Annotated in this window: 49 protein-coding genes (1 of these 49 running past the window's edge); 23 read left to right on the top strand and 26 right to left on the bottom strand. The window is 65.1% G+C overall.

All coding sequences use genetic code 11. The features are described from left to right. Window positions 1-492, bottom strand: the 5' portion of a protein-coding gene (locus A9O65_RS02640) for an NADP-dependent isocitrate dehydrogenase (protein ID WP_064701338.1). The gene continues 1,743 nt to the left of window position 1, outside the view; 492 of the gene's 2,235 nt are visible here — the first part of the coding sequence; it begins with the start codon at window positions 490-492; its stop codon lies off the left edge, out of view. Between the two features lie 279 nt (window positions 493-771). Here A9O65_RS02640 and A9O65_RS02645 point away from each other — a divergent pair, with 279 nt between their 5' ends. From A9O65_RS02645 to A9O65_RS02690, 10 genes are all read left to right on the top strand, one after another. Beyond that, the gene (locus tag A9O65_RS02645) at window positions 772-1,377 is read left to right on the top strand and encodes a pseudouridine synthase (protein ID WP_064701279.1); all 606 of its coding nucleotides are present in this window, start codon (window positions 772-774) and stop codon (window positions 1,375-1,377) included. After that, window positions 1,374-1,823, top strand: coding sequence for an NUDIX domain-containing protein (locus A9O65_RS02650; protein WP_064698143.1), 450 nt, complete (start codon window positions 1,374-1,376; stop codon window positions 1,821-1,823). The genes A9O65_RS02645 and A9O65_RS02650 overlap by 4 nt, the downstream gene beginning before the upstream one ends. A 191-nt stretch (window positions 1,824-2,014) precedes the next feature. Next, window positions 2,015-3,127, top strand: coding sequence for a tRNA 2-thiouridine(34) synthase MnmA (gene mnmA, locus A9O65_RS02655; RefSeq protein WP_064701280.1), 1,113 nt, complete (start codon window positions 2,015-2,017; stop codon window positions 3,125-3,127). Continuing rightward, entirely contained in the window at window positions 3,124-3,762 is a 639-nt protein-coding gene (gene hflD / locus A9O65_RS02660) for a high frequency lysogenization protein HflD (RefSeq protein ID WP_064698141.1), read from the top strand. Before mnmA ends, hflD begins: the two co-directional genes overlap by 4 nt. Before the next feature lie 28 nt (window positions 3,763-3,790). Then, window positions 3,791-5,170 carry an adenylosuccinate lyase gene (purB, locus tag A9O65_RS02665; protein WP_064701281.1) on the top strand — a complete coding sequence of 460 codons (1,380 nt, stop codon included), beginning with the start codon at window positions 3,791-3,793 and terminating at the stop codon, window positions 5,168-5,170. A gap of 210 nt (window positions 5,171-5,380) precedes the next feature. Beyond that, window positions 5,381-6,556 carry a cupin domain-containing protein gene (locus A9O65_RS02670; RefSeq protein WP_064701282.1) on the top strand — a complete coding sequence of 392 codons (1,176 nt, stop codon included), beginning with the start codon at window positions 5,381-5,383 and terminating at the stop codon, window positions 6,554-6,556. A gap of 5 nt (window positions 6,557-6,561) precedes the next feature. Then, on the top strand, window positions 6,562-6,996 hold the full coding sequence (locus A9O65_RS02675) for a GNAT family N-acetyltransferase (RefSeq protein WP_064698138.1): 435 nt from the start codon (window positions 6,562-6,564) through the stop codon (window positions 6,994-6,996). A gap of 330 nt (window positions 6,997-7,326) precedes the next feature. Continuing rightward, on the top strand, window positions 7,327-8,925 hold the full coding sequence (locus A9O65_RS02680; protein ID WP_064701283.1) for an isocitrate lyase: 1,599 nt from the start codon (window positions 7,327-7,329) through the stop codon (window positions 8,923-8,925). 429 nt (window positions 8,926-9,354) lie between these two features. Continuing rightward, window positions 9,355-9,576 (top strand): hypothetical protein, encoded by a 222-nt coding sequence (locus tag A9O65_RS02685; protein WP_064698136.1) that lies wholly within the window; start codon window positions 9,355-9,357, stop codon window positions 9,574-9,576. Between the two features lie 233 nt (window positions 9,577-9,809). Then, window positions 9,810-10,277, top strand: a complete 468-nt coding sequence (locus tag A9O65_RS02690) for an outer membrane lipoprotein (RefSeq protein WP_064698135.1) — start codon at window positions 9,810-9,812, stop codon at window positions 10,275-10,277. Window positions 10,278-10,348: 71 nt separating this feature from the next. Here A9O65_RS02690 and A9O65_RS02695 read toward each other — a convergent pair whose 3' ends face one another. Continuing rightward, on the bottom strand, window positions 10,349-10,630 hold the full coding sequence (locus A9O65_RS02695; protein ID WP_064701284.1) for a hypothetical protein: 282 nt from the start codon (window positions 10,628-10,630) through the stop codon (window positions 10,349-10,351). A 206-nt stretch (window positions 10,631-10,836) separates the two neighbouring features. Between A9O65_RS02695 and A9O65_RS02700 the strand changes: the two genes are divergently transcribed. Further along, window positions 10,837-11,319: an FKBP-type peptidyl-prolyl cis-trans isomerase gene (locus tag A9O65_RS02700; RefSeq protein ID WP_064698133.1), complete on the top strand. Its 483-nt coding sequence runs from the start codon at window positions 10,837-10,839 to the stop codon at window positions 11,317-11,319. Between the two features lie 153 nt (window positions 11,320-11,472). On the opposite strand, the gene A9O65_RS02705 is transcribed toward A9O65_RS02700, so the two are convergent. After that, window positions 11,473-12,102 (bottom strand): CDP-alcohol phosphatidyltransferase family protein, encoded by a 630-nt coding sequence (locus A9O65_RS02705; RefSeq protein WP_064701285.1) that lies wholly within the window; start codon window positions 12,100-12,102, stop codon window positions 11,473-11,475. A gap of 26 nt (window positions 12,103-12,128) precedes the next feature. After that, on the bottom strand, window positions 12,129-14,267 hold the full coding sequence (locus A9O65_RS02710; protein ID WP_064701286.1) for a dihydrolipoyl dehydrogenase family protein: 2,139 nt from the start codon (window positions 14,265-14,267) through the stop codon (window positions 12,129-12,131). Window positions 14,268-14,430: 163 nt separating this feature from the next. Between A9O65_RS02710 and msrA the strand changes: the two genes are divergently transcribed. Beyond that, window positions 14,431-15,045 (top strand): peptide-methionine (S)-S-oxide reductase MsrA, encoded by a 615-nt coding sequence (msrA, locus tag A9O65_RS02715; protein WP_064701287.1) that lies wholly within the window; start codon window positions 14,431-14,433, stop codon window positions 15,043-15,045. Here the strand turns inward: msrA and A9O65_RS02720 are convergent. Then, a complete protein-coding gene (locus A9O65_RS02720) occupies window positions 14,967-16,274 on the bottom strand; it encodes an MFS transporter (protein ID WP_064701288.1) in 1,308 nt (435 codons plus the stop codon). The two genes, msrA and A9O65_RS02720, sit on opposite strands and share 79 nt — an antisense overlap. 87 nt (window positions 16,275-16,361) lie before the next feature. On the opposite strand from A9O65_RS02720, the gene A9O65_RS02725 reads away from it, so the two are divergent. Then, on the top strand, window positions 16,362-17,240 hold the full coding sequence (locus A9O65_RS02725; protein ID WP_064698128.1) for a LysR family transcriptional regulator: 879 nt from the start codon (window positions 16,362-16,364) through the stop codon (window positions 17,238-17,240). Between the two features lie 7 nt (window positions 17,241-17,247). Here A9O65_RS02725 and A9O65_RS02730 read toward each other — a convergent pair whose 3' ends face one another. Both A9O65_RS02730 and A9O65_RS02735 read right to left on the bottom strand, forming a co-directional pair. Continuing rightward, window positions 17,248-17,889 (bottom strand): C40 family peptidase, encoded by a 642-nt coding sequence (locus tag A9O65_RS02730; protein WP_249260640.1) that lies wholly within the window; start codon window positions 17,887-17,889, stop codon window positions 17,248-17,250. A gap of 293 nt (window positions 17,890-18,182) precedes the next feature. Then, entirely contained in the window at window positions 18,183-20,642 is a 2,460-nt protein-coding gene (locus tag A9O65_RS02735; protein ID WP_064701340.1) for a DUF1266 domain-containing protein, read from the bottom strand. Between the two features lie 207 nt (window positions 20,643-20,849). Between A9O65_RS02735 and A9O65_RS02740 the strand changes: the two genes are divergently transcribed. Then, on the top strand, window positions 20,850-22,295 hold the full coding sequence (locus A9O65_RS02740) for an NAD-dependent succinate-semialdehyde dehydrogenase (protein ID WP_064701289.1): 1,446 nt from the start codon (window positions 20,850-20,852) through the stop codon (window positions 22,293-22,295). A 33-nt stretch (window positions 22,296-22,328) separates the two neighbouring features. Beyond that, on the top strand, window positions 22,329-23,624 hold the full coding sequence (gene gabT / locus A9O65_RS02745; protein WP_064698126.1) for a 4-aminobutyrate--2-oxoglutarate transaminase: 1,296 nt from the start codon (window positions 22,329-22,331) through the stop codon (window positions 23,622-23,624). Between the two features lie 91 nt (window positions 23,625-23,715). Here the strand turns inward: gabT and A9O65_RS02750 are convergent, their stop codons facing one another. Together A9O65_RS02750 and A9O65_RS02755 are read right to left on the bottom strand one after the other, a co-directional pair. Next, window positions 23,716-23,958 (bottom strand): GlsB/YeaQ/YmgE family stress response membrane protein, encoded by a 243-nt coding sequence (locus A9O65_RS02750; protein WP_064698125.1) that lies wholly within the window; start codon window positions 23,956-23,958, stop codon window positions 23,716-23,718. Window positions 23,959-24,009: 51 nt separating this feature from the next. Next, entirely contained in the window at window positions 24,010-24,555 is a 546-nt protein-coding gene (locus tag A9O65_RS02755; protein ID WP_064698615.1) for a DUF924 family protein, read from the bottom strand. A gap of 226 nt (window positions 24,556-24,781) precedes the next feature. Between A9O65_RS02755 and A9O65_RS02760 the strand changes: the two genes are divergently transcribed. From A9O65_RS02760 to A9O65_RS02780, 5 genes are all read left to right on the top strand, one after another. Further along, a complete protein-coding gene (locus tag A9O65_RS02760) occupies window positions 24,782-26,377 on the top strand; it encodes a solute:sodium symporter family transporter (protein WP_064701290.1) in 1,596 nt (531 codons plus the stop codon). A gap of 155 nt (window positions 26,378-26,532) precedes the next feature. Then, on the top strand, window positions 26,533-27,558 hold the full coding sequence (locus A9O65_RS02765) for a GlxA family transcriptional regulator (RefSeq protein WP_064701291.1): 1,026 nt from the start codon (window positions 26,533-26,535) through the stop codon (window positions 27,556-27,558). Then, a complete protein-coding gene (locus A9O65_RS02770; RefSeq protein WP_064701292.1) occupies window positions 27,549-28,718 on the top strand; it encodes an MFS transporter in 1,170 nt (389 codons plus the stop codon). Before A9O65_RS02765 ends, A9O65_RS02770 begins: the two co-directional genes overlap by 10 nt. A 27-nt stretch (window positions 28,719-28,745) precedes the next feature. Next, the gene (locus A9O65_RS02775) at window positions 28,746-30,137 is read left to right on the top strand and encodes a YcjX family GTP-binding protein (RefSeq protein WP_064698121.1); all 1,392 of its coding nucleotides are present in this window, start codon (window positions 28,746-28,748) and stop codon (window positions 30,135-30,137) included. Further along, entirely contained in the window at window positions 30,134-31,192 is a 1,059-nt protein-coding gene (locus A9O65_RS02780; RefSeq protein WP_064698120.1) for a YcjF family protein, read from the top strand. The genes A9O65_RS02775 and A9O65_RS02780 overlap by 4 nt, the downstream gene beginning before the upstream one ends. 18 nt (window positions 31,193-31,210) lie before the next feature. On the opposite strand, the gene A9O65_RS02785 is transcribed toward A9O65_RS02780, so the two are convergent. From A9O65_RS02785 to A9O65_RS02850, 14 genes are all read right to left on the bottom strand, one after another. Then, on the bottom strand, window positions 31,211-32,449 hold the full coding sequence (locus tag A9O65_RS02785) for a YbiU family protein (protein WP_064701293.1): 1,239 nt from the start codon (window positions 32,447-32,449) through the stop codon (window positions 31,211-31,213). A 13-nt stretch (window positions 32,450-32,462) separates the two neighbouring features. Then, complete coding sequence (locus A9O65_RS02790) at window positions 32,463-33,584, bottom strand: ABC transporter ATP-binding protein (RefSeq protein ID WP_064701294.1); 1,122 nt, start codon at window positions 33,582-33,584, stop codon at window positions 32,463-32,465. A gap of 311 nt (window positions 33,585-33,895) precedes the next feature. Continuing rightward, window positions 33,896-34,774 (bottom strand): carbohydrate ABC transporter permease, encoded by an 879-nt coding sequence (locus tag A9O65_RS02795; protein WP_064698117.1) that lies wholly within the window; start codon window positions 34,772-34,774, stop codon window positions 33,896-33,898. After that, the gene (locus A9O65_RS02800; RefSeq protein ID WP_064701295.1) at window positions 34,767-35,708 is read right to left on the bottom strand and encodes a carbohydrate ABC transporter permease; all 942 of its coding nucleotides are present in this window, start codon (window positions 35,706-35,708) and stop codon (window positions 34,767-34,769) included. Before A9O65_RS02800 ends, A9O65_RS02795 begins: the two co-directional genes overlap by 8 nt. A gap of 59 nt (window positions 35,709-35,767) precedes the next feature. After that, the gene (locus A9O65_RS02805) at window positions 35,768-37,045 is read right to left on the bottom strand and encodes an ABC transporter substrate-binding protein (protein ID WP_064698115.1); all 1,278 of its coding nucleotides are present in this window, start codon (window positions 37,043-37,045) and stop codon (window positions 35,768-35,770) included. A gap of 255 nt (window positions 37,046-37,300) precedes the next feature. Beyond that, a complete protein-coding gene (locus A9O65_RS02810) occupies window positions 37,301-38,539 on the bottom strand; it encodes an AGE family epimerase/isomerase (RefSeq protein WP_254783101.1) in 1,239 nt (412 codons plus the stop codon). A 129-nt stretch (window positions 38,540-38,668) separates the two neighbouring features. Then, entirely contained in the window at window positions 38,669-40,069 is a 1,401-nt protein-coding gene (locus A9O65_RS02815) for an ATP-binding protein (RefSeq protein ID WP_254783103.1), read from the bottom strand. A gap of 77 nt (window positions 40,070-40,146) precedes the next feature. Beyond that, window positions 40,147-40,872, bottom strand: a complete 726-nt coding sequence (locus A9O65_RS02820; RefSeq protein WP_064698614.1) for a response regulator — start codon at window positions 40,870-40,872, stop codon at window positions 40,147-40,149. A 149-nt stretch (window positions 40,873-41,021) separates the two neighbouring features. Beyond that, the gene (locus A9O65_RS02825; protein ID WP_064698113.1) at window positions 41,022-41,819 is read right to left on the bottom strand and encodes a Cof-type HAD-IIB family hydrolase; all 798 of its coding nucleotides are present in this window, start codon (window positions 41,817-41,819) and stop codon (window positions 41,022-41,024) included. A gap of 129 nt (window positions 41,820-41,948) precedes the next feature. Beyond that, the gene (nagE, locus tag A9O65_RS02830) at window positions 41,949-43,643 is read right to left on the bottom strand and encodes an N-acetylglucosamine-specific PTS transporter subunit IIBC (RefSeq protein ID WP_064698112.1); all 1,695 of its coding nucleotides are present in this window, start codon (window positions 43,641-43,643) and stop codon (window positions 41,949-41,951) included. Continuing rightward, the gene (gene ptsP / locus A9O65_RS02835) at window positions 43,640-46,192 is read right to left on the bottom strand and encodes a phosphoenolpyruvate--protein phosphotransferase (RefSeq protein ID WP_064701296.1); all 2,553 of its coding nucleotides are present in this window, start codon (window positions 46,190-46,192) and stop codon (window positions 43,640-43,642) included. The genes nagE and ptsP overlap by 4 nt, the downstream gene beginning before the upstream one ends. A 57-nt stretch (window positions 46,193-46,249) precedes the next feature. Beyond that, the gene (locus tag A9O65_RS02840) at window positions 46,250-47,269 is read right to left on the bottom strand and encodes an SIS domain-containing protein (RefSeq protein ID WP_217641192.1); all 1,020 of its coding nucleotides are present in this window, start codon (window positions 47,267-47,269) and stop codon (window positions 46,250-46,252) included. Next, a complete protein-coding gene (locus A9O65_RS02845; RefSeq protein ID WP_064698109.1) occupies window positions 47,253-48,374 on the bottom strand; it encodes an N-acetylglucosamine-6-phosphate deacetylase in 1,122 nt (373 codons plus the stop codon). The genes A9O65_RS02840 and A9O65_RS02845 overlap by 17 nt, the downstream gene beginning before the upstream one ends. Window positions 48,375-48,406: 32 nt before the next feature. Beyond that, the gene (locus A9O65_RS02850) at window positions 48,407-49,141 is read right to left on the bottom strand and encodes a GntR family transcriptional regulator (protein WP_064701297.1); all 735 of its coding nucleotides are present in this window, start codon (window positions 49,139-49,141) and stop codon (window positions 48,407-48,409) included. Between the two features lie 238 nt (window positions 49,142-49,379). Here A9O65_RS02850 and A9O65_RS02855 point away from each other — a divergent pair, with 238 nt between their 5' ends. The 3 genes from A9O65_RS02855 (at window position 49,380) to gpgF (ending at window position 53,688) form a co-directional block, all read left to right on the top strand. Beyond that, complete coding sequence (locus A9O65_RS02855; RefSeq protein ID WP_064701298.1) at window positions 49,380-51,320, top strand: exoribonuclease II; 1,941 nt, start codon at window positions 49,380-49,382, stop codon at window positions 51,318-51,320. Window positions 51,321-51,449: 129 nt separating this feature from the next. Then, window positions 51,450-52,568 carry an N-acetylglucosaminyl phosphatidylglycerol synthase gene (gene gpgS / locus A9O65_RS02860; RefSeq protein ID WP_064701299.1) on the top strand — a complete coding sequence of 373 codons (1,119 nt, stop codon included), beginning with the start codon at window positions 51,450-51,452 and terminating at the stop codon, window positions 52,566-52,568. After that, the gene (gene gpgF / locus A9O65_RS02865; RefSeq protein ID WP_064701300.1) at window positions 52,561-53,688 is read left to right on the top strand and encodes a glucosaminyl phosphatidylglycerol flippase; all 1,128 of its coding nucleotides are present in this window, start codon (window positions 52,561-52,563) and stop codon (window positions 53,686-53,688) included. The genes gpgS and gpgF overlap by 8 nt, the downstream gene beginning before the upstream one ends. On the opposite strand, the gene A9O65_RS02870 is transcribed toward gpgF, so the two are convergent. The 3 genes from A9O65_RS02870 to sucC form a co-directional block, all read right to left on the bottom strand. Continuing rightward, window positions 53,603-55,351: a sodium:solute symporter family protein gene (locus tag A9O65_RS02870; RefSeq protein ID WP_064701343.1), complete on the bottom strand. Its 1,749-nt coding sequence runs from the start codon at window positions 55,349-55,351 to the stop codon at window positions 53,603-53,605. The two genes, gpgF and A9O65_RS02870, sit on opposite strands and share 86 nt — an antisense overlap. 209 nt (window positions 55,352-55,560) lie before the next feature. Then, window positions 55,561-56,433 (bottom strand): succinate--CoA ligase subunit alpha, encoded by an 873-nt coding sequence (sucD, locus tag A9O65_RS02875; protein WP_064698104.1) that lies wholly within the window; start codon window positions 56,431-56,433, stop codon window positions 55,561-55,563. Continuing rightward, window positions 56,433-57,599 (bottom strand): ADP-forming succinate--CoA ligase subunit beta, encoded by a 1,167-nt coding sequence (sucC, locus tag A9O65_RS02880; protein WP_013332865.1) that lies wholly within the window; start codon window positions 57,597-57,599, stop codon window positions 56,433-56,435. Before sucC ends, sucD begins: the two co-directional genes overlap by 1 nt. Between the last annotated feature and the right edge of the window lie 72 nt (window positions 57,600-57,671).

Raw genomic sequence — 57,671 nt, forward strand, 5'->3', positions numbered from 1 at the left:
GCCCATGCGGTGCGGATACTTGCGGGCATAGTTCTTGACCGAACGCGGCGCGCGACGGTCGCTGTTGCCCTCGCGCAGCACCGGGTTGACCGCACTGCCCTTGACGCGATCGTAGCGCGCCTTGACGTCGCGCTCGTCGTCGTTGCTCGGCTCGTCAGGGTAGTCGGGCAGCGGATACCCCTGGCCCTGCAGCTCCTTGATGGCCGCCTTGAGCTGCGGCACGGAAGCGCTGATATTGGGCAGCTTGATGATGTTGGCTTCCGGCGTCTTGGCCAGCTCGCCCAGTTCGGCCAGATGATCGCTCAGTTTTTGCGATTCGGAGAGGCGGTCGGGAAACTGCGAGATGATACGCCCGGCCAGGGAGATATCGCGGGTCTCGACGGTGATGCCGGCCGAATCGGTGTAAGCGTCGATGATCGGCAGCAGGGAATGAGTCGCCAGGGCCGGCGCTTCGTCGGTGAGCGTATAGATAATCTTCGGCGTTTTTGACATGTTGGCGTAGATCTCTCTGATCACTGCGGTGCATGAAACGGGATCGGTAGCGCTCGCTCACGATGTCTGGAAGACAGAGGGACCACGGTGAGAACAGCCCGGCACAACAGTCACGACGCGGCATCGGCCATCCCTCGGGGCTGGTCACGCCAGATCCAGAAAAGCGACGAGGGCGCTCCGGCGAGCGAGGCGCAGTATATCAGCCCGCCGTCGCCAACGCATGAACCCGATCGGAGACGATCCCTGCCATCCCGACGTTGCGACCGGTAAGATACCCTCATGAGCCGCCTATATCTCTTCCACAAGCCCTACCACGTCCTCTCGCAGTTCACCGACCGCGGAGATGCCGCGGGCCGGCGTCGCGCCACCCTGGCCGACTATCTCGACGTGCCGGGCATCTATCCGGCCGGCCGGCTCGATCACGACTCCGAAGGCCTGCTACTGTTATCCGACGACGGCGACCTGATCCACCGCATCAGTCACCCGAAACACAAGCAGCCCAAGACCTACTGGGTCCAGGTCGAAGGCCAGCCGGATGACGCCGCCCTTGCGGCGCTGCACGGGGGTATCGAGCTCAAGGACGGCCCGACCCGACCCGCCCGGGTGCGCCGACTGGACCATGTCGCCCTGCCCGCACGTCAACCGCCGGTGGACCCGCGTCGCCACCCCGTCACCCAATGGCTGGAGCTCATCATCACCGAAGGACGCAATCGTCAGGTCCGCCGCATGACGGCCCATGTCGGCCACCCCACACTACGGCTGGTGCGGACCGCCATCGGTCCCTGGTCTCTCGACGACCTGGCGCCGGGACAATGGCGCTGCGAGACGCTCAATGCACCACGTCGCGCCCCACGGCGCCGCACATCCACGAGGAGGCAAAAATGAACCGCTGGCAACCCTTCGTCAGCGTGGCCACCGTGGTGGAACGCGCCGGCTGCTATCTGATGGTCGAAGAGGATCGGGGCGGCCCGCATCCCCTTTTCAACCAGCCCGCCGGGCATCTTGAACCCGGCGAACGCATCCGTGACGCCGCCCTGCGCGAGTTGCGCGAGGAAACCGCCTGGCAGGTGGGCATCACCGACTACCTGGGGCTGTACGTCTATCAGGCGCCCGATGGCAAGACCTTCCACAGCCACGCTTTCCATGGCATGGCGCTTGCCCACCTCGGCAACGAGCTCGACCCGGCCATCCGGGCGGTACACTGGCTCTCGCTGGAGGAACTCGAAACCCTGGAGCGCGAAGGGCGCATGCGAAGCCCCTTGGTCATGAGGCGCATCCGCGACGCCATCGCCGAACGCTTCTACCCCATGGACACGATTCACGAGCGCTAGCCGCGCTTCGCGCGGAGCTGGAAGCTGGAAGCTGGAAGGACAGCATGAGCCCCACCATCATCGGGTCAAGGTCTTTCTTCCAGCTTCAAGCTTATGACCTCAAGCTCCGAGCGGAGCCCAGCTCTTCGAGCTTCCCTCTCTTGTCAGGTATAATCTTTCCCCATTTGCGACCCACTCAATCCGAGAGCACCATGACAGCCACCAAGGGCAAGGTCATCGTCGGCATGTCCGGCGGCGTCGATTCCTCCGTTTCCGCCCAGCTACTGCTCGAGCAGGGCTTTGATGTCGAGGGCCTGTTCATGAAGAACTGGGACGAGGACGACGGCACCGAATACTGCACCGCCAAGGAAGACCTGGCGGATGCCGAGGCCGTGTGCGCCAAACTCGGCATCCACCTGCACACCGCCAACTTCGCCGCCGAGTACTGGGACAACGTCTTCGAGCACTTCCTCGCCGAGTACAAGGCCGGACGTACGCCGAATCCGGACATCCTTTGCAACCGCGAGATCAAGTTCAAGGTATTCCTCGAGTACGCCGAACTGCTCGGCGCCGACTGGATCGCCACCGGCCACTACGTGCGCCGTGCCGAGCACAACGGCCGAGCGCGGCTGCTCAAGGGGCTAGATGCCAACAAGGACCAGAGCTACTTCCTGCACGCCGTGCCCGAATCGGCCATCGCCCGCAGCCTCTTCCCGGTAGGTGAGCTGGAGAAGAGCGAAGTCCGTGACATCGCCGAGCGCCATGGCCTGGCAACGGCGCGCAAGAAGGACTCCACCGGCATCTGCTTCATCGGCGAGCGACGCTTCCGCGACTTCCTCAGCCAGTATCTCCCCGCCCAGCCGGGCACCATCGAGACCCCGGAGGGAGACGTCATCGGCGAGCACATGGGCCTGATGTACTATACCCTGGGCCAACGCCAGGGCCTGGGCATCGGCGGCCTCGCCAACTACCCCGATGCGCCCTGGTACGTGGCCGGCAAGGATCTGGAGCGCAACGTGCTCACCGTGGTGCAGGGCAAGCATCATCCCCTGCTCTACACCGACAGCCTGGCCACCGAGGCCATGGACTGGGTGGCCGGCGCGCCTCCGGCGCGAGAAGGCCGCTATCGCGCCAAGACCCGTTATCGCCAGGCCGACGTGCCCTGCACCATGCGGGTCACCGAAGACGGCGGGGTCGAGGTGCATTTCGATGAGTCCCAGCGAGCCGTGACCCCGGGGCAATCGCTCGTGCTCTATGACGGTGACACCTGCCTCGGCGGCGGTGTGATCCGTGCCATCTGGAATGCCACCGAGGCTGCCGCATGACCGCATCCACGCCGATCCACCCGGCCCCTGAAACCTCAGCGGGCCGCCAGGCACTGGCACTGGCCGGCGTCTTCCAGGCCGCCAGCCTGGTCGACGAGCTGGCCCGCACCGGGCAAGTCGACCAGCGCGCCTGGGACACCCTGATCCACGCCACCCTGGACACCAATCCCAAGGATTTCGAGTCCATCTACGGCGGCCACCCCAACAACCTTCGCCAGGGGCTCGACACGCTCGAAGGCGTACTCGGACGCCGCCAGGCCAATCCGGTGGTGATGCGCTACGGTTTCTCGCTGCTGATGTTGATGAGCAAGCTGCGCGGCAACAACGCCATGATGGATGATCTCGGGCAGCGCTTGACGCGCGCCCAGGCCCAGGCCGAGCATTTCGGCGAAACCCACGAGAATATCATCGCCAGCCTCGGCGAGGCCTACCAGCAAACCCTCTCCACCCTCAAGACGCGCATCGTCGTCCAGGGCGATCCTTCCCTGCTGCAGAGCCGCATGATGCCGGAACGCGTGCGGGCCTGCCTGCTGGCGGGCGTTCGCTTTGCCCTGCTCTGGCACCAGCAAGGCGGACGTCGCTGGAAGCTGATCTTCCAGCGCAGCGCCCTGAAGAAAGCTCTCGACACCCTGTAACCGACCACGTCCACTCGGAACACGAATCATGCAGCCTACGTCTCTTCCCTTGTCCGCCCTCACCGCCCTGTCTCCCGTCGATGGCCGTTACGGCAGCAAGGCCGACATCCTGCGCGAGCATTTCAGCGAGTTCGGCCTGATCCGCGCCCGTGTCACCGTCGAAGTCCGCTGGCTGCAGCGCCTCGCTGCCCATCCCGACATCACCGAGGTGCCGGCCCTCTCAAGCGAAGCCAGCGCGGTACTGGATGCCCTGGTACGCGACTTCTCGGTGGCCGATGCCGAACGCATCAAGGAGATCGAGCGCACCACCAACCACGACGTCAAGGCCGTCGAATACTTCATCAAGGAACGCATCGCCGACACGCCCGAGCTGCATGCCATCACCGAGTTCGTGCACTTCGCCTGCACCAGCGAGGACATCAACAACCTCTCCTACGGCGTGATGCTGACCGATGGCCTGGCCACCCTGCTGCCGGTGATGCACCGAGTCGCCGACGAGATCGCCCGCCTGGCCGACGAGCACGCCGAACAGCCGATGCTCTCGCGCACCCACGGGCAGACGGCCAGTCCCACGACCCTGGGCAAGGAAATGGCCAATGTCGCCTATCGCCTGCGTCGTCAGCTCAAGCAGATCGAGTCGGTGGACATCCTCGGCAAGATCAATGGCGCGGTGGGCAACTACAACGCCCACCTGACCACCTACCCGGAAATCGACTGGGAAGCCAACGCCCGTACCTTCGTCGAGGCACTCGGCCTGACCTTCAATCCCTACACCACCCAGATCGAGCCCCACGATTACATCGCCGAGCTGTTCGACGCGGTGTGTCGCTTCAACACCGTGCTGATCGACTTCGACCGAGATGTCTGGGGTTACATCTCGCTGGGCTACTTCAAGCAGAGCACCGTGGCCGGCGAGATCGGCTCCTCGACCATGCCGCACAAGGTCAACCCCATCGACTTCGAGAACTCCGAAGGCAACCTGGGGCTCGCCAACGCCATTCTCGGCCACCTGGCAGAGAAGCTGCCGATCTCCCGCTGGCAGCGCGACCTGACCGACTCCACCGTGCTGCGCAATCTGGGCATCGGGCTGGCCTATGGATTGATCGCCTACCAGGCCTCGCTCAAGGGTATCGGCAAGCTGGAGGCCAATGCCGCACGCCTGGCCGAAGACCTCGACGCCAGCTGGGAAGTCCTGGCCGAGCCGATCCAGACGGTGATGCGCCGCTACGGCATCGAAAAGCCTTACGAAAAACTCAAGGAACTGACCCGCGGCAAGCGCATCGACCAGGCCGGCTTTGCCGCCTTCATCGACACGCTGGAACTCCCCGCCGCGGTGAAGGAAGATCTCAAGGCCTTGACGCCGGCAACCTACATCGGCAACGCCAGCGAGCAGGCGCGCAAGCTTTAAGCTGGAAGCTGGAAGCTGGAAGCTGGAAAACAGCGTGATCCCCTCCATCATTGGGTCAAGGTTTTGCTTCCAGCTTCAAGCTTATGACTTCAAGCTCCGGGTGGAGCCCGGCGCTTCGAGCTTCAAGCCCAAACCCGCAAGGCGGGCGCTCTTCCAGCTCCACGCGATGGCCCGGTTGCTTACCCACCCCAAACGAGCCCCAGGATCCTTATGTCAACCGATACGCCCCTCACGATGCTGGGCGGCCTGTCCGCCACCGACTTTCTACGCGACTACTGGCAACAGCAACCACTGTTGATCCGTGGCGCCTTTCCCGATATCGAAAGCCCACTCTCGCCCGACGAACTGGCAGGGCTGGCCTGCGAGGACAACGTCGAGGCGCGCCTGGTCGAGGAACATGGGCCCGAAGGTCCCTGGCAAGTCAGCCACGGCCCCTTCGACGAGGCCACCTTCGCCCGGCTTCCCGAACGGGACTGGACACTGCTGGTCCAGGCGGTGGATCACTACGTCCCCGAGGTGGCCGAACTGCTCGAGTGCTTCGACTTCCTGCCCCGCTGGCGGCTCGATGACATCATGATCAGCTATGCCCCACCGGGCGGCAGCGTCGGCCCCCATGTGGATCAGTACGATGTCTTCCTGCTGCAGGCCAGTGGTCAACGCCACTGGCAGCTCGGCGGCCGCGTGCCGGAAGATGCCCCGATCATCGCCGGCATCGACCTGCGCATCCTCGAACGTTTTGAGGTTCAACCCGGCCAGGACTGGGTGCTGGAGCCCGGCGACATGCTCTACCTCCCGCCGGGCTGGGCACATCACGGTGTCAGCCAATCCGATGACTGCCTGACGTTCTCGGTCGGCTTCCGTGCGCCGTCGGCGGACGAAGCGATCACGTCCTTCGCCGACTATCTCGGCGAACAGCTCCCCGCCTCGCATCGCTACGCCGATGCCGGCATGGAGCCCCCCGAGGATCCCGCCCAACTCGACGATGCCTCGCTGGCCCGCATGCGTGCCCTGATTCTCGAGACGCTGGACGACCCCGACCAGATGGCACAATGGTTCGGTCGTGTCATGACCCAGCCCAAGTATGTCGATCAGCTGGTGCCCAACGAGACGCCCACCGAGGAAGACGAGCTTGTCGCCGCGCTACAAGCCGGCGAGTGCCTGGAACGCAGCCTCGGTTCGCGCTTCGCCTGGCGTGCCCTGGACGACGAGCGTGCCACTCTGTTCGTCGATGGCGATGGCATCGACTGCCCCGCGGCCCTGGCCCGTGAACTGGCCGGCACCGCGATGCTCGATGCCCGTCTACTGGACTACCCCGAGGCGCCGCGCGTCCTGACGCATCTGCTCGATGCCGGCAGCCTCGACTGGGCGCAACCCGATGAGGAATGAATGCCATGACACAGGCAGTGCAAATTCGCGAGGGTGACTGGGAAGAATTCGGCGAGGCCGCCGGTGACATCAGGCGTCGTGTCTTCATCGACGAACAGGCCGTGCCACCGGAGGAGGAATGGGACGGCCGCGATGCTGAGTGCCGGCATTTCCTGGCGCTCGACGATACCGGCAAGGCATTGGGCACTGCGCGACTGCTGCCCGACGGACACATCGGCCGGGTAGCCGTACTGCAGGACGCCAGAGGGCTCGGCGTCGGCCTTGCCCTGATGAAAGCCGCCATCGCCTCGGCACAACGTCGCGGCGATACCAGCGTGGCCCTGGCCGCTCAGATTCAGGCACTGCCCTTCTACGAACGACTCGGTTTCCAGGCCCATGGTGACACCTTTCTGGACGCCGGAATTCCGCATCGCAACATGACGCTTTTCCTCGACGACTGATTCCCCTTCTCTACCTCCTTCGCGGAAAGATGACTACAGAATCCCGGCCTCTCAAAGGGGTTCTGTAGTCGAGCTACAACGCTCTCTCCCCCCAAATACCAATGGTGAAAGCCCGCTATACGGGACCATAGTGACCCTCAAGGCAAGTGACCCAACACCTCCGTAGCGATCCTTCTTGTCGTCAGGAGGCATAGCAAGATCACTTGTCATATGTCGACCTGGACGTGGAAATCCACCCGTCAATCACCACGAAAGGCGACAGAATTTCGCAGTTGCAGCACAAGCGTGACTCAGCAGCAGTTCCTTGAACTCGAAACCAGAGGATCACTCATGGCAGCTTTCAACGACGAGCGTCAGGCACTGGCCCAACAGCGTGAAGCCCAGTGCGGCAAGTGGGACAATATCAACCCGGATCACGCCGCGCGTCTCCGGCTGCAGAACCGCTTCCGGACCGGTCTGGACATTGCACGCTACACCGCCGCCATCATGCGCGAGGACATGGCCGCCTACGACGCCGACACCTCGAAGTACACCCAGTCGCTGGGCTGCTGGCATGGTTTCATCGGCCAGCAGAAGCTGATCTCCATCAAGAAGCACTTCGGTGAAACCAAGGGGCGCTACCTCTACCTTTCCGGCTGGATGGTCGCCGCCATGCGCTCCGAGTTCGGACCGCTTCCCGACCAGTCGATGCACGAAAAGACCAGCGTGCCGGCATTGATCGAGGAGCTCTACACCTTCCTGCGCCAGGCCGATAGCCGTGAACTCAATCATCTCTTCCGGGAACTGGATAACGCACGGCAGGCCGGCGACGAACTGAAAAGCAAGGAGCTGCTCGACAGGATCGACAACTTCCAGACCCACGTGGTGCCGATCATTGCCGATATCGATGCTGGCTTCGGCAACGCCGAGGCCACCTACCTGCTGGCCAAGAAGATGATCGAGGCCGGTGCCTGCTGCCTGCAGATCGAGAACCAGGTCTCCGACGAGAAGCAATGCGGCCACCAGGACGGCAAGGTCACCGTGCCGCACGAAGACTTCATCGCCAAGCTCAACGCCGTGCGCTACGCCTTCCTGGAACTCGGTGTGGAAGATGGCGTGATCGTCGCCCGCACCGATTCCCTGGGTGCCGGACTGACCCAGAAGATCGCCGTCAGCCGCGAACCCGGTGACCTCGGCGATCAGTACAACCGTTACCTCGATGGTGACGAGATCACCTCCGCGGACGATATCGCCAACGGCGATGTGGTGATCAAGCAGGACGGCAAGCTGGTCAAGGTCAAGCGCCTGGCTTCCGGTCTCTATCAGTTCAAGCCGGGCACCGGCGAGGATCGCGTGGTGCTGGACTGCATCACCAGCCTGCAGAACGGCGCCGACCTGCTGTGGATCGAGACCGAAAAACCCCATGTCGGCCAGATCAAGGGCATGGTGGACCGCATCCGCGAGGTCTGCCCGGATGCCAAGCTGGTCTACAACAACTCGCCCTCCTTCAACTGGACCCTGAACTTCCGCCAGCAGGTGTTCGACGCCTGGGAGGCCGAAGGCAAGGACGTCAGCGACTACGATCGCGCCGACCTGATGAACGAGAAGTACGATGCCACGCCACTGGCTCAGCTCGCCGACGAATGGACGCAGAACTTCCAGCGCGACGCTGCCCGCGAGGCGGGTATCTTCCACCACCTCATCACCCTGCCGACCTATCACACCGCCGCCCTGTCCACCGATAACCTGGCGCGCGGCTACTTCGGCGAAGAAGGCATGCTGGCCTATGTGTCAGGCGTGCAGCGTCGTGAGATCCGCGAGGGCATCGCCACCGTCAAGCACCAGGACATGGCCGGTTCCAACATCGGCGACGACCACAAGGAGTTCTTCCACGGCGAAGCCGCACTCAAGGCCGGCGGCAAGGCCAACACCATGAACCAGTTCGGCTGACCCCCCATCGACAACACCTTCGGGGAGGCTTTCGCCTCCCCTTTTTCGTGTCGGCTCACGCGACTCCGTGAAACTCACCAACAGCGACGCTCGGCTTTGGGGCCCCATGTAGTCGAGTTACAACCGGGAGTGCCCCCAAGGAGGCATTGTCGGTTTTGCTGTCCTGCACCATAGTCAAGGCACAGTGCAGGCCAGCGTTTCGTTACCCCGATCCGCGACTCTGCCCTGAGCTACGAACCACGGCGCTTTCATTGATGATCCAGGCGCCAGAGGCGATGGTCTTCCACGCTTGTGACCATTTCGCAACTGCAGCATCGGGCGCTTACCCGGCCCGACATGAGTAGCAAGACACGACCATGTCATCACGGATGGCGAACTCGCTCGAGACGCCACCCAGTCAGTGGATGACCCTATCAAGAGGTGTTACACATGAACTGCATCGAACTGAGCCAACAAGCCGACCTCATGGCCAGCACGTTCAGCAAGCAGGACCTCGCCAAACTGGTGCTGGCCCTGAAGGGGAATCGAGAGTCTCTGCAACACGCCGTCAAGGTCATCGATACCATCGACAATCGAGTGGGCTACTCGCTCGACGATGCCTGGGATGAGGTCCTCTCCGGCGATGCCCAACCGCTGCACGAGGAAGAGTGAAGGCGCCTTCCCATTCATCGCAAGACGTCAAGACGCCCATCCCGGCCCGACGGCGGGGTGGGCGTCTTGACGAAGATGCCGACCACCGAAACGCACGACTTCGCCGGCCGCTGGTCAAATTCATACCTCCGAGATAGACTCGGAGACGAATCCATTCATCGTTTGCCGTTTCCCGACAGCAGGTTATCGGCCAACGCCGCCGTCACGCACGCCATTTGGCAAGGAGGTCACACATGAAGCGTCTTCTTCCCGTACTTGTCCTGAGCACCCTCACGCTCGCCGGTTGCGCCAACACATCGCCCTACTCGGGCAATGTCTACTCCGGCAACCAGGCGAAATCCGCCCAGGAGGTTACCCTGGGTACCATCACGGCCATCCGCCCAGTGCAGATCCAGGCCGACAGCCGCGCCGGCGGCCTGCTCGGCAGTGGTGGTGGCGCCATCATCGGCGGCCTGCTCGGCAACCAGATCGGCGGCGGTTCCGGACGCCAGCTCGCCACGGCAGCCGGCGCCATCGGCGGTGCCGTGGCCGGCACCAAGATCGAGGAGTCTTCCAACCGGATCAATGCAATGGAGCTCGAGATTCGCAAGAACAACGGCGAGCAGGTCGTCGTCGTGCAGAAAGCGGATCAGAACTTCCAGGTCGGTCAACAAGTACGCCTGATCGGCACTGGCCGCAACGTCAGCGTGGCGCCCTACTGAACCAACCTCGCGGCATACGAAAAAGGGCCCGCCACAATGGCGGGCCCTTTTTCGTCAACCATCACGCGGCGTCAGTGAAAATCGACCTTTTTCATTGCCCAGCAGACCAGCTTGCCACCGACCAGGGCCAGCAGGGCAATGATCAACAGCGTCAGCAGCATGTCCACGGGGCTTACGATCGCGGTCGCACCCAGCACCGCAATGGCGGGGCACCAGACCCAGCGATCGTCCTCGCTGCGCAGGATATCGGGCAGCAGCTTGTCCAGAACGCCACTGACGGAAGCCTCCCAGCGTTTCAGGCACAGCATGAGGATCACGGCGAAGGCGATCACCCAGATCAAGGTCACGAGCATGACGTTCTCCACAACAGGTCGGGAAGAGCGGGAAAATTCTGTGTCCAAAGGGTATCCCCGCCCGCCACGCCACGCAACCGGCGGCCCACGACGTGAATACGACTCAGGCGCACGCACGATAACCTGAAAAATCGCCAGTGCCACTGACAGAACCTGAGATCCCACGTTACCATGCTATCTTACATGCACTCACCAAAGGTTCATCAATGCAGATTGCGCAAAATTCGGTTGTCGCGTTTCACTACACCCTGACCAACGATGCAGGTGAAGTGCTGGACAGCTCAGAGGGTCGTGAGCCGCTGACCTATCTCCATGGCGCCGGCAACATCATTCCGGGCCTCGAGAAGGAAATGGAAGGTCGTGCCGCTGGCGACAAGCTCCAGGCCCAGGTCAAGCCGGAGGAAGGCTACGGCGAAGTGCAGCCGCAGCTGGTGCAGGAAGTCCCGAGGGATGCATTCCAGGGCGTCGAGAACGTGGAACCCGGCATGCAGTTCCAGGCCCAGACCCAGGGTGGACCGCTGATGGTCACCGTGACCAAGGTCGAAGGCGACACTGTCACCGTCGATGGTAACCATCCGCTGGCCGGCCAGCAGCTGAACTTCGACGTCGAGATCGCCGAGGTCCGCGAGGCCACTCAGGAAGAAATCGAACATGGCCATGTGCATGGCGAGGGCGACCAGGAGCACTGAGTGCTTGCCCCGCCGGGCCGATGGTTCGATATCGGGAGCGACCGACGGGTCGCTCCCTTTTTGTATCCCCTTCCGCCTTTCCCTCTATTCCCTGCTTGGCATCCTCGTGTCGTGCCCCTTTGCTGACCTCCCGGCGCCGGCCCGCTGACGGCATCAGCTTCCTTTCCCGGACAACACCGCCAGGGTCCGATACCCGCCCCACAGTCGCGTCGCGGTCGTGACGAGACAAGCCACGGCAAACAGGGTCGCCAGCACCGGAAATTGCCCGGGCCACAGGCAGAAGGCCACCAGCGCCAGCACCGTCTCGGTGCCCTCGGTCAAGCCATGCAGATAATAGAAAGCCTTGCGCTGGAAGCGGGGTCTCTCCAGTTCATGGCGAGCAGCCATGATCGCGAAGGCCAGAAAGGACGTCCCGGTCCCGATGAACGAGAACAACAGGAAAGCGCCAGGCAGCGCATTGACTGCGGGATCGGCCAGCACGAAGCCCAGCACTACCGCCGCATAGAAAACGAAATCGAGACCGATGTCGAGAAAGCCGCCGGCATCGCTGGCACTGCCGGTCAGCCGCGCCAGCGCGCCATCCAGGCCATCCCCCAGTCGGTTGAGCAGAATCATCGCCAAGGCCGCCGGATAGGCCTCCCACGCCAGCAGCGGCAACGCCAGCATGCCGATCACGAAGGCTGCCAGCGTCACCTGATCAGGCTGCACGCTGGAACGTGCCAAGCGCTCCGCCATCCAGCGCAAGGGGGTCTGGGTCAACGGCATGGTCCAGCGATCGAGCATGCTTCCTCCTTGCTGCAATGGATATCTCAGCGACGTCGCCAGGCGAAATAGCGGCCGAGCCAGGCAATCACCCGCTCCGGCTTGTGGGCGTTCTTCCAGGCCCCGGCCGTGGCTTTCACTGCCTCGGAGCGGGTCGGATAGGGATGCACGGTGCCGAGCAGCTTGTCGAGGCCAATACCGTGCGTCATCGCCAGGGTGAATTCGGCCAGCATTTCGCCGGCCCCATGCCCGACGATGGTCACGCCCAGGATGCGGTCCTTGCCCGGCGTCGTGAGCACCTTGACGAAGCCTTCGCGGCGTCCATCGGCGATGGCACGATCCAGTTCGTCCAATCCATAGCGCGTCACCTCATGCGCCAGGCCGCGTGCCTGCGCCTCGCGCTCGTTGAGCCCCACCCGTGCCACCTCAGGGTCGGTGAAGGTCACCGCCGGCAATGCCCGATAACTGACCCGAAAACGCCGGAACTCACCGAACAGGGCATTGACCGCAGCATGCCAGGCTTGATGGGCACTGGCATGCGTCAGTTGATAGGGGCCGGCCACGTCACCGCAGGCCCAGACATTGGGCAAGACCGAGCGCAATGTCTCGTCCACCGACAAGGTGCCATCCTCTCGCAACTCGACGCCCAGCGCCTCCAATCCCAGGCCGGAAACCTCGGCGCGTCGCCCCACTGCCACCAGCAGTCGATCGAATGTCAACGTCTCGACGCGCCCTCCACTCTCAACCTCCAGGGCATGGCCGCCCCCCTGCTCCACCACTTGCCGCGCCAGCGTTCCGAGCCGAACCTCGACGCCCTCCTCGACCAATCGAGCCACCAGCGCATCTGACACTTCGTCGTCTTCCTTCGGCAGCAGCCGCTCGCCGCTCTCGATCAGGATGACCCGGCTGCCCAGCCGCGCGAAACTCTGACCAAACTCGCAACCGATGGGGCCGCCACCGAGAATCACCAGACGAGCCGGCAGCGACTCGAGCGACCAGAGATTGTCCGATGTCAGCACATCGAGACGCTCGATGCCCGGCAGCGATGGTATGCGAGGCCGTGCACCAGTGGCGATGATGACATGCCGTGTGGTGATCAGCCGCTCGCCCACCCGAACCCGCCAGGGATCCTCGAGGCGGGCCTCGCCCTCGACCACCTCGACCCCAAGGCCTTCATAGCGCTCGCGGCTGTCATGCGGCGCCACCGTCTCGACGGCCCGGTGCACATGGGCCATTACCTCGGCGAAGTCCACTTCCGGCTCACCGACTCGCACCCCATAGCGCGACGCATCCCGCGCCTCCGCGACCACCCGGGCAGCCCGGATCAAGGCCTTGGACGGCACGCACCCGGTATGCAGGCAATCGCCACCCATGCGCTCGCGTTCGACCAGGGCAACCCGCGCCCCGACAGCCGAGGCGATGTAGCTCGCCACCAGGCCCGCCGAACCACCGCCGATCACCACGATATCCTGCTCGAAAGCGGACGGCCGAGCGAAGCGCCGATTCAGCCGGCGACGCTCGACGCATGACACCAGCATCCTGGCGAGCCAAGGGAATATACCGATCAGCACGAAAGCCCCGATCAAGGTCGGCGAGAGGATGCCCGACAAGGACGTCAGTTCCCCGAGTTCACGGCCCGCATTCACGTAGACCGCCGTGCCGGGCAGCATGCCGAGCTGGCTGACCCAGTAGAAGGTGACCAGACGCATGCGCGTCAGCCCCATCACCAGGTTGATGACGAAAAACGGGAACAACGGAATCAGCCGCAGCGTGAAGAGATAAAAGGCGCCCTCCCGCTGGATACCGGCATTGATGCGCTCCAGTTGCCGGGCAAAGCGTCGTTCCAGCGGCTCCCGGGCCAAGGTTCGCGCGATCAATGCCGCCAGGGTCGCCCCCAGGCTGCTGGCAAAGGAAATGATCACCAGTCCCCAGCCCAGGCCGAACAGCGCACCGCCCAGCAACGTCAGCAACGCAGCGCCCGGCAACGAGAGTGCGGCCATGACCACATAGAGGGCGAAGAAAGCCCCCACCGCGGTGACGGGCCTGGCCTCGAACCAGGCATGAAAACGCGCCTGCTGGGACTTGATCACGTCCAGGCTCAGGTACTGATCGGCACCGCTCACGAAAAAGGCCACGATGGCCACGACGATCACCGCCAGCAGCAACAGGCGACGCTTGTTGGTCAAGATAGCCTCCGAACGCCCGGATTCACGCCGATGACACCCTGGACGATAGACATAACGATGGCTCCCCCTGGACAGGGGGTATACGGAACCCTGACATCATATGGGCATCGAATCCACAAGACACCCGACTTTTCTGCCATGCCCCCGCCCGAGGAACCTCATCATGCCAATCCCGTCGCGACTCTCGTCGCTGCTGCTGATCGCCGGCTTCGCCTCACCCGTCGTGGCCGACGACACCGATACGGCCAACGCCGTCTTTGCGGCTGGCTGCTTCTGGTGCGTCGAGGAAGCCTACGACAAGGTCGAAGGCGTGGTGTCCACCACTTCGGGCTTCAGCGGCGGCGAGGTGGCCAATCCCAGCTATGACCAGGTGGTCGCCGGCGGCACCGGCCACGCCGAGGCGGTCAAGGTCGAATACGACCCCGAGCGAGTGGATTATGCCACCCTGCTGCACGTCTTCTGGCGCAATGTCGATCCATTCGCCGAAGACCGGCAATTCTGCGACGAGGGGCCTTCCTATCGCAGCGCTCTTTTCCCGATGGATGCCGAACAACGGCAACTGGCCGAGGCCAGTCGACAGGCAGTGGCCGAACGCTTCGATCGTGAGGTCGCCACCGAGATCAGCGACTTCGAAGCCTTCTACCCGGCCGAGACCTACCATCAGAATTTCTACGACAAGAACCCCCTGCGCTACCAGTTCTACAAGTCAGCCTGCGGACGCTCGGAGCGCCTCGAGGAAATCTGGGGCGACGAGGCTGAAGCCAGCACACCTCCCTGAACCGTGCCTCCGGCCCGGGCCGGCTCGTTCACGGCCGCCCGACGGCGTTCACCGCGGCGCAGCCAACAGGCGATCGCGAAAGTGCCGGCCAGCACCAGCCAAGACCCCAGCACCACGCCCATCCACTCCCCCAGCCACCAGAAAGGCTCCAGCCAGAAGCCTCCCAGGCTCGCCCCAGTGTAATAGAACACCAGATACAAGGCCGAGGCACTGCCCCGGTCCTGCTCTGCGTGACGCCCCACCCAGCTCGATGCCATCGAATGGGCCAGGAAGAAACCGAAGGCATTGACAGTCAGGCCCGCCAGGATCAAGGGCAGCCGATCGGCCAGCGTCACGGCCGTGCCCAGCATCAGCAACAGGATGCCGAAGGCCATGCAGGCAGGCTGGGAAAGCGAACGCGAAAGACGACCGGAAAGGGCCGAGCCAAAGGTTCCGCTGAGATACGTCAGGAACAGCAGGCCAAGCCATTTTTCCCCCAGCTCGAAGGGAGGCTGTGCCAACCGGAAGGTGATGTAGCTGTATTGATTGATGAAGATCAGGAAATTCAGCCCACCCAGTAGATAGGCGCCCACCAGCATGGGATTGCGCAGATGGGCTGCCAACCCGGCCCGTGCCTCGCGCAAGCGAAAACGGCGCGCCTGGAAGCATCGTGCCGGCGGCAGCAGGCGCCAGAACACGACGACCCCGACCAGCGTCAGGCACCCTACCGTGAGGAAACTGGCCGAGATGCCGCCCACCTCGGCCACCGTGCCGCCGATCATGCGCCCGCCGATACCTCCCAGGGTATTGGCACCGATATACAGCCCAACGGCCGACAACAGGGCAGGCTTTTCGAACTCATCTCCCATCCAGGCGATGGCCACCGCCGGCAGCCCACCGAGCACGAACCCCTGCACGGCACGCAGGACCAGCAAGAGCTCGAAGTTCGGCGCAAGCGCCGCTACGCAGGCCAGCACCACCGACAGCAATCCAGCCAGCAGCAACGTCAGACGCATGATGCCCGCACGCCCGATGGCATCCGACAAGGGGCCGAAGACCAGCAGCGCCGCGGCCAGGGACAGCGTCGAGACGGACATCGCCAGGCTGGCAACGAGCGTCGAGATGCCATATGCCTCACGCATCAACGGCAGCAACGGCTGCGGGACATAGAGATTGAGAAACACCAGCAAGGATCCCAGGCACAAGGCCAGGGTCGCGCGCCACCAGGCACGGCTACGAACGACGATCATGACTACCTCCGGCTTGGGTGGCCATGATCATCCGGTTACCATGATAAGCCAAACAGAATATTCTGATGGCATCCATCACCAAGACTTATGAACCTGCCCTTCGACCTTCGCGCCCTGCGGATTTTCCTGACCGTCGTCGACCAAAGCGGTTTCGGGGCCGCCGCCCGTGAACTGCACATTGCCCAGTCGGCGGTGAGTCAATCCATTGCCAACCTGGAGCGTCGTCTCGAGCTGACCCTGTTCCATCGCCACGAGCGCCGCATTACCCTCACGCCAGAGGGCGAAGCACTGGTCGACCATGCCCGCCAGTTGCTAGAGCGCGCCGAAACCACCCACCTTGCCATGCGCGAGCTGCACGACCTGGTAAAGGGCGAGGTCCGCATCGGCATTCCCTCGATGCTCGGATCCTATTATTTCCCGCCCTTGCTGATGGGCTTCAAGGCACGGCATCCCGGCATCCGGCTAACCGTGGTGGAAGCCGGCGCGCGACGCTTGCAGCACATGATCGCCAGTGGCGAGCTGGACCTGGGCGTGGTCATCGATGACGGTGCCAGCCGGCACCTGGCCAGGCGCCACCTGACACGAGAGGAAATGGTCGTCTGCGTGCCTCGGGAACACCCCTTCGCCGAACACGACGCCGTGACGCCCGAAGCGTTCTTCGCCGAGCCGCTGGTGCTGTTCCAGGACGGCTACTTCCATCGCGAATTCATCGATGCCTTGTCGGCGCGTTGCGCCACCGAAGCGAACATCGCCTTCGAATCGAACCTGATTCCATTGACCAAGGCGATCGTACGCCGCGGCTTCGGCATCACCACCTTCCTGCGGCGCGTCGTGGAGGAACCCGAACTGGTGGCTGTCTCCTTCGACCCACCGAGCTGGATGGATCTGTCGCTGGCCTGGGCCGAAGGCGCCTACCTGTCCCGGGCGGAACAGGCCTTCGTCGACTTCGTGGTCGCCAACCGCTAGGCAGCCTTCACCCTTCGCTGGAGGCGATCACGCTGCTGTCGAGACGCTGCGCCAGATGCTGGGTATCCAGGGCTCGCCGACTCTGCCAGTAATAGCGCTGCCAGTACGGGTTATCCAGGGAGGAGAGTTTGACACCCCGAGATGTCGAGGCATGCAGGAAGCGACCGTCGCCAACATAGATGCCCACATGACGATAGGCCCCGGGAGGACGGAAGAACACCAGGTCGCCGGGGCGCAGCTCGTCACGCGACACGCGACGCCCCTCATGGATCTGGCGAGCCGTGGTGCGTGGTATCTCGAGGCGAAAGGTATCGGCAAAGATATTCTGCACCAGCGCCGAACAGTCGACGCCACGACGCGAGGTGCCGCCCAATCGATAGGGCGTGCCCAGCCAGCGCTCGTGCTGGGCCAGCAGAGCCTGGCGGATCAGGGTGGGAGGCGGATTGCCCAGTTGTCGTGCCTGCCGGATGGGATTGTCCGCCGGCGACATCATCGGGCCATACCCCTCGGGCAACCCCGGCAGATCGCGAGCGAAGTAGTTGTCCACCGGCTCGTCCGGCGACGAGGAACCTCCCGAGGCGGCACAGCCCGCCAGCATGACACACGACAACGCTACGGAAACGAGGCGACGCGACGTCGGGTTGATCATCCCTGTTCCCTCACCCTGTCAGACTCCCTTGATGGTGCGCTTGGCTTGCCGAGTCTCGTGCGACCCGGCCCGGAACCGGCCATCCGGCATTGCACATCGGCCCATGGCCCGGGTTCACCGCCCGGGAAGCCATCGTTGTGGTATTGCCAACTTTCTCGGTACCGCCGATGCCCGATCGGATTCGATCATGCGCGGATGGACTTATAGCGTCTCAGAATAGACATTTTTTGCATAATAGCCAAGAACAACGACTTATACATGCCAGTATTTAACAATTTTTCGCCGACGGACGATCAATGCAGCAATCGCTCGTCTCCCGGCAGGGTATCCACATGCATCGGCGCCCAATGGCGCGGACGCGCACCGGGAAAATCCAGACTCGCCCAAGGCCCCGCCAGCGGCGGCGCGGCGGCGAGCCAGCTCGCCAGGGCCTGGCGAAAGCCGCCCAGAAAGGCCTCGCGCTCGGGGGTCTCCCCCATGAAGAAGGAAAAACCGGCATAGAGGCCTCGCGCGTACTCCTCCCAGCCCCCGTAATGACTGGCCGCCAGGGCATGGGCGCGTCGCAGCCGGGACAGGAAGTCTGCCTCGCCCAGCCAGTCCAGCTGCCGACCGGCAATGGCAAGATCCACTGCCTGGGCCAGATCCCAGGCCGTCAGGTCCAGATCGTTGCAGCCATCCTCGTTGTCCCGCACGCGCTTCAGGCGCAACAGGTGATTACGCTCCTCCTCTCCGCATTCATCGCTTTCCAGGGTCGCGATCTCCGAGGCAAGGCGCGCCGGATTGAGGGTATAAGGCGCATAGTTGATCTGGTACTCCTGACGATCCCCGACCTCCAGCAGGTAATCGATGAATTCCGCCAGACCTTCGGGACCATTCACGGCGTAGTGGCCGTCCACCCACTCCCGTATCGAAGCACATTCGCGTTCGCTCTCCGGCTGCGGCAGGCTCCAGATGGCACTGTTGAGCGGACCGACCAGGGCCATGGCAGTGAATTGGCTGAGTCCCGGGCGCGGCCCCGGTTCACGCCACGCGCCACCCCGCCAGTCGAGCCAGTGAAAAAGACTACCCGGATCGTCACGATGCCAGAGGATCTCCGCCGTCAGGGACGGCTGCTCGGGCTCGGGCAACAAGGCCTCCCACTGCGCCCAGGCCGACAACAAGCGGCGGGCATCGGGATAGAAGCGGCACAAGGAGCCCTGCAGCGCCGCCGCCAGTTCCGCCAGGTCGGAGCGCTCGAACCACTCGCTGTCCATGGCCATCTGCAGATGGAACGCAAATTTCTCCGCCATGTGGATGGTCGCGGCATGACGGCTGGCACGCCCCAGGGCATCGCGCCCGGCCAGGTCGTCACCCGCGACCTGACCGAAGGGCGTTCTCGATGACGGCAATGCGCCGTGGGCTGCATCCGCCGCGAGTTGATTGAGGTGATGGGCCTGGGCCGGCAACCAGTAACGGGCCAGCGCCTCCACGCCTTCATCGGCATGCAGGTCAAGGGTTTCAGCCAGGTAGCCTCGCGCGTCTTCGCGCCGCGCCGGCGACAGGCTCGGCGCCACCCCCTGGCGCATCGCCAGCTCGGGTTCCCGCACCGCTGCCAGCGCCAGGATCCAATGGCGCGGGTCGCGACGCCAGTCGCGTATGCGCGCTCGCGCGGCGTCCAGCAAGTCGGCATCGATCAGTTCCTGCAGGACCGGCTTCCAGGGACTCGCCGGGGCATGCAGGAGCAGTCGCCAATCGGCCTCGAAGTCGCCCAGGAGATCCCGTCCCTCGAACAGGCTCCGCCCCCGCTGATAGGCCCGGGCAAGCGCCAGCCAATCGCTGTAGCGGCACAGGATGAGATCCGCGCCGTGCAAGGCGATGTCCCGGGCTTCGTCGTCGGCCAGCCAGCCGAGGCAGGCCCCGGCCCAGGCCAGGTCGATCAGCCGCAACCAGTCCCAGGCGGCCCATTCCAGTAGCTCGCCCCTTTCCACGAATTCCAGCAGGACACGACCGGCCTCACGATCGCGCGGCGCCAGACCGGCGTGCCAGCGCCGACGCGCCTCCGCATCGGCCTCGCGCAGCCGGTTGGCATCCAGATCCCAGGCCTGCCGATCGCCCTGGGCACCCAGCCACAAGAGCACCCGTATCAGCTCATCACGCCCCGTCACCTGCCAGGCCTCGGCCAGCCAGGCCTCGAGACCCTGCCAGTCCAGCGTGCTCGCCGAGGCTTCCAGGATCGGGCTGAAGGCGGCCCGCAGCCGCCACACCCGCGCTTCGGGCTCGTCCGGCCACAATGCCAATGCCTGTCGATTGGCAAGCAGCCAGTCACGCAGCATTTCCCAGGTCACGCCGTCGCCATCCCTCTCCAGAGTGGCCAAGGCCTCGCAGGCGTCGGCGAAACCGTCGTCACCGTGTACCCAGCCTTCATCGTTCCGCGCACGACGCAACGCTGCCAGCCAATCCTCCAGGCTGACATGGTGGGCATGCACTTCCTCGGCCAGGCGTTGGCCCCACTGCCGGGCCCGAGACTCGCTCAACCACCCAGCCGCCCCAGCCAAGGCCGCCACTTCCAGACCAGCCAGCAGCCGGGCCGGATCGGGATGAGCGCTGTCCAGCGCCTCCAGCAGGCGCCAACCAAGCTCCCCCCGGTCGACGACCTCGAGGCTCGCCAGGCGAGAGCGCGCCACTTCCGGCTCGAGCGCAAGAGGATCAGGCGCGAAGGCCCAACCGCACAACACCAGTTGCTGGGCCCACCAGGCATTCAAGGGATCGACCAAGGCACACCTCGCCATACGTCAGGTTCGGGGAACGCACGACGCGCCCCTGTGAATTCGGCGACACAGTGTAACGGAAACCGGGCGTCGCGCCGATGCTCGACTTCCCTGCCAGAAAGATCGCCTCGGGAAAGACGACGCGGGGCTTGGCGAGATGTTTTAAATAATGCACACTCGTCAAACAAGATAGTCATCCAAGCGAGTCTTCCCATGAACGCCGATATCCCGTTGCTCATCGACAAGGCCTACGTAGCCGGCCAGTGGCGCGATGCCGAACGTCGCTTCGCCGTCACCGATCCCGCCACCGGCGAGACGCTGGCCAACATTCCCGATCTCGATGCCGAGGACGCTCGCCAGGCCGTGGCTGCCGCCGAGACGGCCTGGCGCGACTGGCGACGCAAGACCGCCAAGGAACGTGCCTCCCTGCTGCGCGCCTGGTTCGACCTTATCATGGCCAATCAGGATGCCCTCGCCCGGCTGATGACCCGCGAGCAAGGCAAACCCCTGGCCGAATCCCGCGGCGAAGTCGCCTATGGCGCCAGCTTCGTCGAATTCTATGCCGAGCAGGCCAAGCGCATGGCCGGCGAGACCTTGCCCGGCCATGGCGCCGACAAGCGCCTTCTGGTGCTGCGCGAGCCGGTCGGCGTCGTGGCCGCCATCACGCCCTGGAACTTTCCCCTGGCGATGATCACCCGCAAGTGCGCCCCAGCGCTGGCCGCCGGTTGCACAGTGGTGATCAAGCCCGCCGAAGCGACTCCGCTGACCGCCCTGGCCATGGCACAACTGGCCGAGGAAGCCGGCATCCCCGCAGGTGTCATCAATGTGGTGACCGCGGCCCGCCCCGCCGAGATCGGTGAGGTGCTCACCACCGACCCGCGGGTGCGCAAGGTCTCCTTCACCGGCTCCACGGCCGTGGGCAAGCAGTTGCTGGCCCAATGTGCCGGCACGGTCAAGAAGACCTCCATGGAACTCGGCGGCAATGCTCCCTTCATCGTCTTCGACGATGCCGACCTGGATGCTGCCGTGGAAGGGGCCGTGGCCTCCAAGTTCCGCAACTCGGGCCAGACCTGCGTGTGCACCAATCGCCTGCTGGTGCAGTCCGGTGTCTACGACGCCTTCCTCGACAAGCTGGCCACCCGCGTCGCCGAGCTCCAGGTCGGCAACGGCCTGGAGGAAGGCGTCTCCCAGGGCCCGTTGATCAACGAGGCCGCCGTGGACAAGGTGCGCGAGCACATCGCCGATGCCCTCGACAAGGGCGGCCGACTGATCTGCGGCGGCCAGCCCCATGAGCTGGGTGGCACCTTCTTCCAGCCCACGGTGATCGGCGAGGTCGACGAGCGCATGCGCGTGGCCACCGAGGAAACCTTCGGTCCACTGGCGCCAGTGTTCCGCTTCGACACCGAAGAGGACGCCATCGCCATGGCCAATGCCACGGAATTCGGCCTGGCCGCCTACTTCTATGCCAACGACTATCGCCGTATCTGGCGTGTCATGGAAGCCCTGGAATATGGCATGGTGGCGGTCAACGAGGGGCTCCTGTCCACCGAGCTGGCGCCCTTCGGCGGCGTCAAGGAATCCGGGCTGGGACGCGAAGGGTCGCACCACGGTCTGGATGAATACACTGAACTAAAATACGTCTGTGTCGGCGGCTTGTAATCGCCTTCTTAATTCCGATCCCAGGAGACAGCCATGAACAACGCCCAGCTCAATGAACTCAAGCAGCGCTATGTCGCCAGCGGTGCCGCCAGCCCCGCCACGGCATTCGCCGATCGCGCCGAGAACGCCGAGATCTGGGATGCCGACGGCAACCGCTTCATCGATTTCGCCGGTGGCATCGGCGTGCTCAACATCGGCCATCGCCATCCCAAGGTGGTCGAGGCCGTCAAGGCACAGCTGGACCGCGTGATGCACACCTGCCAGACGGTGATGCCCTATGAAGGCTACGTGAAGGTGGCCGAAAAGCTCAGCCAGGTCACGCCGGTACGCGGCCATGCCAAGGTCATGCTAGCCAACTCCGGCGCCGAGGCGCTGGAGAATGCCGTCAAGGTCGCACGCGCCGCCACCGGCAAGAACAACGTGATCTGCTTCGACGGCGGCTATCACGGCCGTACCTTCATGACCATGGCCATGAACGGCAAGGTGGCTCCCTACGCCACCGATTTCGGCACCATGCCGGGCAATGTCTTCCGCGCGCCCTTCCCCGTGCCCTACCACGGTGTCAGCGAGGACGAAGCCCTGCGCGGCCTGAAGATGGCGCTCAAGACCGACGCCAACCCCAAGGACACCGCGGCCATCGTGCTCGAGCCGGTGCTCGGCGAAGGCGGCTTCTATCCGGCCCCGCCCAGCTTCCTCAAGGCGATCCGCGAGATCTGTGACGAACACGGCATCCTGATGATCATCGACGAGGTACAGTCCGGCTTCGGGCGTACCGGCAAGCTGTTCGCCATCGAGCACAGCGGCGTCGAGCCCGACATCATGACCATGGCCAAGAGCATGGCCGACGGCATGCCGATCTCTGCTGTGGTCGGCACCGACAAGGTAATGGACGCCTCCGGCGGCAACTCCCTGGGCGGCACCTACACCGGCAGCCCGGTATCCTGCGCGGCGACCCTGGCAGTGCTCGAGGTCTTCGAGCAGGAAAACATCCTCGAGAAGAGCCAGGCCCTGGGCGACAAGCTGGCCAGCCGCTTCGCCACCTGGCAGCGTGACTTCGCCTGTATCGACAACGCCCGCAACATGGGCGCCATGGCCGCCTTCGACGTGGTCGCCGACAAGACCTCGCATGCCCCGGACGCCGATCTGGCCGGCGCGCTGTGCAAGAAGGCGCGCGAGAAAGGCCTGATCCTGCTGTCCTGCGGCATGTACGGCAACACCATTCGCTTCCTGATGCCGGTGACCATCGAGGACGCGATCCTTGAGGAAGGCCTGGACATCATCGAGTCCTGCCTGAAGGAACTGGCCGGCCAGCAGGCCGCTACCGCCTGAGGCATTACCTGGCCCGGAGAGATTACCTGCCCCGAAAAACGAAGCGCCGCCCATGAGGGCGGCGCTTTTTCATGCCGGCCAGCTACCGACGTCAGGCTTTCCTGACCTTGGCGATGACCCATAGCAGGACCACAGCACCCACCACGGCGGTCACCAGCGAACCGATGAAACCGCCGGAAGACAGGCCCAGCAAGCTGAACAGGAAACCGCCGACCACCGCGCCGACGATGCCCACGCCGATGTTGCCCAGCAGTCCGAAACCGCCGCCACGCATGATGTTGCCGGCGATCCAGCCCGCCAGTCCTCCGATGATCAACCATGCAATGATACTCATGCCGTTCTCCTTTCCGGTTGGTGGCGTCAATGATGTTGCCTTGCCGGGATGTCAGAAGGAAGACCCCGGCTGTTCGAGAAATGCCAGTTCCTCGGGCGTCGACTGCCTCCCCAGGATGGCATTGCGATGCGGATAACGCCCGAAACGCTCGAGAATCTCGCAATGGCGGTGCTCGAAGTACAGGCTGCGTTCCAGGCCGGGTTGATCGAACAGGCGCAGCGCTTCATCGTGTATGGCCCGCGATTCACTGTGCATGTACGGCATATAGAGGAAGGCGCGTTCCCCGGGCTCGAGTGCCTGATCATCGCCTCGGGCCACCGCCTCCTGGGCCAGGACCAGGGCGACGGGATCGGCGGCGAAGGCCTGCGCCGTATCGCGGTGGATATTGCGCGAGAACTGATCGAGTACGACCACTTCGGCCAGCCGGCCCCGGGGCGTCTCACGCCAATGCCAAAGCTCACCTCGCAACGCGGCCGCGAGCGTGTCGGCGAAGTGTCCGGCGATCTCGGCATCCAGGGTCGAATCCTTGCGAAACCACTGTGATGGCTCCAGCGTCTCGAACCAGAAGACCAGCACCCGCTCGGGTCCTTCCTGCATCGTCATCTTGTCCCTCCTGCCTCACGACCTCCTGATCCGTCATCCAGCTTAGCAGCTCGCCGTCATCGACAAGGAAGGCAACCCCGGAAGCATACTAGACGAAAGGCGTATGGCGTATGCTTTCAAGGCTCCTAAACTCCCTGCGTCGCTGTAAATTTACGAAATTTGACTTCGCAAGGCGCGAGCGACACGGCAATAAACCCCGATGATTACGGAATCTTCTGACATGCATGCCTTGACACTCGCTTCCTTCCTGTTCTTTACGGGTCTGGTGGCCTTCATCACTTGGCGGATCACCCGCCGCGACGATCACAAGAGCACCAACGGGCTCTTCCTGGCCGGTCGCAGCCTGACCTTTCCATTGATTGCCGGCTCGCTGTTGATGACCAACCTCTCCACCGAGCAGATGGTCGGGCTCAATGGCTCTGCCTTCAGCGATGGTCTGAGCGTGATGGCATGGGAAGTGGTCGCCGTCATCGCCCTGGTGCTGCTGGCGCTGTTTTTCCTGCCGCGCTTTTTGCGCAGTGGCATCGCCACCGTGCCGCAACTGCTGGAAATCCGTTTCGACAAGGCCACCCAACGCATCACCAACGTGATCTTCCTGCTCGCCTATGCGGTGATCCTGCTGCCGATCATCCTCTATTCGGGGGCCATGGGGCTGCAAGGCATGCTCGATCTGCATGGCCTGACGGGCATCCAGTCCGATACCACCCTGCTGTGGCTGACCGTCTGGCTGGTCGGGCTGATCGGCTCGCTCTACGCCCTGTTCGGCGGCCTGCGCACCGTTGCCGTGTCCGATACGCTCAATGGTATCGGCCTGCTGGTCGGCGGCTTCGTCATCGTCTATTTCGGCTTGCAGGCCATCAGCGACGGTAGCGGTATCATGGCCGGCTGGGAGACGCTCAAGCAGACTCACCCCGACAAGCTGAACTCCATCGGCGGTGCCGAGCAGCAGGTGCCCTTCTTCACCTTGTTCACCGGCGTCTTTCTGATCAACGTCTTCTACTGGACCACCAACCAGCAGATCATCCAGCGTACCTTTGCCGCCAAGAATCTCGCCGAGGGCCAGAAGGGCGTGCTGCTGACCGGGTTCTTCAAGCTGCTCGGCCCCATCTACCTGGTCCTGCCCGGCATCATCGCCTATCACCTCTATGCCGACCAGGGCATCAAGGCCGACGAGGCCTATGGCCACCTGGTGTTCAACGTGCTGCCGCCCTACCTGACTGGCTTTTTCGCCGCGGTAATGGTCGGCGCCATCCTGTCGTCCTTCAACTCGGCCCTGAACAGTACCACCACCCTGTTCAGCCTCGGCTTCTACAAGGGGGTGCTGAACAAGGACGCCAGCGAGGCGCAGGTGGTGCGCGCCAGCAAGATCTTCGGCTGGATCATGGCCGTCATCGCCATGACCATCGCGCCGCTACTGGCCGGCCAGGAAAGCCTGTTCGGCTACCTGCAGAAGATGAATGCCATCTACTTCATCCCGATCCTGGCGGTGGTGCTGGTCGGCCTGCTGACACGCCGGGTGCCGGCCATGGCCGCCAAGATCGCTCTGGTCGGTGGCTGCTTGCTGATCTTCGCCGGCTACTTCATCCCGCCATTCGACAAGCTGCCCCAGGTCATGCATGAGTTCCACTTCGTCGCCGCCGTCTTCGTGCTGCTGGTGGTGGTCATGCTGGTCATCGGCAAGCTGCGTCCCCGCCCCGATGCCTGGGTGCACGAAGACAGTGGCGAAGTCGACCTCACGCCCTGGAAGGGCGCGGTACCTGTCGGCATCGTCCTGGTGATCCTGGTCGTCATCATGTACGCCGCCTTCGCCGGCTGACACCACCACGACCTCGAACGACCCGACGCCCCGCCTTCATGCGGGGCGTCGTCGTTTTTGGCACGACCATGTCCTTATCGGTGGGATATCCGTCATTGTGGACATCACCTACCTTCGCCAGACTCAAGCCACTGCGTCACATTTCGGAGTTGCCCATGACATCCTCACCGCCCCATGCACGTCGCGTGGTGCTGCTCGCCTATCCCGACTGCCAGGTGCTCGATGTCGCCGGCCCCTGGCAGGTCTTCGCCAGCGCCAACACCCTCGCTGGCCGGTCGCTGTACGAACTCAACCTGGTCGCCCGTTCTCCTGGCACCCTGGTCACCAACGGCGGCCTGACGATGATGGCCGGGCTCGACTGGCAGGGGTTGGAGGCACTCGGCACGCCGGATACCTTGCTGGTCGCCGGCGGCAGTGGCGTCTTCCACCAATGCCGACAGCGCTATCACATCGATGGATTGCGCGAGCTCGCGCCCGACATCCGACGGCTGGGGGCCATCTGTACCGGCGCCTTCCTGCTGGCGGAAGCCGGGCTGCTGGATGATCGCCAGGCCACCACCCATTGGCGACACTGCGCGGCCCTGGCTCGAACCTACCCACGACTTCACGTCGTTCCCGACGCCCTCTACGTCGAAGACCGAGGACGCTACACCAGCGCCGGCGTCACCGCCGGCATCGACCTGGCTCTCTCACTGGTCGAGGCCGATCACGGCGCGGCCCTGGCAGGCCAGGTCGCCCGCGAACTGGTAATGTTCCTGCATCGCCCCGGCGGCCAGGCTCAGTTCAGCGAAGCGCTCTTGAATCAGCAACGCGCCACCGGTCGCTTGCGGGAACTGCTCGACCGGTTGCATGCCGACCCCGCCGCCGATCATGATCTCGAGAGCATGGCGGCGTACCTGTCCGTCACGCCTCGCCACCTTTCACGCCTCTTCCGGCGCCACCTGGATACCACGCCCGGCGCCTACCTGACGCGGCTGCGTCTGGAAGGGGCGCGAATGCACCTGCTCGATGCCCGCGCCACGCCTTCACTCGACCGATTGGCCGCCCAATGGCGGTTGGGACGCGCCGAACAATTACGGCGCCTCTTCCACCGCCAGTACGGCGTCTCGCCATCGGTCTATCGCCAACGCTTCGGTACCCACTCCGACACGACACTCGCCGAGGAGGCTCCATGCCCCTGACCGTATCCCTGCTCTCGCTCTGCCAGGCCCTGCTGGTGAGCGGCAATATCCTCTTGATCGCCGTCTCGCCGCTGATCGGCGCCCAGCTCGCCCCGGCTCCCGCCTGGTCCACCGCCCCGGTGGCAACCCAATGGCTGGGGCTGATGTGCGCCACTATTCCGGCGTCCCTGATCATGGCCAGGCTGGGCCGCCGACGAGGCTTCGTGCTCGGCAACCTGATGGGCATAACCGGCGCGGCCCTCGCTGTCTTGGCCCTGCACGCGCAACGCTTCGACCTGTTCCTGGTCGCCACCTGGCTGATCGGCATCGGCATCGGCTTCGGTCAGCTCTATCGCTTCGCCGCCGTCGAGGCCGCGCCCGAAGGCGGGCGCGACCGCGCCATCGGCCTGGTGATGGGTGGCGGCGTGCTGGCGGCCTTCTTCGGTCCCTGGCTGGCACGGCACAGCCATAGCCTGGCCGATACGCCCTACCTGGGCAGCTTCATCGGCCTCGGTGTACTCTATCTCTGTGCCTTGGTATTGCTTGCCTTCGTGCGCATGCCCGCCGGCACCCACGACACCACCACCGGCGAGCAGCGCCCGCTGGGCGAGATCGTGCGTCAGCCGGTCTTCGTGCTGGCAGTAGTCAGCGCCATGATCGGCTACGGCGTGATGAACCTGGCCATGACCGCCACGCCGCTGGCGATGGCCGAGGCCGGCCACGATTTCAACCATGTCTCGACCACCATCCAGTGGCACGTGGTGGCCATGTTCCTGCCATCCTTCGTGACCGGCCGCCTGACGGCCCGCTTTGGCGCCTCGCGCATGATCGTCTGCGGCTGCCTGCTACTGATCGCCAGCGCCCTGACCGCCCAGCTCGATGCTGGACTGGCCGGCTTCTATGCAGGCCTGGTGCTGCTCGGCGTGGGCTGGAACTTCACCTTCCTGCCGGCCACTGGCCTGCTCACCGAAGCGCACGGCCCCGCCGAGAAGGCCCGCACCCAGGCCGCCAACGAATTCCTGGTATTCTCCACCGTAGCCATCACCGCCCTGCTGGCAGGCCCGGCAGTCTCCAGCCTTGGTTGGCCGCTGCTCAATGTGGTGTTGATCCCGCTGTGCGCCGTGCCACTGGTGCTGCTCGGTCTTGCCTTCCGCGTCCATCGCCCACAAATTAGAGGCTGACGACATGGACGCCAGGCGGACTCTTGAATGCCCCAGGATTTGACACGCGACCTGCAGGACCTGATCGAACGCGGCCGTGACCGACAGCTCCGACTGGCGGTCACCGGGCTTTCACGCGCCGGCAAGACCGCCTTTCTCACCTCGCTGGTCGACCAGCTCCGCCACGCCGGCCTCGAGGCACGACTGGACCTTCTGGCCGCCGCCCGCGAGCAGCGCTTGCTCGGTGCCCAGCGCGTCTCCCAGCAGGACCTCGGCGTGCCGCGCTTTCCCTATGACCAGGCGATGCAGGCCCTCGACGGCGATCCCCCGAGCTGGCCGACGCCGACCCGCGGCATCAGCGAGTTGCGCCTGAAGATCCGCTACCGCCGTGCCCATGCCAACTGGTGGCGCGGCCACACCGCGGAACTGACGCTCGACCTGTTCGACTATCCGGGCGAATGGCTGCTCGACCTGCCGCTGCTCGATCACGACTTCGCCGGTTGGAGCCGCACGCAATGCGAGGGCGACGGGCCTGCCCGGCGAGCGCTGTTCGCCGATTGGCATGCCGCCATCGCAGATCTCGACCCGGCCAGCGAGGTCGATGAAACACGCCTCGCCGAACTGTCCGAACGCTATGCCGAGGGACTGCGTGCCGCTCGCGAGGCCGGCTTCTCCGACCTGCAGCCCGGTCGTTTTCTGCTGCCCGGCGAGCTGGCCGGGGCACCGGTGCTGCAGTTCTTCCCCCTGCCCGGCCTCGACGACTGGACTACCGAGGCCCTGGCGGCCCTGCCCGACACCAGCCTATACGCCACCCTGGCGCGCCGCTTCGCTTACTATCAGCAGCACATCGTGCGCCCCTTCTATCGTAATCACTTCCGGCGTTTCGACCGCCAGATCGTGCTCATCGACGTGCTCGGCGCGCTCAATGCCGGCCCGGAACGTTTCGAGGACCTGTCGCGCGCCCTGTCCCGGTTGATGCAGAGCTTCGACTACGGCCAGCGCAGCCTGCTGTCGCGTCTTTTCACGCCGCGAATCGACCGGCTGGCCATTGCCGCCACCAAGGCCGACCACGTCACTCCCGAACAGCATGTCCGGCTAGTGGCCTTGCTCGAGGCCCTGCTGGTCGAGCCCCTCAAGGACCTGCGCTTCGCCAATGTGCCCGTCAAGGCACTTTCCCTGGCCTCGGTGCGCGCCACCGAGGTTCGCGAGGTCACACGCCAGGGGCGGACGATACCGGCCCTGCGCGGCACCGACCTGGACGGCGACGCCGTGCTGACCTTTCCCGGCGAAGTGCCGACGCGTCTGCCCGATGCCGACTTCTGGTCGCGCCAGGGCTTCGACTTCACGGCCTTTCGGCCCCTGCCGCGGGAGCCCGGCCCCCTGCCGCACATTCGCATGGATGCCGCCCTCGACTGGCTGATCGGAGACAAGCTGACATGAACGATGCCTCTCACCGGGACACATCGGATCCCCGCCCGAGTCAGCGGTTCGAGACCGAGACACCCTCGCGCGCGCCGGATCCGGCACCGGCCCACCGCTTCGATAGTGACCAGGCCAGCCGCGCCCTGACGCCGAGCGACGAACCGGACGATCACCTTCACCCGGATCCTTCGGCGCACCTCGGCCGGCCGCGCAAACGCCGCTGGGGATTGCTCGGCGTACTCGCCGGCGCGCTGGGCCTCGGCGCGGCCGAGTTCGTCACCGGTCTGCCCGCCAGCCTGGCCGACGGCGACTGGCTGACCACCGGCTGGCAGTTGCTAGGGCTCGGTGTCGTGGGCCTGGGCGGCCTGGCAATCCTGCGTGAACTCTGGCGCCTGCGCCGGCTCGGCCGCCACAACCGCCTGCGCGAAGCGCTGACTCACTTGCCCGAGTGCTCACCCGAGCGGGCCATGACCCTGGCACGACATCTCAAGACCCAGCTCGACCTGCATGACGACCATCCCCATTGGCAGGCCTTTCTTGCCGCCCGCGAGCCACATCACGACGGCCAGGATCTCGCTCCGCTGCTCGCCCACTACCTGCTCGCCCCGCGCGATCGCGAGGCCCGGCGGTTGATATCGCGCATGAGCGGCGAAACCGCCGTCATGGTGGCGGTCTCGCCGCTGACGCTGGTCGACATGGGCCTGGTCGCCTGGCGCCACCTGGCCATGATCGACCGGCTCTGTCGTCTCTACGGCCTGGAGCTCGGCTACGCTGCCCGGATCAGCCTGCTGCGCGACGTGCTGCGGCAGATGGCCTTCGCCGGCGCCACGGAACTGGCCAGTGATGCCAGCATGCAGATGCTCTCGCTGGACCTCGCCGGGCGTCTTTCTACCCGAGCCGCCCAGGGACTCGGCGTCGGCCTGCTGGGCGCGCGACTCGGGCTGCGCACCCAGCGCCTGACCCGACCGCTGGCGTTCGATGAGGCCGAGCGCCCTCGCCTGACCGATCTGCGCCGGGAACTCTGGCAGCAGTTGCGCCGCCTCGAGGACAAGGACAAGCCTGGGGCTCGATGAGCCGCAAAGACTGGTGCCTCATCTTCCCATCTGCTGGCACCCCAGGGCGCTCAGGTCCTCGGGGCACCCCCGACCAGTGAAGTCGACCTCGAAATCGTCCGGCGCGAAATCGGGCGGTGTGCGCCCCTCGACGAAGGCCTGCCACTGGCCCGGCAGGTAGGCCGCGTTCTTGTCACACCAGGGTGCGGCCCCGATGTACATGACGTTGCTGTCGTACTCGCCCGTGTGCTCGGGATCCACGGCATGCACCACATCACAGTGCCACCAGATGGTGTCGCCGGGATCGAGATCGGGAATCGGCGTCAGCGCCTCCAGCAGCGGCGCGTGCCAATGGGGATCGATCGAAAGCGCACGACCGGGCCGGGCGCCGCACAGGTCATCTTCCGGCACATCGTCCTGCAAAGCGCGCAGCAACAGGTAACTCATCACGTTGGCGATGGGGATCAGGTTCAGAGTGCCGGCGCCCGAGCGTTGCGGCGTCAGTGCCGTCCAGCCCTGGAAGGTCCGGAACATCGAGCACACCGCCGGCGAGGCGATCTCGCGCACCCGCGTGCGCCCCAAGCCCGCAAAGGGGTCGAAGCGCTCGGGCACGCCACGAAAGACATGGCGATAGACATACCGAAAGCCGTCGTCGAGCCAGCGCTCCACCGAGCCACCATCGACGTGCGGCGACAGCCCCAGGCTGCCCGAGCCCGGGGGCCGGCGGCGCAGCCGGTCGGCATAGCTGGCCAGATGACCGGCATCGAATTCTTCGCCGGCATCCCACAGGCGATTGAGAAACACCTGGACGTCACGCAGCCGCGCGTCCTGGCGCGCCTGCACCTGGGGCAATGACCAGTAGACGCCGTAGATCTGCGGCTTGCCCTGCTCGAGCTCGCCGAAATAGGGGTCGTCGGCGGCATTCGCCAGACGTTCCATGAAGCGATTGCGCTCGAGGTAATCACCGATCTGCGCGTTCCAGCGCTGTGCGCGCTCGGCCGGGAAGACCCCGGCGACGGCACAGGCACCGCGCTGGCGAATGTGCTGTCGATCGGCCTCGGAGAGACGGCCGGCGATGATGTCATCGGCCGCGAAGCGGGGAATCGGGTGCTCGCCGGCGGCGCGTTCCACCCTGATGCGTTCGACCTGCGCCAGGATGTCGTCCCGGGCGCGCTCGAAGGCGCCACGGTAATCCGGCAGGTCGCGTTTCAGGCGCTGCTTCGTGTCACGAATCGTCGCGCGGAGCGTATCGGCAGGGTCGGTACATTCTCGTGTCATGGCGGCTTCCCCCTCAGGCAAGGCGAGCGTCGGTGTCGGCATCGAACAGTACGGCGCGTCGCATGTCGACACGCAGGCCGAGCCGTTCACCCGATGCGATCCGGCAGTCCGGGCCCACCCGGGCGGTGATCTCGGTGGCGCCGAGCGGCAGGCGCAGCAGGATATCGGCACCGGTGGGCTCGACCACGCTGACCCTGGCCGAGAGCAGCGTGCCCTCGGCCCGGTCGCCCAGGCGGGTGTCCTCCTCGGCGAAGTGTTCGGGGCGCAGGCCGAGCGTCACTGTCTGCCCGACGCGTTCGGCCAACATCGGTGTCTCTCGAGATTCCGGCCACGGCAGCGTCAACGCCGCCTCGCCCTCGGTGGCGATATGCAATCGATACGCCCCGGGCTCGCCGTCCAGCCGCGCGTCGATGAAGTTCATCGACGGCGAGCCCATGAAGCCCGCCACGTACTTGTCCACCGGGTCGTTGTAGACCTCATCCGGCGTGCCCAGCTGCAGGATTCGGCCATCGCGCATCACGGCAATGCTGTCGGCCAGGGTCATGGCTTCGATCTGATCGTGGGTCACATAGACGATGGTGGTGCCCAGCCGTTGGTGGAGTTTCTTGATCTCGGTGCGCATCTCGACGCGCAGCTTGGCGTCCAGGTTGGAGAGCGGCTCGTCGAAGAGATAGATCTGCGGTTCCCGCGCCAGGGCGCGCCCCATGGCCACGCGCTGACGCTGGCCACCGGAAAGCTGCGCCGGCTTGCGATCCAGCAGGTGCGAGATCTGCAGCAGATCGGCGACCCGTTCCACGGCAGCCTCACGCTCGGCCTTGGGCACCTTGCGCATCTCCAGGCCAAAGGCGATATTGCCGCGCACCGTCATGCTCGGATAGAGCGCATAGGACTGAAAGACCATGGCGATGTCGCGCTCGGCGGGGGTTCGCCAGGTGATGTCGTCGCCGCCGACCAGGATACGCCCCGACGTGACCGGCTCCAGGCCGGCGATGGCATTCATCAGGGTCGACTTGCCGCACCCTGAAGGTCCCACCAGGATCAGGAACTCCCCGGAGTCGATGGCCAGGCTGACCTCCTCGAGCACCCGGGTCGTACCGAAATCCTTGCAGACATTGTCGATTTCCAGAGCTGACATGGTAGCTACCTCGTTATTATTCGACAGTGGCTGGCTCGAAGATAAAGCAGCGAACCAGGAACTGTGTCTGCAACTCTGCAGATTGATTGGCGTCTCCGGCGGAAAGCCTCCGCGAGGGCGCTGTAAACCCGTCCCTGAGCGCTACTTTTGCCCTGCGGCGCTCTCGCATCCTGCTTCGCTTGCAGGACCGGTGCTGGCCATCCATGGCCAGCCCGTTCGGAGCAGTGCTCCTCACCCCTGGCAAAAGACCCTCGCTTCGTCTTGCCCCCGATCCTCTTGGCTGAGCGCTTTACGTTGCTACTAGCCATTCCCTAGCCTTTGACAGAACCCGCCGTCAGCCCCCTCACGAAATACTTGCCGGCCAGCACATAGACCACCAGGGTCGGCAGCGCGGCAATCATCGCCGCGGCCATATCGACGTTGTATTCCTTCACACCGGTGGAGGTGTTGACCAGGTTGTTGAGTGCCACCGTCACCGGTTGGGTGTCGTGCCCGGAAAATGCCACGCCGAACAGGAAGTCGTTCCAGATCTGGGTGAACTGCCAGATCACCGAGACCACGATGATCGGCTTTGACACCGGCAGCAGGATTCGCCAGAAGATGCGGAAAAAACCCGCGCCATCGAGCTTGGCCGCGGACACCAGCTCGTCGGGGATCGAGACGTAGAAGTTGCGGAAGAACAGCGTGGTGAAGGCGATGCCGAATACCACATGCACGAATATCAGGCCGAGCCGAGAACTCGACAGCCCCAGCCAGCCCAGCGTCTGGGCCATGGGAAGCAGAATGACCTGAAACGGGATGAAGCAGCCGAACAGCATCATGGCGAATACCAGCTCGGCCCCCTTGAAGCGCCACTTGGTCAAAGCATAGCCGTTCAGGGCGCCGATCAGGGTGGCGATGACCACGGCGGGAATCACGATGGCAAAGGAGTTCCAGAAATAACCGCTCACCCCGTCACAGCGCATGCCAGTACAGGCCGATCCCCAGGCCTTCAGCCAGGGCGCCAGCGTCGGGTTATCGGGCAGGGTCAGCAGGCTGCCGGCACCGATCTCGTCGAGAGGCTTGAGGGAGGTCAGCACCATCACCGCCAACGGCAGCAGGTACCAGAGCGCCGCCAGGATCAACACCAGGTGCAGGAGCAGCCGCCAGGCGCGCGCCGCCGGTGTCCGGGCACGAATCACATTATCCATGTCGACGGCTCCGCAATTCCGAGTAGAGATAAGGCACCAGAATGGCCAGCACTCCGCCCAACATCAGGATGGCGCTGGCCGAGCCCATGCCGATCTGGGCCCGGGTGAAGGCATGGGCGTACATGAAGGTTGCCGGCAGGTCCGAGGAATAGCCCGGCCCGCCGCCGGTCAGCGCCACCACCAGGTCGAAACTCTTGATGGCAATGTGCGAGAGGATCATCACCGCGCTGAACACCACCGGCCGCAGACAAGGCATCACCACTCGCCAGTAGACGCGAGGCAGGCTGGCCCCATCGAGCTGGGCGGCCTTGAGGATGCTGTCGTCGATGCCGCGCAGCCCGGCCAGAAACAACGCCATGACGAAGCCCGAGGCCTGCCATACCGCCGCGATGACCAAGGTGTAGACGGCCATGTTCGGGTCCACCAACCAGTCGAAGGTGAAAGATTCGAAGCCCCAGCCACGCACCATGGACTGGATGCCGAGCCCGGGATTGAGCAGCCATTTCCACACCACCCCGGTGACGATGAACGACAGCGCCATGGGATACAGGTAGAGGGTTCGCAACACGCCCTCGCGACGAATGCGCTGGTCGAGCAGGATCGCCAGGCCCGCCCCCAGTACCAGGCACAGGCCGACGAAAAGCGCACCGAACACACCGAGATTGGTGGCCGCCACCCACCAGCGCTCGTTGTTCATCAGCCGCGCATATTGAGCAAAGCCGACGAAGTCGTAGTTCGGCAGCATGCGCGAATCGGTCAGGGAAAGGATGAAGGTCCACAGCATGAAGCCGTAGACGAAGCACAGCGAGATCACCACGGACGGCGCCAGCACCAGCTTGGGCAACCAGGCCTGGAGATGGCCCGCCACGCTGGGACGCGACACCGCCACACCGACAGGCCGCGCCGCATCGCCGGAAGTCGAAACGGATTTCATAGCACTACCTCAAGCTCGAGGGGAATACGACACCCGCGTCGGCGGGTGCCGCAAGGACATCACATGGCCAGCTTGGCAGCCTGCGCCAGCCGCTCGGCGGCCTGTTCGGCGGTCATGTCGCTCGAGTTGAAGTAGTTGGTGATGATATCGAAGAAAGCGCCCTGCACGTCACTGCGCATGGCCATGCGGTGCGCCATGCTGGGCACCAGGGTGTCGGCGTCCCGCGCTGCCTGGAAGTCTTCCATGGAACGCTTGGCGCAACTGTCGAAGCCGTTCATGTCGAGGTCGGGGCGCGCGGGAATCGAGCCCTTGATCTGATTGAAGGTCTTCTGGAAATCCGGCTCCAGGATCAGGCGTGCCAGGGTCTGCTGGGCCTGCCGCGCGGATTCGTCGCCGAGCTGGAACATGGCAAAGCTGTCGATGTTGAAGGTAAAGGCATCCTCGGTACCCGGTACGGGCGCACAGACGTAATCCTCACCAGCCTGCATGTCGGCGGCGGTGAATTCGCCCTTGGCCCAGTCGCCCATGATCTGCATGGCGGCCTGGCCATCGATCACCATCCCGGTGGCCTGGTTCCAGTCGCGCCCCGGCATGCCCTCGTCCATCAACTCGCGCAGGCGCTTGAAGGTGGTCAACGCCTTGATCATGGTATCGCTTTTCAGCGTTTGCTCATCGAGGTCGACGAAGGCACGACGATAGACATCGCTGCCCCCGAGGCTGAGCACCACGCTCTCGAAGATGGTGGCGTCCTGCCAGGGCTGACCACCATGGGCCAACGGCACGTAGCCCGCCTCGCGCAGCGCCTCGCCGGCGGCGAACAGTTCGTCCCAGGTGCTCGGCATCTCGACGCCGGCGTCATCGAGCACCTCGGGATTGGCCCACAGCCAGTTGACGCGGTGCACGTTCACCGGCACCGCCACGTAATGGCCGTCGTGGCGCATCATCTCGGAGACCACGTCGGGCAACAGTTCGTCCCAGCTGGCCTCTTCGGCCACGGCGTCGAGGTTGCCAAGCAGACCGAGCTCGCCCCATTCCTGGATCTCCGGGCCGTTGATCTGTGCGGCCGCCGGCGGGTTGCCGGACATGGCGCGCGACTTGAGTACCGTCATGGCACTGTCACCGGCACCACCGGCCACGGCGAAGTCCTTCCATTCATGGCCCTCCGCCTCGAGCAGGTCGCGCAATTCGCCCACCGCCTTGGCCTCCCCGCCGGAGGTCCACCAGTGCAGAACTTCCACCTCGCCGGCCTGAGCCTGCCCGGCGGCACCCAAGGCGCCGGCCACGCCCAGCCCCAGCAGGGTGTGACGGAGTGGAGAGAATCGCATCAATGCGCGCATAGGACGTGCCTCCTGAATTGTTGTTGTCTTGCTGCCGCCGAAAGCGGCTCTCAACACGCTAGCGCATTCCTCCTCCCCGGGGGATTACCAAGTACTGAATAGTGTTACCGGACTATTGCAATGCCGAAACAATGTTAAAGACCGGTCACATAATGCCTCGCCTGCAAGGCCCCAGGTCATTGCGGACAGTGGGATCGCTCGGGGCTGATCCGTCGACAAGCCTGCAAGGAGGCGCTGTGAATACCTCCCTGTACGCTACCGGCGCCTCCACTGGCGTCGGACCTCCTCTTCGGCTTGTCCCCGGCGCCCCGAGTTATCTCGTCTCGCCATCAATGCTGCCATGGCATCCTGACAAGCCCCCATGGTGTGATAATCGACCTTGCCCGCCGGGCTCTTGACGTCGGAATAGCGGTGATTGTCGGCATTGAGCAGGCGATACCAGGCGCCGTGACGATGGTCGATCATGTGCTGCCAGCTGAAGTCCCAGATCCGCCGATACCAGCGCCAGTAGACATCGCGACCGGTCCGCTCGCCCAGCATGGCCGCCGCGGCGAAGCTTTCGGCCTGCACCCAGAAGTACTTGTCGGCGTCGCTGATCCGCCCGTCCAGATCGAGACCATAGACCAGGCCGCCCGTCTGCGGATGCCAGCCGGCCGCCACACTGCTCGAGAAGAGACGCTCGGCGGTGGGCAACAGCCAGTCCTCGGGACGGTATCGCTCGAGCATGACCAGCAGCTTGGCCCATTCGGTCTGGTGCCCCACCTGATAGCCCCAGGGACGAAACAGATGGCTCGGGTCGTCGCGGTTGTAGTCCAGATCGCGTTGCCACTGGGCATCGTAATGCTCCCAGATCCAGCCATGTTCATGGTCGCGATTGGCGCCGACGATGGCTCGAGCGATGGTCATTGCCTGGGTCAAAAAGGCTGCGTCGCCAGTAGCTTCGAAGGCCGAGATCAACGCCTCGCAGGCATGCATGTTGGCGTTCTGGCCACGATAGCCGGACACCCGCCAATGTCGGTCGGCCTCGTCGGCGAAGCGTCCGTGGTGCGGCTCCCAGAACCGCCGCTGCAAGATGGCGTGAGTCGCGTAGAGGCCCTCCCGCGTCCCGGACACCTCGGCCTTGAGCGCTTCGGCATAGGCCAGCAGCACGAAGGCCAGCCCGTAGCAGTGGTTGGTGTCATCCTCCACCTCGCCGTCCGCCAGGGTCCAGGCGTAGCCTTGATAGGCCGTCTGGAAATGGGCTCGTTCCAGATAGTCAAGTCCATGACGCGCCCAGTGCCGATACTCCGCCTCGCCGCTGTGCCGCGCGAAGCGGGCATAAGTCACCACGTAGCGGGCGCTCGATACCAGATGGCGATGCCGACGGTCGAGGATGACACCGTCGTCGCGCAGGTAATGGAAGAAGCCACCCTGCGGGTCGATGGCGCGCGGGTGGTAGAACGCCATGGCCTTGCGCACATGGGCATCGAGGAAGTCGGGATCGAAGATGTTCACGAGGCTCTCCCTACGAATGAGGTCAAGGACCGGGAATGGGATCAAGGAGCGGACTGCTACCTCCCGGCATGCCCGATCCACTGTACGGCTCGGCGACAATGCCGCCATCTTTCCTGATGTTGCAAAGTATTACAGCGTTTCAGGGTCTGCCCTGGGCAACGTCAGGCTCACCACCAACCCACCATCGGGGTGATTGTCCAGCGCCAGCCACCCGCCGTGCGCCTGGATGATGTGCCGAGCGATGCCCAGCCCCAGACCACTGCCACCGGTATAGCGACTGCGCGACGGTTCGAGCCGCACAAAGGGCGAGAAGACTCTCTCGCGCTGCGCTGCCTCGATGCCAGGCCCATGATCGCGAATCGTCACCTGCAGCTTGTCCGGTGTATCCTCGAGCCGTACCTTGGCACGCTGGCCATAGAAGATGGCATTCTCCAGCAGGTTGGCCAGGCACCGCTTGAAGGCCAGCGGCTTGACGGCCACCGGCGCCGCCTCGCCCGAAATCCGGACATTTCCACCTTGCAGCGCCAGATCCCTGGCCAGTTCATCGAGCAGCGCACGCGGCTCGATAGACTCGATCGCCTCGTGCATGTCGAGTCCCTTGACCGAGTCCAGCGCCCCCTTGACCAGTTGATCCAGCTCATCGAGCGAGGCACAGAAGCGCTCGCGCAGCACCGGGTCGTCGAGCATCTCGGCGCGCAGTCGCAGGCGGGTGATGGGTGTCTTGAGATCATGGGAAATCGCCGAGAAAAGCCGCTCGCGCTCCTCCACTTGATGCTGGATCCGACGCTGCATGCGGTTGAAAGCGATAGCGGTCGCCGCCACTTCGCGAGGGCCGCCCTCGCTGAGCGGCGGGCTGTCGAGATCGTCGCCCAGGCGCCGGGCGGCTCGCGACAGTCGCGCCAGGGTCCGGGTGGCACTGCGAATGCCGAGCCAGGACAGGCCGATGACCGTCAGCAGCACCATCAAGGCCACGAACAACCGATCTCCGGACAGCCAGTCGCCGCCATGGAAGACATCCGATACCGGCAGCAAGGTGGCAACATAGAGCCATTGATCTCGCTCCATCGGCAGTTGCACCACCAGGATCGGTTGTGACAAGGGTGCACTCATCAGGCTGTGCTGGCCCCAGCGCGGTGGCATGTCGCGCAACAGCACCTCATTGTTGAGCAAACGCAGGGTACCGGGGCGCGTAAAGGCCACTTCGGCGTTCGTCACGCCGAGCTCGTCGCGCAGGACGCCATGGAAGTTGTCGATCACCAGTGCCTTCGCCTGCCCTCCGCCGATGTCGTCCACCTCGATACGATGGTCGTTGACGCTGACGAAAAAGCGCGTGCCGCCCATGTCGCGCAGTTGATCGAGCACGATGTGGCGATAGTCATACGGCAGGGAGCGAAAGAAGCGCACCGTGGAGGCAACGCTGTAGGCAATGTTGCGCGACAGTTCGTCGAGCCGGGTGAGCTGGCCATCGCGCGCCTGTGCCGTCCAGATGGCATAGCTGGCAAGCTGGGCGCCCAGCACACCGACCACCATGATCAACAGGAAGCGTCCGCGCAGGGAGTCAGGCAACCATCGCGCCAACCGGCGGCGCCAGTATCGCCAGGTGTGCCTCACGCGATCACATCCACCTGGGCCGCCAGCACATAACCCGAGCCACGCACCGTGCGAATCAGCTGCGAGTGCTGGGCATCCTCACCCAGTCGTTGACGCAGCCGACAGACATGCACGTCGATGGAGCGGTCCAGCGGCGGTGCCGGGCGCCCTCGGGTCAGGTCGAACAGGGCCTCCCGCGAGAGCACCTGCTCGGCATGCTCGAGAAAGACCTGCAGCAACGAGAAATCGGCGCCCGACAAGGCACTGCGCGCGCCCCGCTCGTCGATCAGCTCGCGTGTCACCCGATCCAGCCGCCAGTGACCGAACGCCACGACTCTCGCCATGCCCGGAGCGAGCGCCTCACCACGCGGTCGGCAGCGACGCAATACGGCCTTGACCCGCGCCAGCAGTTCACGAGGATTGAAGGGCTTGCTCAGGTAGTCGTCGGCACCCAGCTCGAGCCCGAGGATGCGATCGGTCTCGTCGGGGCTGGCGGTCAACATGATGATCGGCACCTCGCTGTCCCGGCGTACCTCACGACAGATGGCGAACCCATCGTCGCCGGGCAGCATCAGATCGACGATCAGCAAGTCGGGACGCTCGGAGGCGAGCAAGGCGCGCAACGCCGCCGCGTCCTCGGCCATCAGGGCACGATAACCGTGGCACGTCAGGTAGTCGGCGAGCAGGTCGCGGATTTCCGGATCATCATCGACCACGACCAGGGTGGCGGCAGGGGGAGTCATCGGCACTGTCACCGGCATCGGTGGCGCTCGGCGAGCGCCGTCTCGAAGTGTGTCATGCCCGATACTCTAGGCTCGTCCAACGGGGCTGGCGATACCACCAAGGTGGCAACATCGGCCATCGGAGTGCAACGCCGGCTCCTTCTCGTCCCTTAAAGCGCGAAGCGCTCGATCAGACGTTGCGCCACGGCGGCCTGGTCGTGCGGGCCGATGCGCCGAGCGGCGGGCACCGCTTCCATCAGGGCCGGATGGGCATTGGCCATCACGTGGGCCTCGCCGACCAGATCGAGCATCTCGATGTCGTTGCGATTGTCGCCGAAGGCCAGGCAGCGCTCGGCCGGGATGCCCAGCGCCGCCAGCAAGGCGGACAAGGCCGTGCCCTTGTTGACCCCGCCGGCCATGATCTCCAGCGAGTTGTCCATGGAATAGGTGATATGCAGCTCACTTGCCGCGCGATGCCGCGCCTGTTGCTCCAGCTCGCCGAGCATGGCGGGCTCACCGATGTAGAGCACCTTGCCTACGCCCGCGCCATCCAGGCCTTCGAGGTCGGCCACCCGATAGCCGAAGCCGGTATGTGCATGCAGGGCCAGCAACTCAGGCGCCGGCGCATCGATCAGCCATTCATCGTCATGGTAGAGGTTGAGTCGCACCGCCTCGGGACGCGGCAACCGGATCAGCTCGCGCGCCAGCTCGGTCGGCAAGGGGCGCGCCTCGAGCAGGCGACCGTCCGGCGCATGGGTATAGGCCCCGTTGGTGCTGATGATGTGGGCCTCGACACCGAGGCGGTCGCGAAATGCTAGGATGTCGCGATAGTGACGACCGGAGGCCAGCACGATGTGATGTCCCTGCCCCGCCAGGGCGCGCAGGGTATCGACTGTCACATCCGCCAGCGCGTGGTCGGCGCCGAGCAGGGTTCCGTCGAGATCCGTGACGATCAGGTGAGCCGTCATGCGTTGTCCCTCACACGATGAATGAGCCGCCAGTCTAGCAGCCCGCCCGGGGCGATGCCCCGAACGGGATGACTCAGCGTTTTCCGCACGGCTCGCGTGATGGCAGGCCCGGTGGCCACCGGACGACGCTCAGTCGTGCTTCGCCAGGGAGGCGGCAATGGTAGCGGCCTGCGGACCGACCACCAGATGCCAGGTACGCTCGCCGACGGCCATGGAACCGAAGCACCCCAGGGTCTTCAGCGCCGCCGTATCGAGCGAGGCCTCGTCATGCAGCTCGACGCGCAGGCGCGTGCCGGCCCGGGCAGCAAGATGGCGCAGGTTGTCGCGTCCGCCCAGCGCCGCCAGCCAGGCGGCGACCTGATCCTCGGGCAACGCCGCTTCGGTGGCGTCTTCTGCCGACTGGTGCGGCGTATCGACCTCCGCTACCGGCGGCTCGACGCCGGCTGCCGCCACGGCAGCACGAATTTCGTCGGCCACGCCATCGGCAATGGGGCCAAGCACGACCTGCAGGCCGCCACCGCCGAGGCGCATCACGCCGCGCGAACCCAGCGACTTGAGCGCCGGCTCATCGATGGCCTCGGCATCGGCCAGCACCAGGCGCAGCCGCGTGGTACAGGCGCCGACGCTCTGCAGGTTGCTCGCCCCGCCGAGAGCCGCGACGAAGGCCGGTCCCCGCTCGCTGGCCTGCCCTTCCGTCGGGCGGGACATGGCGATTTCCTCGTCACGGCCCGGCGTGGGCAGGTCGAAGCGCTGGATCGCCCAGCGGAAGACACCGTAGTAGATCACGAACATGGCCAGGCCGACCGGTAGCATCAGCCAGCCATTGGTGGACAGGCCGTAGGACAGGGCATAGTCGAAGGCACCAGCCGAGAAGGTAAAGCCAAGCTTCACGTCGAGCAGCTGCATCAGCGCCATGGACAGGCCGGTCATCACCGCATGGAACACATAGAGCAGCGGCGCCAGGAACATGAAGGTGAACTCGATGGGTTCGGTCACCCCGGTCAGAAAGGCCGTCAGCGCCAGCGACATCAACAGGCCACCCACCTGGGCACGTCGCCCCTTGGGCGCCGCGTGGTACATGGCCAGTGCGGCGGCCGGCAGGCCGAACATCATCACCGGGAAGAAACCGGCCATGAAGCCCCCGGCACTGGGATCACCGGCGAAGAAGCGATTGAGATCCCCCGTGGCACTATCGAAACTGCCGAACACGAACCACACGAAGCTGTTGAGCACATGGTGCAGCCCGGTGACGATCAACAGGCGATTGAGCGCCCCATAGACGAACTTGCCGAGCGCGCCGGCCTCGATCAGCCAGTGGCCCAAGCTATCGATGCCCGTCTGGATCGCCGGCCAGCCCCAGCCGAAGACGATGCCGAGCAGCACGGCCGCCAGTCCCGTGGCGATCGGCACGAAGCGCCGCCCGCCGAAGAAGGCCAGGTATTCCGGCAGCTGGATGGCCCGGTAGCGGTTGTAGATCAGCCCGCCCACGGTGCCGATGATCACCCCGGCCAGGACGCCCATGTTGATGTCAGGGTTGATGGTGTGAAGCACCGCATCCAGCACCAGGTAACCGACCACTCCGGCCAGCCCCGCCGCGCCGTTGCTGTCGTCGGCGAAACCGACCGCCAGGCCGATGGCGAAGATCAGCGCCAGATGATCGAAGATCGACTGGCCGGCGGCAGCCACGAAAGCAATATCCAGCAGGTCGGGCTGGCCCAGTCGCAACAGCAGGCCGGCCACGGGCAATACCGCGATGGGCAGCATCAAGGAACGTCCGAGCAGTTGCAGCCCGGCCATGAGACGGGAGCCGAGTTGTTGAATCATGAGGGGATCCTCTCGGGGGTTATTGTTGTGGTCTCGAATGCAGATTCATGGTGTTCGGCGAGACGTCGACGCACGCTCGCGGCATCGGGCATCGCCAGCAGGTCCGGCAGCTCGCGCGCCAGGGAGGCAGCATCGAGCCGACGGATCATCGCCTTGACGGCGGCTACCCGGGCCGGTTCGACGGACAGTTCATCGACGCCCATCGCCACCAGCAGGGACGCAGCCAGCGGATCGCCGGCCGCCGCACCGCACACCCCAACCGGGCAACGTCCAGCCGCTCCTTCGATGGTGGCCTGGATCAGGCGCAGCACGCCGGGGTGCAGGACATCGGCGCGGGCCGCGAGGCGTGGATCCTCACGGTCCATGGCCAGGGTGTACTGAGTCAGGTCATTGGTGCCGATGGACAGAAAATCGGCCTGTTCGGCGAGACTCGCCGCGCACAAGGCGGCACTCGGCACCTCGACCATGGCACCGAGACGGGGCCTCTCGGCAACGCCAAGTTCCGAGACGACGGCCTCGAGCCGCTCGCGTACCCAGGCGAGTTCAGCGACTTCGCTGACCATCGGCACCATGATGCGCAGGGCATCCAGCGGGGCGACACCGAGCAAGGCACGCAGTTGGGTGTCGAGCAGTGCCGCCTGGTCATGCCACAGCCGAACCCCGCGCACGCCGAGGGCCGGGTTGGGCACCTCGGGCAGGCGCAGATAGGGCAATTGCTTGTCGGCGCCAATATCCAGGGTGCGAATGATCACCGGCTTGCCGCCGAGTGCCGTCAGGCTGGTCTGGTATTCGTGGCACTGCTCCGCCTCGTCGGGCGCGGACGGGCGCCCCAAGAACAGGAATTCGCTACGCATCAGGCCGACACCATCGGCACCGGACTCGGCCGCCAGGCGCGCCTCGCCACTGTCGCCGATGTTCGCTGCCACCTCGACCTCGCGTCCGTCGCGCGTGATCGCCGGCTCAAAGGCCTCGGCACGCTCGGCCTCACGGCGCTCGGCATCGCGTCGCAGAGCGTCGCGGATCGTCGACAGACGTGCCTCGTCAGGCGCAGGTTCGAGTCGCCCTTCATGGGCATCAAGCACCGCGCACTCCCCGACCACGCCCTCGAGCGCCTCGCCCATTGCCACCAGGCAGGGAATGCCGCGTGCGCGGGCCAGGATCGCCACATGGGAGGTCGTGCCGCCGCCTTTCAGGCACAGCCCGGCGGGGGCACGCTCGACGAGATCGACGAACTGCGAGGGGGACAGGTCATCCGCCACCAGGATGGCCCCTTCGGGCACATCGGGCAGCGGGGCCGACCCGGCCTCGGCGAACTCGGCCATGACATGGCGTTGCAGGTCGCGCAGATCGGCCACGCGCCCTGCCAGCAGAGCGTTGCCGGTGGCACGCAGTTGCTCGGCCTCGTCGTCCAGCGCTTCACGCCAGGCCTGGCCGGCGCTGCGCCCGGCCTCGATGCGTGCCATGGCTGCCTCGAGCAGGCCCGGATCGTCCAGCCAGGCCAGGTGTGCCTCGAAGATATCCGCTTCGGCGCGCTGGCCCTGACGTTCGGCCTGCTCGCGCGCGCTTTCCAGCGAGCGCCCAACCCGTTCCAGGGCAGCGCGCAGAGCCTCGCGCTCGACCGCCGCGCCACGCCCGTCATGGGGCACCGCCGGCAGCGGCAGGCTCACCGCCACCAGCGGGCCGATCGCCAGGCCAGGGCTGGCAACGAGGCCGGCGATTTCCCCCTCAGCAACAGGTGCCGAAACGGCAGCGTCCGGGGCGGCTGCATTCGGCGGCTCGACGCCCTCCGGTGTGGTCAGCAGCTCGGCGGCAGCCGCCAACACAGCCTCGGCCTCATCGCCCCGAGCGCGCAACACGACCTCATCACCTTCGGCCAGGCCGAGATTCATCAGGGCGCTCACGCTGTCACCACGCGCCTCGGCGCCCCCATGCTCGAGCCGCATCTCAGCGTCGTGTCGCTTCACGATGGCACGCACCCTGGCGGCGGGCCGGGCGTGCAAGCCGGCTTCCAGGGCCAGCGTCACACGGCGCTCATGCCATGGCCCGGTGTGCTCGGTCGTGGTCTCAACGGACGTCTCGTCGGGCGTCAAGCTCATCAGCGCTTCACCGCGCTCGACACGCTCGCCCGTGGCACCCGCCTCGAGACGCAGACGCCAGCCAGCATCATCGGTCACCACCAGCGGCGTGATCAGTGAGCTGGCCTGCTCGGCCAGCAACTCGGGATCGAAACGGCACAGAGGGTCACCGGCTTTCACCCGCTGCCCTACCTCGACCAGGAGATCGATGCCCCGCCCTTGCAGTTCGACGGTATCCAGCCCCAGATGCAGCAACACTTCGACGCCCTGCTCGCTTCGCAGGCTCAGGGCGTGCCGAGTCTTGGCACACTGCACGACCTCGCCGTCACAAGGCGCATGCAGGGTGGTTTCCAGGGGGTCCAGGGCAATTCCCTCACCCAGGGTTCCGCCAGCGAAGACCGGATCCGGGACATCGGACAAGAGCGTCACGATGCCAGTGGCCGGGGCCACCAGCGTCAGTTTGGAGGAAGACATGATCGACTCCGATACGTTGTTGTTGTCGCAGTCTCAGGCACAAGTCACACCCGAGACTTACAACGTGCAAGTAACCTTGTGCAGATGCCGCGGTTGATCCGGATCGCTACCCCTGGCCTCGGCGAGTTCCGCCGCCATGCGGTAGAAACTCTGGATCACCGACAGTGGCTGCAGGTCCTCGTGACCGGCATCGCTCAACGTCAGGTGGCGCCCGGCCACCGACTCGTCGGCGGCCAGCAGCACCCGGGCACCGACGTCGCCGAGCCAATCGGCCAGTTCCAGCAATCCGGCCTGCTCGGCGCCGGGAGGCGCGAACACCAGCACCGGATAGCCGGCCTCGACCAGCGCCATGGGGCCATGCCGCACCTCGGCACCACTGAACGGCTCGGCCTGGATGGCACAGGTTTCCTTGAACTTGAGGGCCGCTTCCTGGGCAACTGCCAGGCCTGCACCGCGACCGATCACCATCAGGCGGTCGGCACCGGCAAGCGCCTCGACCGCCTCCCTCCAGTCCTGGTCGGCTGCCTGACCCAGACGTTCCGGCAAGGTATCCAGGGCGGCCAGCAGGTCTTGATCCTGCGTCCAGTGAGCCAGCAACTGGGCGGCGGCAGAGAGCGTCGCCAGGTAGCTCTTGGTGGCCGCCACGCTGCGCTCTTCGCCGGCGTACAAAGGCACCTCGAGATCGCTGGCCCGGCCCAGCGGCGACTCCGGCGTATTGACCAACGCCAGGGTTCGGGCTCCGCCCCGCGCCAGCGCTTCCTGGGTGGCCACCAGGTCCGGGCTCTGGCCGGACTGCGAGATAGCCACCGCCAATTGCCCGTCGAGATGCCAGGACGCCTTGGCCAGCGTCGACAGCGAGGGCGGCAGCGAGGCCACGGGAATACCCAGCCGCTTCATGCAGAGATAGGCGAAATAGGCCGCGGCATGATCGGAGCTGCCCCGGGCCACGGTCATGCCGGCGGATGGCGGCCGTTCGCGCAATTGCGCGCCCAGTGATGCCAGCACGTCGGCGTTGCGCTGCAATTGGCCGCGAATGCGTTCCGGGGCATTGCGCGCTTCTTCAAGCATCAGTGACATGAGCGTCTCCTTCTGCGACGAGCCGGCCGCCGATATGGACGGCTCTGAGGTTCAATCGAGAATCCAGTTCCACCAGATCGGCATGCGCGCCCTCGGTCAGGCGCCCCAGGTCGTGGCGTCCCAGGAAATCGGCGGGATAGCGGGAAAGTCGGTCGGAGGCTTCGGCCAGGGTCTGGCCGAGGCCGACCAGGTTGCGCAGCGCCTGGTCCATGGTGAGGGTACTGCCCGCCAGGGTGCCATCGGCCAGGCGCACGCCGCCCAGGCATTTGGTGACCGCCTGCTCGCCGAGGCGATATTCGCCATCGGGCATGCCCGCCGCGGCGGTGGAGTCGGTCACGGCATAAAGATGGGGAATACAGCGCAGGGCGGCGCGGATGGCACCGGGGTGCACATGCAGCAGATCGGGAATCAGCTCGGCGTATTGCGCATGCGCCATGGCGGCGCCCACCATGCCGGGCTTGCGGTGGTGCAATCCGGACATGGCATTGAATAGGTGGGTAAAGCCACAGGCGCCATGCTCCAGCGCCGCCACGCCTTCCTCGTAAGTGCCCAGCGTATGGCCGATCTGCACGCGCACGCCTCGCTCGCTGAGCTGCTCGATCAGCGTCAGGTGACCTGCCAGCTCCGGCGCCAGGGTCAACAGCACGATCGGTGCCAGCCGGCGCAGTTCCTCGATGTCCTCGAGCACGCCGAGCCGGGCATGGGACGGTTGGGCGCCAAGCTTGCCCGGGTTGATGTAAGGGCCTTCCAGGTGCACCCCCAGCACGCGACTGGCTGTCGGGTCCGGCGCTTCCATGTAGGCGCCGACATCCCCCAACACACGCCGGGTATCGTCATCCGGTGCCGTCATGGTGGTGGCCAGCAGGCTGGTAGTACCGAAGCGCACATGAGTGCGCGCCACCGTGGCCACCGACGCGCCGCCCTCCATGACATCGGCGCCGCCACCACCGTGCACGTGCAGGTCGATGAACCCCGGCAACAGGCGCGGCAAGTCATTGCTCTCGGGGTCGACCGGTTCACCGTCGATGCGGCTGATGCGGCCTTCGTGCCAATGCAGCTCGCCGAGCCGCCAACCGTCGGGTGTCAGGATATTGCCGTAGCGCATGGTGTCTCCCGGTTCCTTCTCAATGTCAGAAGTCAGCGTGTCAGCTCGACGATGAAGTCGTAGTAATCGGTGCGGCAGTAGGTGACGGTCAGTTCCGCCGGCGTGCCATCGATCAGATAGCCCTGGCGCGTCACCTTGAGCAGGGCCTGCCCCTCCGGCACCTCGGCCAGCCGCGCCAGCTCGGCATCGGCATTGACCGCCGTGACGTGCTGCAGCGCGCGCACCACCGGCCGGCCCGCCTCTTCCAGAAAGGCATACAGCGAATCCCCCACGCCCTGGGGATCGTCGAGTACCGACTGCGGCAGGCAGCTCTCCTCGACCGCCATGACCACGCCATCCGCCAGGCGCAAGCGCTTGAGCCGCGCGACCCGGGCATCGCCGCCCAGGCCGAGGCGCAGGCTCTCGTCGGCCGAAGGGGCGGCCAGGCTGCGTGACAACCAGCACGAACGCGGCGCGAAGCCACGCTGGGTCAGCATCTCGGTGAAGCTCACCAGGCGCGTCAGGGGCTGGTTGAGGCGCGGCGTGATGAAGGTGCCGGAACCTCGGGTGCGACGGATCAACCCGCGTTCGGCCAACTGATCCAGCGCCTTGCGCGCCGTGATCCGCGAGACCTCCAGCGACTCGGCCAGAGCCCGCTCGGAGGGCAGGGCCTCACCGGCCTGCCAGGCCCCCTCCTCGATGGCATCTTCCAGTCGGCTCGCCAACTGATGGTACAGCGGCGTGGACAGGCCGGGATCGAGGTGAAGTTGCTCAAATCGAGGATCCATGATCGCTCTCATGCCGCATTATGATAAGACCAATATAGACCACCAACCATACCAATTAAATACCACTTGTCTTATACCTTGGTCCGACCCGCCTCTCCGAGGCACCGCACAGGCACGCCGCGGCCAGCCCGCCGACGACTCCGCGCCAGTCTCGACCGGAATCGCCACCCTGCCGCGATTGGCGTGGGCCGACGGAATCCGTATAGTGGCCCCCTTATCCCGCCATTCGATCGTTATCATGCTGCAGAACAACTCGGCGCTTGCTCAGCTCAAGCAACAGATCCGCGACAACACGCCTCGTGTCGAAGGCGTGATCAAGGCCACCGAGCGAGGCTTCGGCTTTCTCGAGACCGAGGATGGCACTTCCTATTTCGTGCCACCGCCCGCCATGAAGCAGGTACTGCATGGCGATCGGGTCGAGGCCGTCCTTCACGAGGAAGGCGAGAAGACCACGGTGGAGCCGGACACCCTGATCGAACAGGGCCTGGAGCGTTTCATCGCCCGGGTACGCAAGCGTGATGGACGCCTGGCGGTGATCCCCGATCATCCCTCGATCAGCAATGCCCTCAAGGCCCGCGTCAAGCGCAGCCTCGATGAGGCCTCGCTCGACGAGGGAGACTGGGTCGTGGCGCGTCTCGTGCGCCACCCTCTCAAGCCGGACGATCGCGCCTTCTTCGCCCAGATCGACGAGCTGGTCGCCAAGCACGACAACCCGGCCGTGCCCTGGCGCGTGACCCTGGCGCGCCACGCGCTGGAGCAGGCCAGTCCCGAGGCCGGCGATGAGTGGCCGCTGCACGATGAAGGTCTCCAGCGCGAGGACCTCACCGCCGCGCCCTTCTTCACCATCGACGACGCCAAGACCCGGGACATGGACGATGCCCTGCGCATCGAGCCTCGGGAGGGCGGAGGCTGGCGACTGACCGTCGCCATCGCCGATCCCACCGCCTATGTGGAGGAAGGCAGCGGCGTCGACCTGGAAGCGCGCACCCGCGCCTTTACCGTCTATCTGCCCGGGCAGAACGTCACCATGCTGCCGGAACGCCTGGCCGACGATCTGTGCTCGCTGTGGGAAAACCAGGATCGCCCTGCCCTGGCCTGCGCCCTGGACGTGGAAACCGACGGCTCCCTCGGCGACTATCGCTTCTTCGCCGCCACGGTTCGCTCCCACGCGCGGCTGGCCTACGACGATGTCTCCGACTGGCTGGAAGGTCAGAGCCAATGGTCTCCCGAGACGAACATCGGCGAGCAGCTCGAGGCGCTGCGCGACCTGACCGAGGCGCGGACCGCCTGGCGTGCCGAGCATGCCCTGGTCTTCAAGGACCGCCCGGACTACGTCTTCGACCTGGACGATGCAGGCAACGTGCTGAACATTCGTACCGAACAGCGGCGCATCGCCAACCGCATGATCGAGGAATCGATGATCGCGGCCAATGCCTGCTGCGCGCACCTGCTGGCCGAGCATGTGGGTCACGGCATCTTCAATGTTCATCGCGCCTTCGAGCCAGACAAGGCCGAGGCCGCCCGCGAATTCCTGGCCAACCAGGACATCGAGGTCGCGCTGGAAGCCCTCACCGAGCTGCCGCGCTACAAGGAGCTCAAGCGTGAGCTGGAAGGCCGCGACGATGCCTGGCTCGACGCGCGATTGCGCCGCTTCCAGGGCTTCACCAGCATGTCCGCCCGCCCTGGCCCGCACTTTGGCCTCGGGCTATCTGCCTATGCCACCTGGACCTCGCCGATCCGCAAGTATGGCGACATGGTCAACCACCGGCTGATCAAGCGCGTGCTCAAGGGCGAACAGGCCCCGGCGGAAGCCAGCCTCGAGCTCACCGAACAGTTGACCGAGCGACGTCGCCTCAACCGCATGGCCGAGCGTGACGTCAAGGATTGGCTCTATGTTCGCTACCTCGGCCCGCACGCCGAATCCGGCAAGGCCTTCGATGCCGAGATCATTGCCATCAACCGTGGTGGCATGCGGGTGCGCCTGACCGACAACGGTGCTACAGCCTTCGTGCCGGCCCCGCTGATGCACAGCGACCGTGACAAGGTGGTGATCGACGACAAGGAAGGCCGTATCCAGATCGAAGGCGAAGAGCGCTTCAAGCTCGGCGACACGATCCGGGTCGCGCTGACCGAAGCTCGCGAGGAGACGCGTTCGCTGGTGGGTCGTCCCGCCGACTGAACGAACGCCTCTGGCCAGCGTGACAAGAAAGGCGGCCCGAGGGCCGCCTTTGTGTTTTCCGGTTGTCGTCGAATTGTCGCAAAGGGCGCCTAGGCTGGGGACAAGCAACGGCATTCCCGGAGGGTCCCCTTGCATCTCGTCGACGTCACCATGTTCCATGCCCCCGCCAGCGGCGGTGTGCGCACCTACCTCAGTGCCAAGCACCGTTGCCTTTCCCGCCACGACGACATCCGCACCAGCCTGCTGGTGCCCGGCGCCGAGCGCGATGCCCTCGGTGACCTGCATACCTTGCCTGCCCTACGCCTGCCCCTGGGCCAGGGATATCGCTTTCCCCTGCGTCGCCGTCCCTGGCGCGATGCGCTGGAGGCCATGTCGCCCGACCTGATCGAAGCCGGCGATCCCTACGTCACCGCCTGGGCGGCCCTTGAGGCCGGTCAACGACTGGGCGTGCCGGTGGTCGGCTTCTATCATTCGGACCTCCCACGCTTGATGGGGGATCGCTTCGGCGGTGCCGTGAAGCGTCGGCTGAAAGGCTATGTGGCCGATCTCTACGGCCGGTTCGACAGCGTGATGGCCCCTTGCCGGGCCATGGCCGAACGCCTCGAGTCATGGGGCGTGGAGCAGGTTCGGGTCCAGCCTCTCGGCGTGGACCTGGACACCTTTCACCCGGACCGCGCCGACCCGAGCCTGCGCACCACCCTGGGACTCGCCGACCAGACTCGCCTGCTGGCCTTCGCCGGCCGCAACTCTCGCGAAAAGAATGTCGATGTACTACTGCGCGTGATGCAGCAGCTCGGGTCTCCCTACCACCTGTTGTTGATGGGGCCCGGCATGCCGACCCGGGTCCCCGACAATGTCACGGTGGTGCCCCGCTGTTGCGACAGCCGCGAGGTGGCCCGTGCCCTGGCCAGCGCCGATGCGATGATCCATGCCGGCACTCGGGAAACCTTTGGTCTGGTAGCGCTGGAAGCCATGGCCTGCGGCCTGCCGGTCATCGCCGCCCGCGCCGGCGCCCTGATCGAAAACGTCCCGCTGGGCGGTGGCATCCTCTGCGAGCCGCTGAATCCGGCGGACATGGCCCGGGCGGTCGAGGAACTGTTCATCAACGATGTCCAGGCGAGTGGTCGGCACGCGCGCCGTTATGTCGAGCGTCGCTTCCGCTGGGAAAACGTCATCAACGGCCTGCTCGACCACTACACCCCCCTGGTACCGAACACCGCGGCCTCCAGCTTCTCGCGGCATGGCTGAGCGACTGGATCGACCGCGCAGGGAACGCAACCTGCTGGCCCGCTGGGGCTGGCTGGGACTGGCCCTGTCCATGGCCTTGGTGGTGCCCTGGCTATTGGGTGGCGAGGATGTCCTCGATGCCCTGGCCGATTTTCCGCTAGGCATCCTGGCACTGATGCTGGTCATGACCGTGACCTGCTGGAATCTCAACGCCCTTCGCCTGCGCCTGCTGCTGGACGGGCGCGCCGGACGGGTCGGCCAGGGCGAGGCACTGGCCATCGAGATGGCCGCCAAGTTCGCCCTGTGCGCCACCCCCGGCGGCAGCGGCGGTGCCGTCACCCTGCTGGCCCTGCTGGCAAGACGAGGTTTTCCGCCATCGCGAGGCTCGGCGATCTTCCTGGTCGACCAGGGTTGCGACATGCTGTTCTTTCTGGCCATGCTCGGCGTGCTGGTGAGCATCTCACTGGGCGGCAACGTGACCTGGCCTCATCAGGGACTGCTCGCCATCGCCATGCTGGGCCTGGTCGGCCTGATGTTGCTGGTCGGCGTGTCGCTCCTGCGCCTTCCTCGGCTGCTGCGCCAGCCTCCGAGCATAGGGCTGCGCCGCCTCTCTGCCCATCGACGGCGCTGGCTTGCCAGGCGACTGCTCGGGTGTCGTCGGGCCCTGATCGCCACGCTCTGCCTGCCGCCCCTTCGACTGGCGAGCATACTCGGCCTGTGTGCCGCACACTGGTTGCTGCGCTACAGCCTGCTTTACCTGGCCGTGCTCGGCGTGGGCGGACAGGCGGACTGGGCCTGGACCTTCCTGACCCAGATGCTGGCCATGGCGGCCAGCCAGATCAGCATTCTCCCCGGCGGCGCCGGCGCCGCCGAACTCGGCGTCGGCGCACTGCTGATGCCGTTGATGCCCGCGACCCAGGCCGCCGCCGCCGTCGTCGTATGGCGGCTGGTCACCTATCATCTCTACCTGCTGGCCGGCGCACCGGCCTTCGTGATCCTGGTAGGGCGCTGGCTGAAACGCCCATCGGGTTCCGACGTCGCCAACACCTCGACACTCACTCCGGCATCCCGGCAACGCTCACGCTACGCTCGGCAACCTTCCGCGAACGCGCCACCCGATAGCCCACGCCACCCGCGATGAGCAGCATGACCCCGCACCCCAGGGCCAGGCCATAGGCCCCCAGGACCGCCCCCTGGGAAACGCCATAGCCCTCGGCCAGGCTGGCCAGTGTTTCGGCATACTGGCGCCACAGGAAGAGTCCCACACCGATACCCGAGAGCATGGTGACGATCGCCACCCGACGCGAGCCCTTGCTCCAGTTGGCCTCCAGGCTCGCATCATGCCGATGCAGAAAGGCCAGGTATTCGCGCTCTTCCTCGCTCACCCGCGTCAGGTGCGATACCACCAGGATGATCCCCAGGGCCACCAGCGTGCTGATCGCCACCGGGTGCAGGTAGACCGGCAACTGCACCCAACCGGCCTGGTCCGCCAACGACAGGATGAGATTGCCGATAAAGCCCACGGCCAGCCCCCAGCCCGCTCCGGCAGCGCTAATCCGGCGACTCCAGATGCTCATCAGCGCCACCGGCCCCCAGGAGGAGGCAAACAGGGTCGCCGCAAACCACACCACGGCCATCACTGCCGGCGGCTGGAACAATGCCAGCAGCAAGGCGATCAAGCCTGCCGCCAGTACAGCGATGCGACTGGCACGCATTGCCGACGCCTCATTACGCGCGGCAGGCAGGATGTCATTGGAAAGACTGAACCCGATGATCGACAGAAAGGTCGAGCAGGAAGAAAGGCCAGCAGCGAACACGCCCGTGAGTATGATCACGCCGAGCCAGGGCGGCAGGATATTCAGCGCCGACCACACCATGGCCCGCTCGGAATCGAGCCCCGTGTCATAGAGGTTGATGGCCGCCCCGGTCATCATCATCAAGGCATAGAAGATCGCCAGCGCCACGGCGGTGAGCATGGCCGAACGCATGACGACATGCTCGTTGCGCGCCATCAGATAGCGGCTCGACTGCCAGGGGCTCGCTGCCAGCACGGCCGCCCACACCAGGCCTAGCGTCAGCCCCCATGTCAGGGCTTCGCCGGGCGAGCTGAACGTCGCCCCTTCCCCTTCGATGACACCATGCCAAAGCGCGATGCCCGGCTTCTCCGATTGCGCCAGGAGCCCTTCGATGACGCCCGACCAGCCTCCCAGGTCGTGGATGATATACAGCGAGCCTCCCAGCGCCGCCACGGAAAAGATCACGAACATGACGGTATCGGTCAGCATGACGCCAGGCGAACCCGAATAGAGAATGAAGCCCGTATAGGTCAGCCACACCAGCACCAGACCGACCCAGTACGGCATGCCGGTCAACTCGGCGAACATGATGCCGGCACCCTGCATGACGCCCAGCAGATAGGCACCGAGCCCCACCACCGTGGTCAGGCCGGCAATGACCTGAACGCGCCGTGACGCAAAGCGCTTGCCGAAGAATTCCGGCACCGTCAGCGCCCCGCTGCGCCTCAGATAACGACCGAAGGCCAGAGCCCCCAGCAGACACCCCGACGTACTGACGGCCGCGAAAATCAGCATGACGAAGGGATAACCCTGGTAGGCGAAGCCGGTTTCCCCGAGAAAGGCGCTGGTACTCAGATAGCTGGCGACCAGCGTCCCGAGGATCAGAAAGGTCGGCGCATTGCGGCCGGCGACCAGATAGTCATCGAGATGCTTGACCCGGCGCCCGGCCAGATGGCCGATGACGAAGTACCCGATCAGGCTGAACAAGATCGCGAGCGTATAGATCATGGCGACGAAAACCCTGAGGTTGTTGATTTTGTGATTCGCCATGATGGGGCTTGGCACGGATGTCGCCTGTCCCTCAACGTCATGACAAGAAGCATTCGCGACACTCGCACCAGGACAACGTTTCGCCGGTGCCTCTCCCGGGCAGCACCCCGCAACGAAAAAAGGGCACCCGAAGGTGCCCTTTTCTGCTTCGAAAGCGCCGGGTCGACTTACCAGCCGGCAGCTTCCTTCAGCGCATCACCGATCTCGGCCAGTGAACGCACGGTCTTCACGCCTGCTGCCTCGAGGGCACTGAACTTCTCGTCAGCCGTGCCCTTGCCGCCGGCAATGATGGCACCGGCATGGCCCATCCGCTTGCCCGGAGGCGCCGTCACACCGGCAATGTAGGCAACCACCGGCTTGGAGACGTTCTCCTTGATGTAAGCGGCCGCCTCTTCTTCGGCGGTGCCGCCGATCTCACCGATCATCACGATGGCCTCGGTGGCCGGGTCCTTCTCGAACTCGGCGAGGATGTCGATGAAGTTGGAACCCGGAATCGGGTCGCCGCCGATCCCCACGCAGGACGACTGACCGAAACCATGATCGGTCGTCTGCTTGACCGCCTCGTAGGTCAGGGTGCCGGAACGAGACACGATGCCGACCTTGCCCGCCTTGTGAATGTGGCCGGGCATGATGCCGATCTTGCATTCATCCGGAGTGATCACGCCGGGGCAGTTCGGGCCGATCAGGCGCGCGCCGAGCTCATCGCACTTCACCTTGACGTCGAGCATGTCCAGGGTCGGAATGCCCTCGGTGATGCAGACGATCAGCTTGATGCCGGCGTTGGCGGCTTCGAGGATGGAATCCTTGCAGAACGGGGCCGGCACATAGATCACGCTGGCCTCGGCACCGGTCGCCTCGACGGCTTCGGCCACGGTGTTGAACACCGGCAGGCCAAGATGCTCCTGGCCGCCCTTGCCCGGGGTCACGCCGCCGACCATCTGGGTGCCGTAGGCGATCGCCTGCTCGGAGTGAAAGGTCCCCTGGCCACCGGTGAAGCCCTGGCAGATGACCTTGGTGTTCTTGTCGATGAGGATGCTCATTACTTGCCCTCCGCTGCCTTGACGACCTGCTGAGCCGCATCGGTCAGGCTGGTAGCAGCGATGATGTTCAGACCGCTGGAGGCCAGTTTCTCGGCACCCAGCTCGGCGTTGTTACCTTCCAGACGCACCACGACCGGGACATTGACGCCCACCTGCTCGACGGCGCCGATGATGCCCTCGGCGATCATGTCGCAGCGCACGATACCGCCGAAGATGTTGACCAGCACGGCCTTAACGGAGGTGTCGGAGAGGATGATCTTGAAGGCTTCGGCGACACGTTCCTTGGTGGCACCGCCACCCACGTCGAGGAAGTTGGCCGGCTGGCCGCCATGGAGCTTGATGATGTCCATGGTACCCATGGCCAGGCCCGCGCCATTGACCATGCAGCCGATGTTGCCTTCCAGGGCCACGTAGTTCAGGTCCCACTTGGCGGCGTCGGCTTCGCGCTCGTCCTCCTGAGAGGGATCGCGCATGGCCTGCAGGTCCGGATGGCGATAGAGGGCGTTGCCATCCAGGTTGACCTTGGCATCGAGGCAGTGCAGGTTGCCTTCCTCGGTGATCACCAGCGGGTTGATCTCCAGCAGCGCCAAGTCCTTGTCATGGAACAGCTTGGACAGTCCCAGGAAGATCTTGGTGAACTGCTTGACCTGATCACCGGACAGTCCCAGCTTGAAGGCCAGCTCGCGAGCCTGGTACGGCTGAGCGCCGACCAGCGGATCGATCTCGGCCTTGAGGATCTTCTCGGGCGTCTCCTCGGCAACCTTCTCGATTTCCACGCCGCCTTCAGTGGAGGCCATGAAGACCACTCGCTGCGTGCCACGATCGACCACGGCACCCAGATAGAGCTCATCGGCGATGTCGGTGCAGTTCTCGACCAGGATCTTGGCGACCGGCTGGCCCTTCTCGTCGGTCTGGAAGGTCACCAGATTCTTGCCCAGCCACTGCTCGGCGAAGGCACTGGCCTCCTCCGGGCTCTCGACCAGCTTGACGCCGCCGGCCTTGCCGCGCCCGCCAGCGTGCACCTGCGCCTTGACGACCCACTTGTCGCCGCCGATCTTCTTGCAGGCTTCCGCCGCTTCCTCGGGGGTGTCGACGGCAAAGCCCTTGGACACCGGCAAGCCGTAGTCGGCAAACAGCTGTTTGCTCTGATACTCGTGAAGGTTCATCGATTCATGCCATTGGTTGCATGTGACTCGAACGGCAGCCTCGCCAGCACTCGCGTGGCGCGGCAGTCAGGC

Origin of the sequence: Halomonas caseinilytica, assembly GCF_001662305.1 — a bacterium.
Lineage (GTDB): Bacteria > Pseudomonadota > Gammaproteobacteria > Pseudomonadales > Halomonadaceae > Halomonas > Halomonas caseinilytica.

Excerpts from the sequence above, each read along its gene's own strand:
- A9O65_RS02645 (WP_064701279.1), top strand. The coding sequence starts at position 772 with ATGAGCCGCCTATATCTCTTCCACAAGCCCTACCACGTCCTCTCGCAG.
- A9O65_RS02650 (WP_064698143.1), top strand. The coding sequence starts at position 1,374 with ATGAACCGCTGGCAACCCTTCGTCAGCGTGGCCACCGTGGTGGAACGC.
- mnmA (WP_064701280.1), top strand. The coding sequence starts at position 2,015 with ATGACAGCCACCAAGGGCAAGGTCATCGTCGGCATGTCCGGCGGCGTC.
- hflD (WP_064698141.1), top strand. The coding sequence starts at position 3,124 with ATGACCGCATCCACGCCGATCCACCCGGCCCCTGAAACCTCAGCGGGC.
- purB (WP_064701281.1), top strand. The coding sequence starts at position 3,791 with ATGCAGCCTACGTCTCTTCCCTTGTCCGCCCTCACCGCCCTGTCTCCC.
- A9O65_RS02670 (WP_064701282.1), top strand. The coding sequence starts at position 5,381 with ATGTCAACCGATACGCCCCTCACGATGCTGGGCGGCCTGTCCGCCACC.
- A9O65_RS02675 (WP_064698138.1), top strand. The coding sequence starts at position 6,562 with ATGACACAGGCAGTGCAAATTCGCGAGGGTGACTGGGAAGAATTCGGC.
- A9O65_RS02680 (WP_064701283.1), top strand. The coding sequence starts at position 7,327 with ATGGCAGCTTTCAACGACGAGCGTCAGGCACTGGCCCAACAGCGTGAA.
- A9O65_RS02685 (WP_064698136.1), top strand. The coding sequence starts at position 9,355 with ATGAACTGCATCGAACTGAGCCAACAAGCCGACCTCATGGCCAGCACG.
- A9O65_RS02690 (WP_064698135.1), top strand. The coding sequence starts at position 9,810 with ATGAAGCGTCTTCTTCCCGTACTTGTCCTGAGCACCCTCACGCTCGCC.
- A9O65_RS02695 (WP_064701284.1), bottom strand. The coding sequence starts at position 10,630 with ATGCTCGTGACCTTGATCTGGGTGATCGCCTTCGCCGTGATCCTCATG.
- A9O65_RS02700 (WP_064698133.1), top strand. The coding sequence starts at position 10,837 with ATGCAGATTGCGCAAAATTCGGTTGTCGCGTTTCACTACACCCTGACC.
- A9O65_RS02705 (WP_064701285.1), bottom strand. The coding sequence starts at position 12,102 with ATGCTCGATCGCTGGACCATGCCGTTGACCCAGACCCCCTTGCGCTGG.
- msrA (WP_064701287.1), top strand. The coding sequence starts at position 14,431 with ATGCCAATCCCGTCGCGACTCTCGTCGCTGCTGCTGATCGCCGGCTTC.
- A9O65_RS02720 (WP_064701288.1), bottom strand. The coding sequence starts at position 16,274 with ATGATCGTCGTTCGTAGCCGTGCCTGGTGGCGCGCGACCCTGGCCTTG.
- A9O65_RS02725 (WP_064698128.1), top strand. The coding sequence starts at position 16,362 with ATGAACCTGCCCTTCGACCTTCGCGCCCTGCGGATTTTCCTGACCGTC.
- A9O65_RS02730 (WP_249260640.1), bottom strand. The coding sequence starts at position 17,889 with ATGATCAACCCGACGTCGCGTCGCCTCGTTTCCGTAGCGTTGTCGTGT.
- A9O65_RS02740 (WP_064701289.1), top strand. The coding sequence starts at position 20,850 with ATGAACGCCGATATCCCGTTGCTCATCGACAAGGCCTACGTAGCCGGC.
- gabT (WP_064698126.1), top strand. The coding sequence starts at position 22,329 with ATGAACAACGCCCAGCTCAATGAACTCAAGCAGCGCTATGTCGCCAGC.
- A9O65_RS02750 (WP_064698125.1), bottom strand. The coding sequence starts at position 23,958 with ATGAGTATCATTGCATGGTTGATCATCGGAGGACTGGCGGGCTGGATC.
- A9O65_RS02755 (WP_064698615.1), bottom strand. The coding sequence starts at position 24,555 with ATGCAGGAAGGACCCGAGCGGGTGCTGGTCTTCTGGTTCGAGACGCTG.
- A9O65_RS02760 (WP_064701290.1), top strand. The coding sequence starts at position 24,782 with ATGCATGCCTTGACACTCGCTTCCTTCCTGTTCTTTACGGGTCTGGTG.
- A9O65_RS02765 (WP_064701291.1), top strand. The coding sequence starts at position 26,533 with ATGACATCCTCACCGCCCCATGCACGTCGCGTGGTGCTGCTCGCCTAT.
- A9O65_RS02770 (WP_064701292.1), top strand. The coding sequence starts at position 27,549 with ATGCCCCTGACCGTATCCCTGCTCTCGCTCTGCCAGGCCCTGCTGGTG.
- A9O65_RS02775 (WP_064698121.1), top strand. The coding sequence starts at position 28,746 with ATGCCCCAGGATTTGACACGCGACCTGCAGGACCTGATCGAACGCGGC.
- A9O65_RS02780 (WP_064698120.1), top strand. The coding sequence starts at position 30,134 with ATGAACGATGCCTCTCACCGGGACACATCGGATCCCCGCCCGAGTCAG.
- A9O65_RS02785 (WP_064701293.1), bottom strand. The coding sequence starts at position 32,449 with ATGACACGAGAATGTACCGACCCTGCCGATACGCTCCGCGCGACGATT.
- A9O65_RS02790 (WP_064701294.1), bottom strand. The coding sequence starts at position 33,584 with ATGTCAGCTCTGGAAATCGACAATGTCTGCAAGGATTTCGGTACGACC.
- A9O65_RS02795 (WP_064698117.1), bottom strand. The coding sequence starts at position 34,774 with ATGGATAATGTGATTCGTGCCCGGACACCGGCGGCGCGCGCCTGGCGG.
- A9O65_RS02800 (WP_064701295.1), bottom strand. The coding sequence starts at position 35,708 with ATGAAATCCGTTTCGACTTCCGGCGATGCGGCGCGGCCTGTCGGTGTG.
- A9O65_RS02805 (WP_064698115.1), bottom strand. The coding sequence starts at position 37,045 with ATGCGCGCATTGATGCGATTCTCTCCACTCCGTCACACCCTGCTGGGG.
- A9O65_RS02815 (WP_254783103.1), bottom strand. The coding sequence starts at position 40,069 with ATGGTGGTCGGTGTGCTGGGCGCCCAGCTTGCCAGCTATGCCATCTGG.
- A9O65_RS02820 (WP_064698614.1), bottom strand. The coding sequence starts at position 40,872 with ATGACTCCCCCTGCCGCCACCCTGGTCGTGGTCGATGATGATCCGGAA.
- A9O65_RS02825 (WP_064698113.1), bottom strand. The coding sequence starts at position 41,819 with ATGACGGCTCACCTGATCGTCACGGATCTCGACGGAACCCTGCTCGGC.
- nagE (WP_064698112.1), bottom strand. The coding sequence starts at position 43,643 with ATGATTCAACAACTCGGCTCCCGTCTCATGGCCGGGCTGCAACTGCTC.
- ptsP (WP_064701296.1), bottom strand. The coding sequence starts at position 46,192 with ATGTCTTCCTCCAAACTGACGCTGGTGGCCCCGGCCACTGGCATCGTG.
- A9O65_RS02840 (WP_217641192.1), bottom strand. The coding sequence starts at position 47,269 with ATGTCACTGATGCTTGAAGAAGCGCGCAATGCCCCGGAACGCATTCGC.
- A9O65_RS02845 (WP_064698109.1), bottom strand. The coding sequence starts at position 48,374 with ATGCGCTACGGCAATATCCTGACACCCGACGGTTGGCGGCTCGGCGAG.
- A9O65_RS02850 (WP_064701297.1), bottom strand. The coding sequence starts at position 49,141 with ATGGATCCTCGATTTGAGCAACTTCACCTCGATCCCGGCCTGTCCACG.
- A9O65_RS02855 (WP_064701298.1), top strand. The coding sequence starts at position 49,380 with ATGCTGCAGAACAACTCGGCGCTTGCTCAGCTCAAGCAACAGATCCGC.
- gpgF (WP_064701300.1), top strand. The coding sequence starts at position 52,561 with ATGGCTGAGCGACTGGATCGACCGCGCAGGGAACGCAACCTGCTGGCC.
- A9O65_RS02870 (WP_064701343.1), bottom strand. The coding sequence starts at position 55,351 with ATGATCTATACGCTCGCGATCTTGTTCAGCCTGATCGGGTACTTCGTC.
- sucD (WP_064698104.1), bottom strand. The coding sequence starts at position 56,433 with ATGAGCATCCTCATCGACAAGAACACCAAGGTCATCTGCCAGGGCTTC.
- sucC (WP_013332865.1), bottom strand. The coding sequence starts at position 57,599 with ATGAACCTTCACGAGTATCAGAGCAAACAGCTGTTTGCCGACTACGGC.